Source organism: Nonomuraea cavernae, from assembly GCF_014646355.1.
Lineage (GTDB): Bacteria > Actinomycetota > Actinomycetes > Streptosporangiales > Streptosporangiaceae > Nonomuraea > Nonomuraea cavernae.
The window spans coordinates 58,969-114,448 of record NZ_BMNH01000019.1; the positions used below are offsets into that span (position 1 = coordinate 58,969).

Here is a 55,480-nt window from a genome sequence, read left to right on the forward strand (position 1 = left end):
GGGCGTCTGGGCGGCCGGTGAGCCCACCGGCGTCGGCGGGTGGCGGCTCGCCGAGCTCGAAGGACGCATCGCGGGCCTGGCCATCGCCGCTCATGCCGCCCCGGACGCCCCGGCCGCCGGACGGGTGACGGAGGCGCTGATCCGCCGGCGCGGGCGGCTGCGGGCGTTCGGCCGGGCGCTGCAGGAGGCGTACCCGGTCCGGCCGGGCTGGCGGGGATGGCTGCGCGACGACACCCTGGTGTGCCGGTGCGAGGAGGTGCCACTCGGCCGGATCCGCGAGGCGCTGCGGCTCGGCGCCACCGACGCCCGCTCGGTCAAGCTGCTGGCCAGGCCCGGGATGGGCTGGTGCCAGGGCCGCGTCTGCGGCTACGCCGTCGCCCGCCTGGCCGGTGAGCCGCCCGGCCCGCCGCGCCGCCCCGTCGTCCAGCCCGTCAGCCTCGGCACCCTGGCCGAGCCACCCCACCCCCTCTCCTGGAAGGATCTGCCGTGATCGAACGCGTCAAGCCGTGGCAGGGCGTCATGGTCGCCACCGCCCTCCCGCTCCGCGACGACCTGTCCGTCGACTTCGACGGCTACGCCGAGCACTGCCGCTGGCTGACCGCGGGCGGCTGCGACGGCGTGGTGCCCAACGGCTCGCTGGGCGAGTACCAGACGCTCACCGCCGAGGAACGGGCCAGGGTGGTGCTGACCGCCGTCGAGGCCGTCGGCGGGGCCCAGGTGATGCCGGGCGTCGGCGCGTACGGCGCGGCCGAGTCGCGGCGCTGGGCCGAGCAGGCGGGCGAGGCGGGCTGCGGATCGGTGCTGCTGCTGCCGCCCAACGCCTACCGGGCGGACGAACGGGCCGTGATGGAGCACTACCGCGAGGTGGCCAGGGCAGGGGTGCCCATCGTGGCGTACAACAACCCCTACGACACCAAGGTGGACCTGACGCCCGCCCTGCTCGCCCGGCTGTCCGAGGAGGGCCTGATCGTGGCGGTGAAGGAGTTCACCGGCGACCCGCGCCGGGCCTACGAGCTGGCCGAGCTGGCTCCCCGGCTCGACCTGCTGATCGGGTCCGACGACGTGCTGCTCGAACTGGCGCTGGCCGGAGCCGTCGGCTGGATCGCCGGCTACCCCAACGCGCTGCCCGCCTCCAGCGTGGCGCTCTACCGGGCCGCGCTGGCCGGCGACCTGGACACCGCGCTGCCCCTCTACCGCACGCTGCACCCGCTGCTGCGCTGGGACTCCAAGACCGAGTTCGTCCAGGCCATCAAGCTGTCCATGGACCTGGCGGGACGGCACGGCGGCCCCTGCAGGCAGCCCCGCGCCCCGCTGACGGACGAGCAGGCCGCGGCCGTCCGCGCCGCCACGGAGAAGGTCCTGGGGGAGGGGCTGCGATGAGGACCGGGCGGGTCTTCCACGCCGTCGACTCGCACACCGAGGGCATGCCCACCCGGGTCGTCGTCGGCGGCGTCGGCGTGATCCCCGGCGCCAGCATGGCCGAACGGCGCGTCCACTTCCGTGACCACCTCGACCACCTCCGCAGGCTGCTGATGAACGAGCCGCGCGGCCACGCCGCCATGAGCGGCGCCATCCTGCAGCCGCCCACCCGGCCCGACGCCGACTGGGGCGTGCTGTTCATCGAGGTGTCCGGGCTGCTGCCGATGTGCGGCCACGGCACCATCGGCGTCGCCACCGTCCTGGTCGAGACCGGCATGGTGGAGGTCGTCGAGCCCGTCACCACCGTGCGACTGGAGGTGCCCGCCGGGCTCGTCGTGGTCGACGTGGCCGTTCAGGACGGCATGGCCACCGCCGTGACGCTGCGCAACGTGCCCTCCTACAGCGACCGGCTCGACGCCTCGGTGACCGTGCCGGGGTACGGCGAGATCCGCTACGACCTGGCCTACGGCGGCAACTTCTACGCGATCGTCGGCCTCGATTCCTACGACCTGCCGTTCGACCGCGCGGCCAAGAACGAGATCCTGGCCGCCGGGCTGGCCACGATGAAGGCGATCAACGCGGCCGACGAGCCGGTCCACCGCGAGGACGACCGCATCCGGGGCTGCCACCACGTCTACTTCGCGGCTCCCGGCTCCGACGCCCACCGCTCGCGCCACGCGATGGCGATCCACCCCGGCTGGTTCGACCGCTCACCCTGCGGCACCGGCACCAGCGCCCGGATGGCCCAGCTGCACGCCCGCGGCGAGCTCCCGCTGGGCCGCGACTTCGTCAACGAGTCGTTCATCGGCACCCACTTCGTCGGCCGGCTGCTGGAGGAGACCACGGTCGGCGGCGCGCCCGCCGTGGTGCCGTCGATCACCGGCCGCGCCTGGCTGACCGGCACCGCCCAGTACTTCCTCGACCCGCGCGACCCGTTCCCCGAAGGGTTCGAGCTGTGACCGTCACCACCGTCGACTACCACACCGGCGGCGAGCCGTTCCGGATCGTCACCGCGGGCGTGCCCGCCATCCCCGGCGCCACGGTGCTCGATCGCCGCGCCGCCGCGAGCGCCCCGGAGATCGACCGGGTGCGGCGGCTGCTCTGCCACGAGCCGCGGGGCCACGCCGACATGTACGGCTGCTTCGTGGTCCCGCCCGACGACGACGGCGCCCACCTGGGCGCGCTGTTCTGGCACAAGGACGGCTACTCCACCGCCTGCGGCCACGGCACGATCGCGCTCGGCGTGCACGCCGTCCAGGAGGGCCTGGTCGAGGCCGATCCCGACGGCGACACCGACGTGGTCGTGGACGTGCCGTCGGGCCGCGTCACCGCCCGGGTGCGCTGCTCCGGCGGCCGCGTCCGGTCCGTCACGTTCGTCAGCGTCCCGTCGTACGTGATCGCCCGCGCCGTCCCCGCCGCCGGAGTCGAGGCCGACCTGTCGTACGGCGGGGCGATCTACGCCTCCGTGCCGGCCGGGGCGCTCGGCCTGGCGGTCGAGCCGGAGTACCTGACCGAGCTGATCGCCCACGGCCGCCGGATCAAGACGGATCTCGCCGGGCATCCGGCCACCCGGCACCCGGGCGACGACCGGCTGTCCGGCGTCTACGGCGTGATCTTCTACGACGAGCTGCCCGGCGGCGACGGCCACGTCCGCCAGCGCAACGTCACCGTCTTCGCCGACGGCGAGGTGGACCGCTCGCCGTGCGGCTCCGGCACCGCCGCCCGGCTCGCGCTGCTGCACGACCAGGGCGTGCGCGAGCCGCTCGTGCACGAGAGCATCGTCGGCAGCGTCTTTCGCGCCCGGGTCACCCGGGTGACCGGCGACGGCGTCGTCCCCGAGATCGAGGGCATGGCCTACCGCACCGGCAGGCACGTCTTCGAGCTCGATCCCGCCGACCCCGTCGGCACCGGATTCACCCTGCGATGATGCCGGCCATGGACCATCTCGACGCCGCCGCCATCGAGCGCCTGGTGCCCGTGGCGCGTGCCGTACAGATCCTGGAGGACGCCCTGCGGGCCGGCCTCGACCCCGAGGCGACGCCGCGGCGGCCGGTGGTCGAGCTGCCCGCCGGGCAGCTCCTGCTGATGCCCGCCGCGGCGGGCCGGTACGCCGGGATCAAGGCCGTCACCGTCGCGCCCGGCAACCCGGGGCGCGGCCTGCCCCGGATCCAGGGCACCTACCTGCTGTTCGACGGCGACACCCTGGCCCCGCTGGCCACCCTGGACGGCGGCGCGCTCACCTCGTCGCGCACCCCGGCCGTCTCCGCGCTCGCCGTCCGGCATCTGGCCGGCCCGGACGCCCGCGAGCTGGTGGTGTTCGGCACCGGCCCGCAGGCGTGGGGGCACGTCGTCGCGCTCGGCGCGGTGCGGCCGGTCGAGCGCGTGACCGTCGTCGGCCGCGACCCCGGCCGCCTGGAGGACTTCGCGGCCCGCTGCCGCGCCCGCGGGCTGACCACGCGGGCCCTGCGCGGCGGGGCGTGGGACGGCGACCGCGCCGCGCGGGAGGAGCTCGCGGAGGCGCTGTCGCGGGCCGACCTCATCGCCTGCTGCACGACCGCCAGGGAACCGTTGTTCCCCGGTAAGCTGCCCCGCGACGGCGCCACCGTCGTCGCGATCGGCTCGCACGAGCCTGACGCCCGAGAGCTCGACGGTGACCTGATCGCCCGGGCCACCGTGGTCGTCGAGGCCAGGTCGGCCGCGTTGGCCGAAGCAGGCGATGTGGTCGTCCCGATCCGCCACGGTACGATCACCACTGGTCATCTTGCCGGAAACCTCGCCGATCTGATCGCCGGCCGGGTTCGCACCGGTCCCGGGCCTCGTGTGTTCAAGGGCACGGGCATGGCCTGGGAGGACCTGGTGGTCGCGGCCGCCGCCTACGAAGCGTGGAACGCAGGGAAGGGATGAGCGGATGGCTGACCGGCTCGACCTGCCGATGGTGGGGGAGCGGCAGAGCCTGCGCGAGCAGGTGGCGCACGCGCTCCGCGCCGCGCTGATCACCGGCGAGATGCGGCCCGGCGTGGTCTACTCCGCGCCGATGCTGGCCCAGCAGTTCGGCGTCTCCGCCACGCCGGTCCGCGAGGCGATGCTCGACCTGGCCAAGGAGGGCCTGGTCGAGGCCGTCCGCAACAAGGGCTTCCGGGTGACCGAGCTGTCCGACCGGGATCTCGACGAGCTGACCGAGATCCGGCGGCTGATCGAGGTGCCGACCGTGACCCGCCTGGCCGACGCCTCGCGGGCGGCCGACTTCGAACGGCTCCGGCCGCTCGCCGAGGAGATCGTGGCCGCCGCCGAGCGAGCCGACCTGCTCGGCTACGTCGACGCCGACCTGCGCTTCCACGTGGAGCTGCTGGCCCTGTCGGGCAACGACCACCTGGTGGCCGTGGTCAGGGACCTGCGCAACCGGGCCCGGCTCTACGGCCTGTCACAGCTGGTCGCGCGCGGCGGGCTGCCCGACTCGGCGCGCGAGCACCTGGCCCTGCTCGACGCCCTGGCCCGCGGCGACCAGGGGGCCGTGGGCCGGCTCATGGCCGAGCACATCCATCACGTACGCGGCATCTGGGCGGGCTCGCCGTCAACCTGACGGAGCCGACCGGCTCGGCCGGGGCATGCGCGGCGTCCGCGTGGAGCCGAGGCTGGCGGCCACGATGCAGACGATGGCCGCCCACTGCTGGACGTGCAGCATCTCGCTCAGCACCAGCACGCCGATCAGCGCGGCCGCCGCGGGTTCCATGCTCATCAGGATGCCGAAGACGTGCTTGGGCATCCGCCGCAGCGCCTGCAGCTCCAGCGAGTACGGGATCACCGACGACAGCAGTCCCACGCCCACGCCGATCAGCAGCAGCTCCGGCTGGAGCAGGCTCGCGCCGCCCGTCGTGACGCCCACGGGCGCGATCAGCAGCGCCGAGATGATCATCGCGATCGACAGCCCCGAAGTGCCGGGGAAGCGCTGGCCCGCCGCGGCCGACAGCAGGATGTAGGCCGCCCAGCAGGCGCCGGCCACCAGGGCGAAGCCGATGCCCACCCAGCTCGTCGTCTCCGACTCGCCCCACGGCGCGAGCAGCGCCACGCCCAGGCCCGCGAGCCCGATCCAGACCAGGTCCAGCCGTCGCCGCGACGCCGCCACGGCGACGCCGAGCGGCCCGAGGAACTCGATGGCCACCGCGACGCCCAGCGGCAACCTGGCCAGCGCCTCGTAGAACGACAGGTTCATCAGCGCGAGCGTCGCGCCGAAGGTCAGCCCCACCGCCCAGTCGCGCCAGGACATGCCCTTCAGTTTCGGGCGGGCCACCACGGCCATGATCAGCGCGCCCGCCGCGATGCGCACGAACACCACCGCGCTCGGCGGCAGCGCCGCGAACAGCTCCTTGGCGAACCCCGCGCCCAGCTGCACGGAGAAGATCGCCAGCAGCACCAGCCCGGACGGCGGGATCGAGTCGGCCGCCGTACGCAGCAGGCTTCCGGGCCGGGGCAGGCCGCGATCCAGGGGATCGTCGAGGGCGAAGGCGGTGGTCACGGGACTCCTCATGGGCGGGTATCCGTTAGAGGGTAGTCAGCGCGACCGACATATCTGTATTCAGGGTGGTGCTACTGGATCAGCTGCCGAGGTCCCCCGGCCATGGAGGCATGACGGCACTCGCCCCGCCCATCACGCTCTCCCGGCCCCCGCTCGCCCTGTCCGTGGCGTCCTTCGTCAGCAGCTTCGACCGGTTCGCCGTGAGCCCGATGCTGGTCCTGATCGCGCTCGACCTGCACGTGCCGCTGGCCGCGGCCGTGGTGGCGGCCAGCGGCTACTTCCTCGCCTACGGCCTGTCGCAACCGCTGTGGGGCGTGCTGTCCGACCGTTTCGGGCGGGTGCCGGTGATGCGCGCCGCCCTGCTCGGGGCCGCGGCCGCCGGAGCCGTCTCGGCCCTGATGCCGGCGCTCGGGGCGCTCGTCGCCGCCCGGATCGTCGCCGGCGCCTGCTTCGGCGCGGTGATCCCCACCTCGCTCACCTACGTCGGCGACGCCGTCCAGCCCTCGATCCGCCAGCGCGCCCTGACCGACCTCATGGGCGCCACCGCCCTCGGCACCGCCGCGGCCACCGGGTTCGGCGGCGTGCTGGCCGACCTGGTCGACTGGCGCGTGGTCTTCACCGTGCCGGCGGCCCTGGCGCTGGGCTGCGCGATCTGGCTGCGCCGCGTGCCCGAGCCGCCCGGCGGCGCGAACGGCCGGCTCGGCACGCCCGTCGGCGCGGTGCTCAGGCATCGCTGGGCCCTGCTGGTCTTCGTGCTGGCCTTCGTGGAGGGCGCCGTGCTGCTCGGCGTCATGCCGTTCCTCGCCCCCGCCCTCCAGCACGGCGGCACCACCGCCGCTGTTTGAGAAATGGCAGCGCACTCCCGTGCGAGCCAATTATGGTGTGCCTGTCTGGTGGTGAGAAGCAAGCCGCCGGGTCTACCGCCGGGCTGGCGGGATGTGATGCCTGTGGAGACCACGTAAGACCGTCGGGCAGTTCTCTGCCCCTCGCCTTGACCGGGACGGCTGTCGCCTGTGAAGCAGGAAGGTCCAACCTGCGAGGGTTGGAGTCCCCGCCTTCAGGGGTGGGGAGGAAGTCAAGCACTCGTCGTTGCAGACCTGGGTGACGTCCGTGGCGCCGTGGGCCAGGGGCACCTCCGTGGCCTTCTTCGCGGCGGCGCTGTTCGTCGGCAGTGCGGTCTCCTCCTGGGCCGGCGGCCCGGTGGCCGGCGACGGAAGGTACGCGCTGCTGTTCGGCGTGGCGGCGGCCGTGGCGCTGCCGCTGACGGTGGTGGCCGTCATCGGCAGGCACCGTTACGGCGCGCTCCCGGCCGAGGAGGGCTCACTCCCAGCGGAAGAAGTGGGAGGCCAGACCCAGTGACACGACCGCCCACGCGGCCAGCACCGCGACCGCCCCGAGCGGCAGGGCGCCCGCGCCGAGCACCGTGCGCAGCCCGCTGGTCAGCGCCGAGATCGGCAGCAGCTCCAGCACCGACCGCATGCCCGCCGGGAACTTCGACAGCGGGAACACCACCCCGCCCACGCCCAGCAGCACCAGGTAGACGAGGTTGGCCGCGGCCAGCGTCGCCTCGGCCCGCAGCGTGCCCGCCATGAGCAGCCCGAGCCCGCTGAACGCCGCGGTGCCCAGCACGACCAGCAGCGCCGCGGCCGCGAACGAGCCCTGTGGCCGCCAGCCGAGGGCGAGCGCCACGGTCACGATCACCACGACCTGGACCAGCTCCACGGCGAGCACGGCCAGCGTCTTGGCCAGCATGAGCCCCTGCCGGGACAACGGGGTGGCGCCCAGCCGCTTGAGCACGCCGTAGCGCCGCTCGAAGCCCGTCGCGATCGCCTGACCGGTGAACGCCGTCGACATGATCGCCAGCGCGAGCACCCCGGGCGTCAGGAAGCCGACCCGGCTGCCTCCGCCGATGTCGATCAGGGGCGCCAGCGAGAAGCCGACGAGCAGCAGCACCGGGATGATCATCGTCAGCAGGAGCTGCTCGCCGTTGCGCAGCGTCGCGCGCACCTCGGCGCCCGCCTGGGCCAGCACCATGCGCGGCAGCGGCGCCGCGCCCGGCGCGGGTGTGAGGTCGAGCGTGGTCAACGCAGCTCCCTGCCGGTCAGTTCGAGGAAGACGTCTTCGAGGGTACGGCGCTCGATCCGCAGGTCGTCGGCCGTGACGCCCTCGGCCGCGCACCATGCGGTCACCGTGGCCAGCAGCCCGGGATCGACCTGGCCCTCGATGATGTAGTGGCCGGCGGGCGACTCCTTGGCGACGCTGCCCACCGGCAGCGCGTTGAGCAGCTCCTCCAGCGCCAGGCCGGGCCGGGCGCGGAAGCGCAGCTGGCGCTCGGCCCCGGTGAGCGAGGCGGGGCTGCCCTCGGCCACCACCCGCCCCCTGTCGATGATCACCACCTGGTCGGCCAGGCGCTCGGCCTCGTCCATGTGGTGCGTGGTGAGGACGACCGAGACGCCGGCGGCGCGCAGCTCGCCCACCAGGTCCCAGCAGGCGTGCCTGGCCTGCGGGTCGAGCCCGGCCGTCGGCTCGTCGAGGAAGACCAGCTCGGGCCTGCCGATGACCGCGGCGGCCAGGGAGAGCCGCTGCTGCTGGCCGCCGGACAGCCGGCGGAAGGGCGTGCGGGCGTGCTCGGCCAGGCCGAGCCGGGCCAGCAGGGCCGGCGGATCGAGCGGATGGGCGTGGAAGCGGGAGACCAGGCGCAGCCACTCGGCGCAGCGCATGGCCGGCGGCACGCCGCCCGCCTGGAGCATGACCCCCACCCGCGGTCGCAGCGCCGGCGTCGCGGGCGGCTCGCCCAGCACGCGGACGGTGCCCGAGTCGGCCCTGCGGAAGCCCTCGCAGATCTCGATCGTGGACGTCTTGCCCGCCCCGTTGGGGCCGAGCACGGCGGTGACCGCGCCAGCCGCGGCGCGCATGGACAGGCCGTCGACCGCCGTAGCGCCGCCGTAGCGCTTGACCAGGTCGATGAGCTCGACGGCTGGGGAATCCATGGGTCGAGTTTAGGGACTGTCCGGCGCGGTCCGGCTCGCGCCCTGCCGTGGCCGGTTATGGACAGGTATTGACGGAGCTTTTCCCGGCATGTCGTGGAATGGGGTGAAAGTCTGATGACGAGGTCCGCGTCACAGGAGGTTCCCATGTCACAGCGCAGCGGATACGAACCAGGCGTTCCGTGCTGGGTGGGTCTGTCGAGCACCGACGTCGAGGCGTCCGTCCGCTTCTACGGGGAGGTCTTCGGCTGGCGAGCGGAGATGACCGACGACCCCCGCTACGGCCGGTTCGCCTACCGGGGCAGGAAGGTCGCCGGCGTGGGGCCCGTCGTCGTCGAGGGCGGCACCCCGGCCTGGGACACCTACGTCGCGACCGAGGACGCCGCCGCCACGGCCGACCGGGTCAAGAACTCGGGCGGCACCGTCCTGATGGACCCGGCGCGGATCTCCGACGCGGGCTCGACGGCCGTCTTCCAGGGCCCCGACGGAGCGTTCGTGTCGGTCTGGCAGGCGGACGGCCACCACGGCGCCGAGCTGGTCGACGAGCCCGTCTCGTTCTGCTGGAACCAGCTCGTCACCCGCGACGTCGCCGCCGCCGAGCGGTTCTACCGGGCGGTCTTCGACTGGACACCGCAGCTCCAGGAGCTCGACGGCGTCGACTACGTCGAGTGGCAGGTGGGCGGCAAGGGCATCGCCGGGATGATGGAGATGGCGCCGGGCTACCCGCCCGAGACGCCGTCCCACTGGATGGTCTACTTCGCGGTCGCCGAGCTGGACACGACCGTCGCCACCGCGCGCCGCCTCGGCGCGCACGTGCTCATCGACTCCATGGACGCCCCTCCGGGCCGCTTCGGCGTGCTCGTCGATCCGCAGGGCGCGGCGCTGTCCGTCATCCAACTTCATGAAATCGAATGAAAAGTCAGATAACCGGGAATCAGGAGGACCGAAATTCGGTTTGACCCCTCGGCCCTCGTGGGCCACAACCCACGAGGGAGAGGGGTTCACGCATGTCCGTGGCAGGAGCCGCGACGGTCGCCGTCCAGGAAAGAAGAGGCCGCCGCGGTCTGCTGCTGTTCATCCTGGGCGCCCTTTCGGCCATCGGGCCGCTCTCGATCGACATGTACCTGCCGGCGTTGCCCGCCATCACCGCCGAGATGCTCACCGTGCCCGCGCAGGTGCAGCTCACCCTGACCGCCTGCCTCATCGGCGTCTCGGTCGGCCAGGTGATCGCCGGACCGGTGAGCGACGTGCGCGGGCGCAGGATGCCGCTGATCGTCGGCGTGGCCGGCTTCGCGATCGCCTCCCTGCTGTGCGCGTTCGCGCCGTCGGTGCCGATGCTGATCGCCTTCCGGCTGCTCCAGGGCATTCTCGGCGGCGCCGCCCTGGTGATCGTCCGGGCCGTGGTCCGCGACCTGTACGAGGGCGCCGCCATCGCCCGCATCTTCGCCACGCTCATGCTCATCAGCGGGCTGGCCCCCATCCTCGCCCCGATCGCGGGCGCCCAGCTGCTGGCCTTCACCTCGTGGCGCGGGGTGTTCGTCGCGCTCAGCCTGATGGGGCTGGCCCTGCTGCTGGCCGTGATCCCCGGTGTGCGCGAGACCCTGCCCGCCGACAGCCGGGAGGGCGGCGGCCTGCGGCACACCGCGCGCACCTTCTGGGCTCTGCTGCACCACCGGTCGTTCATGGGCAACGCGCTCACCGCGGGTCTGGCGTTCGCCGCGATGTTCGCCTACATCTCCGGCTCGCCGTTCGTCCTGCAGGAGGTGTACGGCACCACACCGCAGCAGTTCTCCCTCATCTTCGGGCTGAACGCGCTCGGCCTGACCCTCATGGCCCAGGTCGGCGGGCGGCTCGCCGGCCGGTTCGCGCCGGAGCGCCTGGTTCTGGCCGGCCTGCTCGTCTCCGTGGTGGGCGGCGCCCTGCTGCTGATCGCCGCCGTCACCGGCATCGGGCTGCCGGGCGTCGTGGCCGGCCTTTTCGTGATCATGTGCGGTCAGGGGCTGGTGTTGCCGGGCACCGGCGCGCTGGCTCTGGCCGGCCAGCCGCCCCAGGTCGCGGGTAGTGCCTCGGCGTTGCTCGGCGTCCTGCAGTTCGCGCTGGGCGCGTTCGCCGCCCCGCTGGTCGGCCTCGCCGGATCGGGCTCGGCGGTGCCGATGGCCACGGTCATGCTCGGCCTGTTCGCGCTGTCCGTCCTGTTGTTCGCCGTGCTCGGCCGCCATTCTGTTAGGTAAGCCTTACCTGAGTGAGAAATTGCATTGACTGAGTTACGTGGATCTGTTTGTGAACGGGGAAGGAATTACGGCACACTGATGTTGTGAAAAACGGGAGCGAGTCCGACCGCGGTACGCGAAGTGCGGGGCCGCAGAGCCTCCCACCGAGCGGACGAGGAGTGGTGAGCGACCGATGAGCTACGTGCCCATGGAGCCTGGCAGCGAGCGCGGCACCCGCGCGCGCGTCGCCCGGCTCATTCTGGAGCACGGACCCGTCGCGGCCGCCGCGTTGGGCGAGCGGCTCGGGCTCACGCCCGCCGCCGTGCGCCGCCACCTCGACGCGCTGCTGGCCGACGGGATGATCGAGCCTCGCGCCGTACGACCGCGTGGCCAGCGCGGGCGAGGGCGGCCGGCCAAGCTGTTCGCCATCACCGACGCGGGCCGCAGTGCCTTCGAGCACGCCTACGACGACCTGGCCGGGAGCGCGCTGCGGTTCCTGGCCGACCGCATGGGACACGAAGCCGTGACCGACTTCGCCCGCTCGCAGGTCTCCGGCCTGCTGAGGCGGCTGGAGCCGGTCATGCGGACGGTGCCGGCCGACCAGCGCGTTCAGGTGCTGGCGCAGGCGCTGTCGGCGGAGGGCTACGCCGCCTCGGCCAGCAAGGCCAAGTCCGGCGGCGACCAGCTCTGCCAGCATCACTGCCCGGTGGCGCACGCGGCGGCGGAGTTCCCGCAGCTGTGTGAGGCCGAGACCGAGGCGTTCGCGCAGTTGCTCGGCACGCCGGTGCAGCGCCTGGCCACCATCGCCCATGGCGACGGGGTCTGCACGACACATGTGAGCCCACAATCGCTGGGTCATTCCGCACATAGAGACAAGAGCAAGGAGACCGGAAGGTGACTGTCACCGACCGCCCGGAGCTGGAAGGCCTCGGGAATTACAAGTTCGGCTGGTCCGACTCGGATGTCGCCGGGGCGGCGGCCAAGCGTGGCCTGTCCGAGGAAGTCGTCCGCAACATCTCCGAACTCAAGAACGAGCCGGAGTGGATGCTCGACCTTCGCCTGAAGGGCCTCCGCTTGTTCCATAGGAAGCCGCTGCCGACCTGGGGCTCCGACCTCACGGCCATCGACTTCGACAACATCAAGTACTTCGTGCGCTCGACCGAGAAGCAGGCCGCTTCCTGGGAGGAGCTGCCCGCCGACATCAAGAACACCTACGACAAGCTCGGCATCCCCGAGGCCGAGAAGCAGCGCCTCGTCGCCGGTGTCGCCGCCCAGTACGAGTCCGAGGTCGTCTACCACAAGATCCGTGAGGACCTCGAGGAGAAGGGCGTCATCTTCGTCGACACCGACACGGGCCTGAAGGAGCACGAGGAGCTCTTCAAGGAGTACTTCGGCTCGGTCATCCCGGTCGGCGACAACAAGTTCGCCGCGCTCAACACCTCCGTGTGGTCGGGTGGCTCGTTCATCTACGTGCCGCCGAACGTCGAGGTCGAGATCCCGCTGCAGGCCTACTTCCGGATCAACACCGAGAACATGGGCCAGTTCGAGCGGACCCTGATCATCGTCGACGAGAACAGCTACGTCCACTACGTCGAAGGCTGCACGGCGCCGATCTACTCGTCCGACTCGCTGCACTCCGCGGTCGTCGAGATCATCGTGAAGAAGAACGCCCGCTGCCGCTACACGACCATCCAGAACTGGTCCAACAACGTCTACAACCTGGTCACCAAGCGCGCCGTCGCCTACGAGGGCGCGACCATGGAGTGGATCGACGGCAACATCGGCTCCAAGGTCACGATGAAGTACCCCGCCGTCTACCTGATGGGCGAGCACGCCAAGGGCGAGACGCTGAGCGTCGCCTTCGCCGGCGAGGGCCAGCACCAGGACGCCGGCTCCAAGATGGTGCACCTGGCTCCGCACACGAGCTCCAGCGTCATCTCCAAGTCGGTGGCCCGTGGCGGCGGCCGCACCTCCTACCGCGGTCTCGTGCAGATCGAGGAGGGCGCCCACGGCAGCGCCAGCACGGTCAAGTGCGACGCGCTCCTGGTCGACCAGATCAGCCGCTCCGACACCTACCCCTACGTCGACGTCCGCGAGGACGACGTGCGCATGGGCCACGAGGCCACGGTCTCCAAGGTCAGCGAGGACCAGCTGTTCTACCTCATGAGCCGCGGGCTCGACGAGGACGAGGCGATGGCGATGATCGTGCGCGGCTTCGTGGAGCCGATCGCGCGTGAGCTGCCCATGGAGTACGCCCTCGAGCTCAACCGCCTGATCGAGCTGCAGATGGAAGGAGCCGTCGGCTGATGGGCCTGAACGAGAAGCCCTTGTCGACCCTGCACGAGAAGGCGTCCTACGACCTGGACGACTTCGAGGTCCCGACCGGGCGTGAGGAGGCGTGGCGCTTCACGCCGCTCTCCCGCCTGAGGGGCCTGCACGACGGCAAGGCGGAGGTGACCGGCCAGGTGCTGGTCCAGGTCCACACGCCGGCCGGCGTCACCGCCGAGTGGGTGGGCCGCGAGGACCCGCGGATCGGCCAGGCCTACGTGCCGGCCGACCGGGTCAGCGCGCAGGCGTACAACGCCTTCGAGAAGGCGCTGGTCGTCACCGTGCCCAAGGAGTCGGTGCCCGCCGAGCCGATCCGCGTCGAGGTGCGGGGCGGCGGCGTCGACGGCGCCTCCTACGGCCACATCGTGGTCAAGGTCGAGGCGCTCGCCGAGGCGCTGGTCGTCATCGAGCACCAGGGCAGCGCGATCTACGCCGACAACATCGAGTTCGTGGTCGGTGACGGCGCCTCGCTCAAGGTCGTCACCCTGCAGGACTGGGCCGACGACGCCGTGCACGTCTCCCACCACCACGCCCAGCTGGCCAGGGACGCGACGTTCCGCGGCTTCACGGTGACGCTCGGCGGAGACCTCGTACGACTGTCGCCCAGCGTCTCCTACACCGGCCCCGGCGGCGACGCCGACCTGTCGGGCGTCTACTTCGCCGACGCGGGCCAGCACCTGGAGCACCGCCTGCTCGTCGACCACTCGCACCCCAACTGCAAGAGCAACGTCGACTACCGCGGCGCGCTGCAGGGCGAGGACGCCCACACCGTCTGGATCGGCGACGTGATCATCAGGGTCGCCGCCGAGGGCACCGACACCTACGAGCTCAACCGCAACCTGATCCTCACCGACGGGGCCCGCGCCGACTCGGTGCCCAACCTGGAGATCCTCACCGGCGAGGTGGCCGGCGCGGGGCACGCCTCGACGTCGGGCCGTCTCGACGACGAGCACATCTTCTACCTCCAGGCCCGCGGCATCCCCTTCGACGAGGCCCGGCGCCTGGTCATCAGGGGCTTCCTCGGCCAGCTCATCGAGAAGATCCAGATCGACGAGCTCCGCGAGCGCGTGTTGAGCGCGGTGGAGGCGGAGCTGGCGCGATGAGTCTCGAGAAGGTATGCAAGATCGATGACATCCCCGACGGCGGGGTGATCGGCGTCGAGGTGGGGGAGACCCCCGTCGCGCTGGTCCGCAAGGGCGCCGAGGTCTACGCGCTGCACGACGTCTGCTCTCACGCCGAGGTGAAGCTCAGTGAGGGCGAGGTCTACGACGGCACTCTGGAGTGCTGGCTGCACGGCTCGTGCTTCGATGTCCGCTCGGGCAAGCCCACCGGACCGCCCGCCACCAAATCCGTGAACGTCTACACAGTCAAGATCGACGGCGATGACGTGCTCGTCTCGCTCTCGAAGGAGTCATAAGCACATGTCCACCCTAGAGATCCGTGACCTGAAGGTCGCCGTCGAGGACAAGGAAATCCTGCGCGGCGTCAACCTCACCGTGAAGTCGGGCGAGACCCACGCCATCATGGGCCCCAACGGCTCCGGCAAGTCCACGCTCGCCTACGCCATCGCCGGTCACCCCAAGTACACGATCACCGGCGGCGAGGTGCTGCTCGACGGCGTCGACCTGCTCGAGCTGTCGGTCGACGAGCGCGCCCGGGCCGGGCTGTTCCTCGCCATGCAGTATCCGGTCGAGGTGCCCGGCGTCTCGGTGTCCAACTTCCTGCGCTCGGCCGTCACCGCCGTCCGCGGCGAGGCGCCCAAGCTGCGGCAGTTCGCCAAGGACCTCAAGGCCGGCATGGACTCCCTGTCCATCGACGGGGCCTTCGCCCAGCGCAACCTCAACGAGGGCTTCTCCGGCGGCGAGAAGAAGCGCCACGAGATCCTCCAGCTGGAGCTGCTCAAGCCGAAGATCGCGGTGCTCGACGAGACCGACTCCGGTCTCGACGTCGACGCGCTGCGCGTGGTGTCCGAGGGCATCAACCGGTTCCGCGCCTCGGGTGAGACGGGCGTGCTGCTCATCACCCACTACACGCGCATCCTGCGATACGTGACGCCGGAGTTCGTGCACGTCTTCGCCGGCGGCAGGATCGTCGAGGAGGGCGGGCCCGAGCTGGCCGAGAAGCTCGAAGCCGAGGGCTACGAGCAGTACACGAAGGCGAGTGCATGACTCCCACCAGCTTGGACGTGGAGAGGATCAGGAAGGACTTCCCGATTCTCTCCCGCGAGCTGCCCGGCGGGCGTCCGCTCGTCTACCTCGACTCGGGCAACTCCTCCCAGAAGCCCGCGGCGGTCGTCGAGACCATCCGTGAGCATCTGGCGATGCACTACAGCAACGTCGGGCGCGCGATGCACGTGCTCGGCGCGGAGTCGACCGAGGCCTACGAGGGAGCGCGCGACAAGGTGGCCGCGTTCGTCGGCGCCCCGTCGCGCGACGAGGTGATCTTCACCAAGAACGCCTCCGAGGCTCTCAACCTCGTCGCCTACTCCTTCGGGCAGCATCTCTGGCGCGGCACGGCTGACGCCGACCCCCGCTTCACGCTCGGCCCCGGAGACGAGATCGTCATCTCCGAGATGGAGCACCACTCCAACATCGTGCCGTGGCAGCTGCTCGCGCAGCGCACCGGGGCGACGCTGCGGTGGTTCGGCGTGACCGACGAGGGCCGGCTCGACCTCTCCGGCCTGCCGGAGCTGATCACCGAGCGAACGAAGATCGTGTCGATCGCCCACCAGTCCAACGTGCTCGGCACCGTCAACCCGGTCGCCGACGTGCTGGCGCGGGTCCGCGAGGTGGGCGCGCTGATGATGCTCGACGCGTCCCAGTCGGTGCCCCACCACCCGGTGAACGTCGCCGAGCTGGGTGTCGACTTCGTGGCCTTCACGGGGCACAAGATGCTCGGCCCCTCGGGCATCGGCGTGCTCTGGGGGCGGGCCGAGCTGCTCGACGCGATGCCCCCGTTCCTGGGCGGCGGCGAGATGATCGAGGCGGTCTGGATGGACCACTCGACCTACGCGCCGATCCCGCACAAGTTCGAGGCCGGCACCCCGCCGATCGTCGAGGCCATCGGTCTCGGCGCGGCCGTCGACTACCTCCAGGCGATCGGCATGGAGGCGGTGGAGGCCCACGAGCGCTCGCTGACGGCGTACGCGCTGGAGGCCCTGCGTGAGGTGCCCGGGCTCCGGCTGATCGGGCCCGACTCCCTTGAGCTGCGCGGCGGCACCCTGGCGTTCACGCTGGAGGGGATCCACCCCCACGACGTCGGCCAGATCCTCGACGACGAGTTCGGCATCGCGGTGCGCGTCGGCCACCACTGTGCCCGCCCGCTGCACCTCAGGTTCGGAATACCGGCGACCACCCGGGCGTCGTTCTATCTGTACAACACCACGGGCGAGATCGACGCCCTGGTCCGCGGCCTCCTCCATGTTCAGAAGGTGTTCGGATAGCCATGATCGGCGAGTCGATGTACCAGGAGCTGATCCTGGAGCACTACAAGCACCCGCAGGGCCGGGGGCTGCGTGAGCCGTACGACACCGAGGTTCACCACGTCAACCCGACCTGCGGCGACGAGATCACGCTCCGGGTCAGGGTGGGCACGGCCGGGCGCATCGAGGACGTCTCCTACGATGGGCAGGGCTGCTCGATCAGCCAGGCGGCCGCCTCGGTGCTGCACGAGCTGACCGCCGGCTCGACGGTCGAGGAGACGCTGTCGGTCGTCGACGAGTTCACCCGCCTCATGCAGGGCAGGGGGCAGGTCGAGGCCGACGAGGACGTGCTGGGCGACGCGGTGGCCTTCGCGGGCGTGGCGAAGTTCCCGGCGCGGGTGAAGTGCGCCCTGCTGTCGTGGATGGCGTACAAAGACGCTGTTGTGAGGAGTGCTGCGCTGTGAGGAGGGTGTCATGAGCAAGCCGGTGGAGACGCCTACCGGGGTCGACGGAGACGTCAGCCTCGACGAGGTCATGGAGGCGCTCAGGGATGTCGTCGACCCCGAGCTGGGCATCAACGTGGTCGATCTGGGGCTGATCTACGGCCTCAACCTTGACCCGTCCGACGGCGGCCGGCCGGTGGCGACCATTGACATGACGCTGACCAGCGCCGCCTGCCCGCTGACCGACGTGATCGAGGACCAGGCCCACTCGGCGCTCGACGGCATGGTCTCCGATGTCAAGATCAACTGGGTCTGGCTGCCCCCGTGGGGACCGGACAAGATCACTGATGAGGGTCGTGAGCAGCTGCGTATGCTAGGATTCAACGTCTGATCTTTTGCTGCACGGCTGACGCCTCGGCGTCGGCCGTGCGAGCGTGCTAAAGTCCGATAATCGGACTAGCCGGGGAATACATGGTGTTTTCCCCGCGTTGGCACCACGTGCACCTGGCGCACCAATGTGCGTTATCGCCGCCTGCGGCCGGCAATGGGGTGCGCGTAGACGGCCCGTCGATTTCGGGCCAGTCCCCACCCAGCGGGTCCGAATTCCCGCGAACGTAACGCAGTACGGCACTGCCGTACGTCCTGGCACGTCCTTTCGCAGAAGTGACGCGCCACTTCGACTGAAAGGCACGACTTTCGTGACCATGCTTGATGCTGTCCTGCCCGAGCTCACCCCCGAGCAGGGCCCGTCCGAGTTCGAGCTGCTGGGTCTGCCCAGGCCGCTCATCACCGGGCTGGCCAAGCAGGGCATCGCCAGCCCGTTCCCCATCCAGAGCGCGACCATCCCCGACGTGCTGGCCGGCGCCGACGTGCTCGGCCGCGGCCAGACCGGCTCCGGCAAGACGCTCGCCTTCGGCCTGCCGACCATGGCCCGCATCGCCGGCACCCGGCCGGCCCCCGGCCACCCCCGCGCCATGATCCTCGTCCCCACCCGCGAGCTCGCCCTGCAGGTGCACGACGCCCTTGAGCCGCTCGGCCGCGGCCTGGGCCTGCGCATGAAGGTCATCGTGGGCGGCATGTCCATGGGCAAGCAGATCGAGGCCCTGCGCCGCGGCGTCGACATCGTCATCGCCACGCCGGGCCGGCTCGGCGACCTCATCCGCCAGGGTGAGTGCTCGCTGTCCGACATCGAGGTCAGCGTCATCGACGAGGCCGACCACATGTGCGACCTCGGCTTCTTCCCCGTGGTGACCGAGCTGCTCGCGCAGACGCCGGCCGACGGGCAGCGGCTGCTGTTCTCGGCCACGCTCGACGGCGACGTCGACAAGCTCGTGCGCCGCTTCCTCAAGGACCCGATCACGCACTCCGTCGCCCCCGCGACCTCCCCGGTCGACACCATGGAGCACCACGTGCTCCAGGTGACGCGCGACGACAAGTTCGACATCACCGCCGAGATCGCCAACCGCGAGGGCCGGACGATCATCTTCGTCCGCACCCAGCACGGCGTCGACCGCCTGTGCAAGCAGCTCGCCAGGGTCGGCGTCAAGTCGGGCGGCCTGCACGGCGGCAAGCGCCAGAACCAGCGCACCCGCATCCTGGCCGAGTTCCGCGAGGGCTCCGTCAACGTGCTCGTCTGCACCGACGTCGCCGCCCGCGGCATCCACGTCGACAACATCAGCCTGGTGCTGCACGTCGACCCGCCGCAGGACCACAAGAGCTACCTGCACCGCGGCGGCCGCACGGCCCGCGCCGGCGAGAAGGGCACCGTCGTCACGCTGGTGCTGCCCAACGAGCGCCGCTCGACCGACCAGCTCACCCGGCGCGCCGGCATCCAGCCGTTCCGCCTCAAGGCCTCCCCGGGTCACCCCAGGCTCGCCGAGCTGGCGGGTGCCCGCCAGCCGAGCGGCGAGGCCATCCCCGTCTGGGAGCCCGACGTCCGCAAGCCGCTGCGCCCGCGTCGCGAGGGCGGCCACAACGGCGCCGAGCGTCGCGGCCGGCGTCCGCGCCGTGACTTCGACGGCGACCGCCGCCCGCGCCGCCACGAGGACGGCGACCGCCCGGCCGCCGGCTCGGGCGACGACCGGCGTCCCCGCCGCCACGACGGCGAGGACCGCTACCACCGTCGCCACACCGACGCCGCCGAGCCGCGTACCTTCGGCGAGCGCCGCTCCGGTGGCGACGACCGCCCCCGTGGCGGCTACCGGTCCGACGACCGCGGCCCCCGTGCCGGCGGCTTCCGCTCCGACGACGGCCCGCGCGGTGGCGGCTTCCGCTCCGACGACCGCGGCCCGCGTGGCACCCGGCCCGACGACGGCGGCTCCCGCGGCGGTTTCCGGTCGGACGACCGCGCCCCCCGCGCCGCCGGTGACCGTGGCCGCCCGTTCTCGGCCGACCGCGAGCGGGGCGGCCGGTCCGACGACCGTTCCCGTGACGGCTACCGGTCCGGCGGCCCCCGCGCCGACGGCCGTGGCAACGGTGGCTACCGTTCCGGTCAGGGTGAGCGCCGCTACGGCCGCTGACCGCCCGGCACGACCGGCGACGCCCGCCGTACCTCTCCGCTACGGAGCGGTACGGCGGGCGTCGTCATTCGCGAGGTCATCCCGGCGCGGACGCAGGAACGGCACCAGGGCGAGGCCCAGCGCGGCGGTCACCGTGATGACGAGCGAGGGCGCGGCGAACTGGGCGGCGGCGCCGGCCACGGCGAATCCGACACCCTGCCAGAACATCAGACCGGCCGTCTGGACACTCAGCGCCCTGCCGAGCAGCTTCTCGGGGGCGACGTCCACGAGCAACTGGTCCAGGCCGAGGTGGTGGGCGAGCCCGATGCCCGACAGGACGAGCAGCGCGATCGCCGACGGCAGGCCCGGCCGCAGTCCGAACAGCAGCTGCGGCAGGAACACGAGCAGTGCCAGCGGCGCGATGAGCCGCAGCCGGCGGGCGGGGGAGGGAAGCCACAGGCACAGCAGCTCGCCCAGGACCGTGCCGATCGGCAGCGCCGACATGAGCAGCCCCAGCCCGGCCGTGCCGAATCCGGCCAGGTCGGCGTACGGCGCGGCCAGCGCCTCGGGCGCCACCCCGAGAGCGGGCACGGCCCAGCCGAACACGAGGACGCGGCGCAGCCGTACCTGCCGGAAGATCCTGCCCAGGCCGGTCAGCGAGTCGCCCACCAGAGACTGAGTCCCGGGAGCGGAGACTGCCGGGCGGGCCGTGAGCCCGGCGGCGAGCAGCGCCGCCGACAGCAGGAAGGTGCCAGTGTTGATCACGAGGGCGGCGCGCGGCGTCAGCACGATGAGCAGCAGCCCGCCGAGGGCGAAGCCGCTCACCTGCGCGCCCTGCGCGACCAGCCGGAACAGGCTGCGGGCGGCGATGTAGACGTCACCGTCGAGGACGCGCGGCAGCATCGCGGCCCGCGCCCCCGCGAAGACCGGGGCCACCAGGCCCATGCCGAGGGCCAGGACCAGCACGACGGTGACCGGCAGCCCGGGCAGGGTCATGGCGGCGGCGAGGGCGGCGGTCAGCAGGTTGCAGCCCACCAGCAGCCGGCGGATCGCCACCCGGTCGACCAGCGCGGACAGCAGCACCCCGCCGAACAGGTAGGGGACGAACGCGACGGTGAACACCAGGGCGGCCAGCAGGGGAGAGCCGCTCTGGCGGTAGACCAGCACGGTCAGGGCGAACTGGGTCACGATTGTGCCCAGCATGCAGAGCACGTGTGAGAGGAAGAGGGTCCGGAACTCGGGCACGGCGAGGGCGTCGCGATAGCGGCCCCGCGCGCCCGTCGGATGGGTCATCGAGCTCCTCGGGGGAGGGGGAGGCGCCGGTTCGCCGTGGCCTGGCCGGCCACGGCGACTAACGGTCAGTAGACGTAGCGCATGGGACCACCTCCTGGGCGAACGTGACCGGCAGGCTTCGCACGCCGCGCAGGGTTCCGCTGTCCCACATCACCGGGGCGGCGTGCGGACGGACGGTGTGTCCCGCGCGGGCGAGTTCGGTGAAGAGCGCCCGGGTCTGCGCCGAGGCGACACCGGCGCCGAGGCAGGCGTGCAGGCCGCGGCCGAAGCCGAGGTGCGGGTTGTGGGCGCGGTCCAGCCGCAGGGCGTCGGGGTCGGCGAAGACGGCCGGGTCGCGGTTGGCGGCGCCGATGATCAGTGTCACGCCCTCTCCCGCGCGCACCTTGCGGCCGCCGATCTCGGTGTCGGTCAGGCAGGCGCGGGCGAGCACCTGGACCTGGCTGGTGTAGCGGATCAGCTCTTCTACCCCGGAATCCGGATTTTCCGGGAAATTCTGGAGAGTGTCAGGATTATCGATGAACGCGAGTAGTGAGAGGGCGAGTAACCGGGCCGACGATTCGAAGCCCGCGTGGAAAGTCGAGCGCAGCGAATTCAGCAGGAGTCTTCGGTCGACGTCCACGGTGCGCAGTTTTTCGGCGACAAATGCGAACATGCCATCCGGACGGTGGTCGGTCATCCAGTGGGCGATGACCGCGTCGATCTCCGCCCGCGCGGCGATCCCCGCGGGCATCACCTCGGGGCGCAGCCCGCCGTCCATGGTGTCGACGACCGACGGGGAGACGGAGGTGAGCCAGTCGAGATCGGGCGGGTCCACGCCCAGCAGGTCGCAGATCGTCTCCACGGTGAGCGGGATGGCCACCTCGTGCACGAACTCCACCTCGGCCCCGCCCAGCCCGGCCAGGCGGCGTCGTACCCGCTCGGCCGTGCGCCCGGCCAGCGCGGCGTGGTCCTGGGCCCGGTAGGCGGCCGCGAGCAGCCGCCGAACGGGCGGGTGGTCGGGCGGGTCGACGGACTGCAACATGATCAGCTCGTCGGGCAGCCGCTCGCCGACCCGCCGCCAGTCGGAGGAGAACAGGTCCAGCCGCCTGAGAACCTCGGCGCAGTCGGCGTGGCGGGTCAGCACCCAGGTGCCGAGTTCGTCGAACCAGAAGAAGGGGTCGGTCTCGCGCCAGGCGGAATAGACGGGGGCGGGATTCCGGAGAGTTTCCGGCCAGAGGAGCGTACGGAGCGAATGCGGAAAGGGGCTTTCCGTCGACACTAAGTCTCCATATTCGGCTCAAATGACTCTAATAGAATGATTTAACCGTGTGAACGATAAAGGAGTGCAGGGGAATGGTCAACATCGCCGTTCCGGCCCCCGGCGTCTCGCGTGGCGGACACCGGGCCATCCGACCCGCGCGCGCAGACTAGGCTTGTCATGCACGTCAGCCGACCGACGAGAGAGATCATGAAGACCTTCGAAGAGCTGTTCGCCGAGCTGTCAGAGAAGGCGCAGACCCGGCCCGCGGGCTCGGGCACCGTCGCCGCCCTCGACGCCGGCGTCCATGCCATCGGCAAGAAGGTCGTCGAGGAGGCCGCCGAGAGCTGGATGGCCGCCGAGCACGAGTCGAGTGACCGGGCCGCCGAGGAGATCTCGCAGCTCCTCTACCACGTGCAGGTGCTCATGCTCGCGAAGGGCATCGGGCTGGACGAGGTGTACAAGCATCTCTAGGGCGCCCGCGCCCGCCCTCGTCCCACCCGTTCGGACCCGCGAGACTTAGGACACGATCCACATGATCCGCCTGGCAGTACCCAACAAGGGCGCGCTCAGCGAAGCCGCCCAGGTCATCCTCAAGGAGGCCGGCTACCGGTCCCGAAAGGACAGCAAGGAGCTCGTCGTCGTCGACGCCGACAACGGCTGTGAGCTGTTCTTCCTGCGCCCCCGTGACATCGCCGTCTACGTCGGCGAGGGCACCCTCGACGCCGGCATCACCGGCCGCGACATGCTGATCGACTCCGGCGCGCCCGTCGAGGAGATCATGCCGCTCGGCTTCGGCGGCTCCACCTTCCGGCTGGCCTGCGGGGCCGGCGAGATGACCTCGGTCAAGGACCTCGACGGCAGGCGCATCGCCACCTCCTACGCCGGGCTGCTCGACAAATACCTGTCCGACGCGGGCGTCGACGCGCGCGTCATCAAGCTCGACGGCGCCGTCGAGACCGCCATCAGGCTCGGCGTGGCCGACGCGATCGCCGACGTCGTCGAGACCGGCACCACGCTGCGCAACGTCGGCCTGGAGGTCTTCGGCGAGCCGATCATGCGCTCGGAGGCGGTGCTGATCAAGCAGCAGAGCGCGCCCGAGGCGCCCGGCGTCGCCCAGCTGGTGCGCCGCCTCCAGGGAGTCGTGCACGCCCGCGACTTCGTCATGATGGACTACGACATCCGCGCCGAGCGCATCGAGGAGGCCATCGCCCTCACGCCCGGCATGGAGGGCCCCACGGTCTCCCCGCTGCACCGCGAGGGCTGGGTCGCCGTCCGCGCCATGGTCCGCCGCAAGGGGCACCAGCAGGTGATGGACCAGCTGTGGGACATCGGCGCGCGCGCCATCCTGGTCACCGACATCTACGCCTGCCGCCTTTGACCCGGGTCCGTCGCCGGGTCGGCTAGCCTTCGGGGATGAACGCGCGACCGGCGAAGGGCGGCGGCCGGTGGGTTTCGGTGCCGCCCGAGCGCGTGCACCCGTGGATCGACGGCTTCGCCGCCCGGCACGGCTCCTTCGAGGCCGCCGGTGACGGGCTGGTGGTGCGCCTGGTGGCCGCCGACGGGGCGCTGGCCGAGTTGCACGTCCCCTTCCCGCCGATGCGGCCGGGGCCGCCGCACGTCACCCGGCTGGTCACGCACGCGCGGGCCGAGCGGCGCGTGGGCGTGGTGCTGGTGCGGCTGGGCGGCTACGCGGCCGGAGTGTTCCACGGGTCGCGGCTGGTGGCCTCCAAGGTCGGCTCCCGGCTGGTCCAGGGGCGCACCGCCGCGGGCGGCTGGTCGCAGCAGCGTTTCGCCCGGCGCAGGCAGAACCAGGCGGGCCAGGCCGTCGAGTCGGCCGTGGAGACGGCGCTGCGGGTGCTGTCGCCGCACCTGGCCGAGCTGGACGCGGTCGTGTTCGGCGGTGACCGCCGCGCGGTCGACACCCTTCGGGCCGACCGGCGGCTGGCGCCGCTCCTGGCCCTCGAATCCGAGCCGTTCCTCGTGGTGCCGGACCCGAAGCTGGCGGTGCTGCGCGAGACGCCCAAGCTGTTTCGCGAGGTACGGATCCGGGTGGTCGACCCCGCCTGAGACGCCGCCTGCGGCCCGCGCAGGGACGCGTCCGGGACCTGCCGGGCCCCCCTGGGGCCTGCCGGAACCGTCTGGGACCTGCTGGGATCTGCTGGGATCTGCTGGAACCCGTCTGGGACCTGCCGGGGTCTGCCGGGACCCGTCTGGGACCTGCCGGGGACCATCCTCAGGAAGCAAACCGGAAGATCCCGCCGAGCGCCTCGTGGTGGCCGTCCGGGGTGGGTTTCGCCTGGTCAGCGCTCGAAGGCGGGTGCGTGGTCGGCGAGGAAGGCGGCCAGGGAGCGGGGCGGGTGCCCGGTGATGTCCTGGACGGCCGTGGTGACCGTGGACCAGCGGCCGTCCCCGATCTCGGCCATGAGCGCGGCGAGATCGTGGCTGACCGGCTCCGGGAGGCCCTGCCGGGCGAGATGGGCGGCCATCTCCGGCACCGGCAGGTCGGTGTACTCGACCGGCCGGCCCAGGGCGGCGCCGATCGCGGCGGCGATCTCGTCGTGGGAGTGCGCCTCGGGACCGGTGAGGACATGGACGCCGCTCTCACCGACCGGGCGGGTCAGCAGCGCCGCGGCCACGTCCGCGATGTCCCGGGCGTCGATGTAGCCCACCGGGGCGGAGCCGTACGAGCCGTACATGCGGCCGCCGCGCACCTCGGCCGGGAGGTTCTGCATGAACCCCACGGGCTCAAGGATCGACCACGGCACCCCCGACTTCCTGAGGTGGGCGTCGACCTCGCCGTGCGCGCCGCCGCCGAGGAGAGCGCCGGGCGTGGCGCCGCGCACCGACACGGTCACGATCTGCCCGGCGCCCGCCTCGCGGGCCAGGTCGATCATCCGCTGGTGGGCCTGGACGAACCCCGGCCAGAGCGAGCTGTTGAGAAAGAGCCGGTCGCCGGGCGAGAGGGCGGCGGCGATGGTCTCCGGCCGTTCGAGGTCGCCGAGCACGTGGGCGCAGTCGAGGTCGGCCGGGCGGCGGAGCACGGCGACGACGTCCTCGCCGCGAAGTCTCTCGATGAGCGCCCTGCCGATCGTGCCCGTGGCGCCGGTCACCAGGATCATGTCGGGTCCTCCTAAGTGGAATATCGAATTCCGGTTAGCGGACGATACAATAAGCGGAATCTCTTCGTCCAGTTCGGAGTCGTACGTGCGCGCGGACGCCAGACGCAACCTCGACAAGATCCTCGACGCGGCCGCCGACGTGATCGCCGAGCGCGGTGTCAACGCGCCCATGGAGCTCATCGCCCGTCGGGCGGGCGTCGGAGTCGGCACGCTCTACCGGCGTTTTCCCGACCGCGGCGCGCTGATCGCGGCCATCGGCGACCACTACGTCCACTCCCTCGCCGCCGCCCTGGACAGCGCCGTCCAGGGCGCGCCCGACGCCTGGACCGGGCTGTACGACTTCGTCGTGTGGGCGGGAGATCCCGGCCGCGGCGCGCTCGCCACCGCGCTGGCCGACGTGCCCGAGGAGACCTTCACCGACCGCGCCGAGTTCGCCGGGGCGCGCCGGGAGTGGCTGGAGCGGCTCGACGAACTGGTCCGCCAGGCCCAGGCCGAGGGGGCGCTGCGACTCGACGTCGGCACCGACGACATCGTGGCGCTGCTCGGTCTGTTCGCCTGCCATCCCGCCGGCCTGCCGGCCCACATCGCCGCCCGGCCGGAGCGGTTCCTGCGCCTCATGCTCGACGGCATGCGGGCGAGCGCGGCCACGCCCGCCGATTGAGCCGGTGCGTAACCGGCCCGGTGGTCAGCCGGAACCCGACGGTGATCGCGGGGCGCCCGCCGGAGGTTTATCCGGAGGTGGAACCCCAGATCGGGGTCATACACTGATCTGTATGCACACTCCCGATTGACCGGCGTCGCACGCCCAAACCCTCGTTTCCTAGCTCGGGAGTGTCCCGTCAACCATGATCATCGCCAGTGACATCGAGCTGCGCGCCGGCGCGCGCCTGCTCATCGAGAAGTCGTCGTTCCGCGTCAACCCGGGCGACAAGATCGGCCTCGTCGGCCGCAACGGCGCCGGCAAGACCACGCTGACCAAGGTGCTCGCCGGGGAGGGGCTGCCCGCCGCGGGTGTGGTCAACACCACCGGCAACGTCGGCTACCTGCCCCAGGACCCCCGCACCGGCGACCTGGAGGTGCTCGCCCGCGACCGCATCCTGTCGGCCAGGGGCCTCGACGAGGTGCTGCGCAAGCTGCGCCAGGCCGAGCTAGGCATGTCCTCCGCCGACGAGCGCACCCGGGAGAAGGCCGTGCGGCGTTACGGCGCGCTCGAGGACCAGATGCACGTGCTCGGCGGCTACGCGGCCGAGTCCGAGGCGGCCTCGATCGCCTCCAGCCTCGGCTTGCCGGACCGCGTGCTGGGCCAGCCACTGAAAACGCTTTCCGGTGGTCAGCGCAGACGTGTGGAATTGGCGCGCATTCTTTTCAGCGGGGCGGAAACTCTCCTTCTAGACGAGCCGACAAACCACCTAGATGCCGACTCAATCGGGTGGCTTCGTGATTTTTTGCGATCGCATCAGGGCGGCTTGGTGATCATCAGTCACGATGTCGACCTTCTTGAAGCGACGGTCAACAAGGTCCTTCACCTCGACGCCAACCGGTGTGTGATCGACCACTACAACGTCGGCTGGAAGGCCTATCTGGCGCAGCGTGAGACCGACGAGAAGCGCCGCAAGCGCGAGCGCGCCAACGCCGAGAAGCAGGCCGGCGCGCTGCTGGCGCAGGCCGACAAGATGCGCGCCAAGGCGACCAAGGCCAAGGCCGCCCAGGACATGATGCGCCGCGCCCACCGGCTGCTCGCGGGCACCGAGGAGGAACGGCAGAGCGACAAGGTGGCCAAGCTGCGCTTTCCCGCGCCGCTGCCCTGTGGGCGCACCCCGCTGACGGCCGAGGGGCTGTCCAAGTCCTACGGCTCGCTGGAGGTGTTCACCGACGTCAACGTGGCCATCGACCGTGGCCACCGGGTCGTCATCCTGGGGCTCAACGGCGCCGGCAAGACCACGCTGCTGAGGCTGCTCGGCGGCGTCGAGCAGCCCGACACGGGCGAGATCAGGCCAGGCCACGGCCTCAAGGTCGGCTACTACGCCCAGGAGCACGAGACCCTCGACAGCGACCGGACCCTGCTGGAGAACATGCGTTCGGCGGGCGGTGAGTTCACCGACACCGAGTTGCGCAAGGTGCTCGGCTCGTTCCTGTTCAGCGGAGACGACGTCGACAAGCCCGCCGGAGTGCTGTCGGGCGGCGAGAAGACCCGGCTCGCGCTCGCCATGCTGGTGCTCTCCAGTGCCAATGTCCTGCTGCTCGACGAGCCGACGAACAACCTGGATCCGGTCAGCCGCGAGCAGGTTCTCAGTGCTCTGAGGTCATATTCAGGAGCGATCGTACTGGTCACCCATGACGAGGGTGCCGTTGACGCCCTTTCACCGGATAGGGTGATCTTGCTACCCGACGGAACTGAAGACGCATGGAGCGCCGAATTTTCCGATCTTGTGGCACTTGCCTGATCTTAATTTGGGTGGGTACGGATCTTTTCCCGTGGAGTAGGTAGCCGATCCCGCTGAAATGACTGATCATGGCGGAGTAACGCTGCGGAAGTCCGGCACTACAGGAGGTACTCGTGGCCGAGACACTGAAGAAGGGCACCCGGGTCACCGGGGCCGACCGTGAGAAGCTGGCAGGCGATCTCAAGAAGCGCTATGCAGCGGGTGAGAGCATCCGTGCGCTGGCCGCTTCGACCGGCCGGTCCTACGGGTTCATCCACCGCATCCTGAGCGAGTCCGGTGTGACTCTGCGCGGGCGCGGAGGGGCGACCCGAGGCAAGTCCAAGCGCTGACGGCCGCCTCGGAACGTGCGACCGCAGCCGCTCGTCCCCAGTCAGCCAGCCGTCGCGCCCGAGCCAGAACGATATTCTGTAGGCTCGGGCGCGACGGTCTAGCACAGAGGGAGCGGGCGATGGCGGAAGCGAAGGCGCCACAACAGCGCGGGGGGCAGACGGAGGACGTCTCTGCCGAGACACTGGCGGAGATCGGACTGCGTTTCGAGGTGGACGGTGAGATCGCGACGATCACGCTGGACCGGCCGGACAAGCGAAACGCGCAGACGTTCGCGACCTGGTCGGCGCTGGCCCGCATCGGCGACAGCCTGCCGGAGCAGGTGCGCGTCGTCGTGGTGCAAGGTGAGGGACCGTCCTTCTCGGCAGGGATCGACCTGCGCATGTTCACACCCGAAGGAGTGCCCGGACAGGGCTCGTTCGGCTCGGCGGCGCGACTCGACAGCGCATCGTTCGAGCAGCGGATCCAGGAAGCCCAACAGGGATTCCGTTGGCTCCGCAGACCAGAGATCGTTTCCATCGCGGCCGTGCACGGTCACGCCATCGGCGCGGGATTTCAGCTCGCGCTCTCCTGTGACCTGCGGATCGTGGCCGACGACGTAAAATTCTGCATGAAAGAGCCCGCACTGGGGCTGGTGCCCGATCTGACCGGCACCAAGCCGCTGGTCGAGCTGGTCGGCCTGGCCAAGGCGATCGACATCTGCCTGACCGCCAGGTTCGTGGAGGCCGACGAGGCCATGCGCATCGGCCTCGCCGAGCGAGTAGTCGCGGGGGGCGACCTCGCCAAAGCCGTACAGGACAAGGCCGCTGAGCTGCTGTCGACCAACCGGGACGCGGCGGCGGCGACCAAGCGACTCCTCCAGGGCGCGCAGAGCCGCACCCTGGAGGAGCAGTGCGCGGCCGAAGGAGCCGAGCAGATCAAACGGCTCAGGGCGATGTTCGGCGGAGCCGCCTGAGTTTCGCGCTGAGCTGACCCGGGAATCGTCATGAGTCCCCACGGCGCTCATACCGGGGGAGGAGGCCCCGGATGTCGATGATGGGAGGGGGTTTCGGCCCCCATGTGATGGCGTCGCTGCGACGCGACGATTCGGTGACCAAGCAGCGGCTCACACCGGGCACGGTGCGGCGCATCGCGCGTTACGCGAGGCCGCACACCCGGCAGATCTGCGCGTTTCTCCTGCTCGTGGTCGCGGGCGCGGTCATCGTGGTCGCCAACCCGCTGCTGATGAAGGCGATCATCGACGACGGCATCCTGCCGAAGCGCGGCGACGTGGTGATCGGCCTGGCGGCGGCGATCGCGGCGCTGGCGGTCGTCGACGCCGGCCTCACGCTGGCGCAGCGCTGGTTCTCCGCCCGCATCGGCGAAGGGCTCATCTACGACCTGCGCACCGAGGTGTTCGACCACGTGCAGCGGATGCCCGTGGCCTTCTTCATGCGCGCGCAGACCGGCGCCCTGGTCTCCCGGCTCAACACCGACGTCATCGGCGCGCAGCGGGCCCTGACCAGCACTCTGTCGTCGGTGGTGGCCAACGTCATCAGCCTGGTGCTCGTGCTCGGCGCGATGCTGGTGCTGTCGTGGCAGGTGACGCTGGCCGCGCTGGTGCTGCTGCCGATCTTCGTCATCCCGGCCAAGCTGGTGGGGCGGCGCATGTCGGTGCTCACCCGCGAGCAGATGCAGCTCGACGCCGAGATGAGCTCGGTCACCACCGAGCGGTTCAACGTGGCCGGCGCGATGGTCGCCAAGCTCTACGGCAGGCCCGACGACGACGCGGCCGTGTTCGGCGCCCGGGCCGCCCGGGTGCGCGACGTGGGCGTCACGGTCGGAATGTACGGAACGGTGTTCAGGGTCGCGCTCGGCCTGGTCGCGGCGCTGGCCACCGCGCTGGTCTACGGGATCGGCGGCGTGCTGTCGGTCAACGGCGTGTTCGAGCTGGGCACGCTGGTCGCCCTGGCGGCGCTGCTCATGCGTCTGTACGGCCCGCTCACCTCACTGTCCAACGTGCACGTCGACGTGATGACCGCGCTGGTCAGCTTCGACCGGGTCTTCGAGATCCTCGACCTGAAGCCGATGGTCGCCGAGCGGCCCGGCGCCGAGCCGGTGCCCGAGGGCCCGGTGACGATCGAGTTCGACGACGTCCACTTCCGCTACCCGTCGGCCGAGGAGGTCTCGCTGGCCTCCCTGGAGTCGGTCGCCAGGCAGGACACCGGCCCCTCGCAGCCGGTGCTCAGGGGCGTCTCCTTCACCGCCAAGCCGGGGCAGCTGATCGCCCTGGTCGGCCCCTCGGGGGCGGGCAAGACCACGATCACCTCGCTGGTGTCGCGGCTCTACGACGTCAATGAGGGGGCGGTCCGCGTCAACGGGCTCGACGTGCGCGACGCGACGCTCGCGTCGCTGCGCGACACCGTCGGCGTGGTCATGCAGGATCCCCATCTCTACCACGACACGATCGAGGCCAACCTGCGCTACGCGCGTCCCGGGGCGAGCGAGGAGGAGCTGTGGGAGGCGCTGAGGGCCGCGCAGATCGGCGACCTGATCGAGTCGCTGCCCGACGGGCTGGAGACCGTGGTGGGCGACCGCGGTTACCGGCTGTCCGGCGGTGAGAAGCAGCGGCTGGCTCTGGCCCGGCTGCTGCTCAAGGCGCCGCGCGTGGTCGTGCTCGACGAGGCCACCGCGCACCTCGACTCCGAGTCGGAGGCGGCCGTGCAGCGGGCGCTGAAGACCGCCCTGCAGGGCCGCACCTCGCTGGTCATCGCGCACCGGCTGTCGACGATCCGGGAGGCCGACGAGATCCTCGTGGTCCAGGACGGCCGCATCGCCGAGCGGGGCCGGCACGACGAGCTGCTCCGGCGCGGCGGGCTCTACGCCGAGCTCTACCGCACGCAGTTCAGCCGGTGAGGCAGCCCCGTCGGGTCAGGTGAGGTAGCCCAGCCGGGTGAGCTCCTGCCTGGCCACCTTCTCCACGAGCTCCAGGTCGTCCGGCCGCAGCCGGGTGCGCCAGGAGCCGACCTCGGGGGCGCGCGTGCCGTACAGGGCCACCTTGGAGACGCGCGTCTCCAGGAAGTCGGTGAGGGCCGCCACCGACTCGGCGGGCCGCCGCAGCAGGTCCTCGTAGCGCAGCGTCAGCAGCCGGCCGGCGGGCAGCTCCTGGCGCAGCGTGGCGCTGAGCCGGACGGCGCTGCGCCAGCGCAGCGCGCTCTTGCCCGCGACGGGCATGGTCTTCCACCGCTCGACGTGTTCGTCGCGGTTGACGCCGAGGAAGTCGTTGGGGAACTCGGTGTGCTCGGCCAGCATCACCGGCTTGAACCAGGCCAGGCAGGCCGGGTCGGCGAGCATGTCGGCGACCACGTCGCGGCCGTCGCGGATCAGCTGGACGAACTGCGCGTCGGGGAAGGCCTGCTGGAGCACCGAGGCGCTGTAGAGCAAGTCGGGGCTGCCGTCGCCGAAGCGGGTGATCGAGCCCGCTGACACGCACGGGCCGCTGCCGGTGACGCCGCCCGCCTCACGGCACGGCTCGGCGCACTGCTCGCAGGCGCCGGGGAGCACCTGCCACGACTCGGCCAGCGCGTCGCGCAACACGCGCACGGCGCCCGAACCGCGGCCGATCGACGGCTTGCGGGCGAAGGCGTAGACCACGTGCGCCACGCACGCGCGGCCCATCGTCAGGTGGAAGCCCGGCGATCGCTTCAGGGCGCGCCCCAGCAGATCCGCGCCGGAGTGCGGGGCTCCCAGCAGGAAGACCGGCTTGCGGACCTTGATGCCGTTGACCACGAGGATGTGGGGCGGAAGTCGCATACGACAGGTAAGTGTGACACCGTTTGCCAGGTGTACGAGCCAATGTCGGTGTCGCTGCTCACAGCGGCCGGCGTCATCACCGGCCAGGGCGTTCCCACCCTCCTCAAGGAGTTGATCGATGCGGCAAGGTGACACGGTCGCGATCGTCTCGCCGTCGGGCCCGCCGGACGCCGTCCTGCTGAGACGCGGGATCGCGCGGCTGGAGGAGTTCGGCCTGAAGGTGGTGACCGGCGAGCACGTGCTCGACCGGCAGGAGCTCGACTTCCTGGCCGGGCCCGACGCGGGGCGCGCCGCCGACCTGCAGGCCGCCTGGTGCGACCCGGCGGTCTCCGCCGTCTTCTGCTCCCGGGGCGGCTACGGCGCGGCCAAGCTGCTCGACCTGCTCGACTGGGACGCCATGCGGGCGGCGGGGCCCAAGGTCCTGCTCGGATCCAGCGACATCACGGCGCTCCATCACGCGTTCGCCGCCGAGCTGGGCGTGCCGACGCTGCACGGCCCGATGCCGGCCTGTTCGACGATCGCCGGCGAGCAGGGCCCGGAGCCCGAGTCCTGGGAGCACCTGCGGGCGGCGCTCTTCGGCACGGCGCCGCCGGTCCGCGCGGCGGCCGTGCTCGCGCCCGGCCGGGCCGAGGGCGTGCTGACCGGCGGCAACCTGTCGCTGCTCGCGTCCTTGTGCGGCACGCGCTACCAGCCGTCGTTCGCCGGGAGGATCGTGCTGCTGGAGGACATCGGCGAGGAGCCGTACCGGATCGACCGCATGCTGACCCAGCTGCTGCAGGCGGGCGCGTTCGCCGGGGTGCGGGGCGTCGTGCTCGGCTCGTGGGTCGAGTGCCGTGACCCGTTCCCCGTGCTGCGTGAGCGTCTGCTGCCGCTCGGGGTGCCGATCCTGGCCGGACTGCCGGTCGGCCATGGATCACCACAGCTGAGTGTGTGGCTTGGGGCGCTTGGTGTTATCGATACCGAATCGTGCTCGCTGACTGGCATGTTCCGCGACGGCGAGCAGGCAAGGTAGGAGAGACAGATAGGGGCAAACCGGACAGAAGGGGGCGCGGCGTGTTCGGACGCGGCCGGAAGCCCTCGCGTAGAGCGGTCGAGGACGTCGACCTCGACTCGCTCCTCGCGCTCGTCGCCGAGTCCCGCGGCTACACCTGCGTGTTCTCCGCCGACGGCGGCTCGCTGACGCTGGGCGGCGGCACGGAGATCCGGGTCAGGCTCACCGGGTTGCGCCGCGAGGCCGGCCGCAGGGCCCGCGAGGACTGGCCGTCCCTGGTCTCCGAGCATCTGGCCAACGCGGTGGCGGCGGCCGGCGACCTGCTCGACGTGTGCGACCTCGAACAGGCCGGGCCGCTGCTGCGCACCCGCGTCGAGGCGGTCGACGAGGTGCCCGACCTGACCCGGGTGGTGGGCCGCCACCTCAACGGCGAACTGGTCGAACTCCTCACCGTCGGCTCCCGTCCGGTGCGCCCCGAGGAGGCCGGTTGCTGGCCCATCCCGTCGGGCGAGGCGCTGGGGCTGGCCGTCGCCAACGTCCGGCGCGCCGAGAGGCTCTCGGCGGAGACCGTCGAGCTGTCCGGCACGCGCGTGACCCGGCTGTCCGGCCGCGACGCCTCGACCGCCACCCACCTGCGCTGGCTGCGCGACTACCTGCCGGTGCCGCCCGACGGCGTGCTCGTCGTGCTGCCCGACCCCTACACGCTGCTCGTGCACCCCGTCGACGGGATCGCCGTGGTGCGGGCCATCGAGCGGCTCCGTGTGCACGCGGCCCGCAACGGAAGGCTCAGCCCGCAGGTCCACTGGTGGCACGACGAGCAGCTGACGCTCATCAAGGCCGACGTGGTGCTCCAGCGGGGCCAGACCCGGCTGGTCGTCGCCCCGCCGCCGGAGTTCGCCCGGGTGCTGGCCCGCCTGGCCGTGTAGGACCCTCGCGGGGGCGTCCGGGAGCCGGCCCGCCGCGTCTAGGACAGCGCGCGCGCCGCGTGGATGAGCGGGACGTGGCTGAACGCCTGCGGGAAGTTGCCCACCAGCCTGCCGTATCTCGGGTCGTACTCCTCGGCCAGCAGCCCCACGTCGTTGCGCAGGGCCAGCAACCGCTCGAACAGCTCCCGGGCCTCGTCCTTGCGGCCCTGCATGGCCATCACCTCGACCAGCCAGAAGCTGCACGCCAGGAACGCGCCCTCGCCGCCCGGCAGGCCGTCGACCTCGTTGTCGTCGGCCACCGGATAGCGCAGCACGAAGCCGTCGGCCATCAGCTCCTTCTCGATGGCCGCCACGGTGCCGGTCACGCGCGGATCCTCCAGCGGCAGGAACCCCAGGATCGGCATCATCAGCAGCGACGCGTCGAGCTCGGCGGAGCCGTAGGACTGGGTGAAGGTGTTGCGCCGGGCGTCGTAGCCCTTGTCGCAGATCTCCGCGTGGACGGTGTCGCGCAGCGCCCGCCACCGCTCGACGGGGCCGGACCGGCCGAACCGCTCGACGTACTTCACGGCCCGGTCGAGCGCCGTCCAGCACATCATCTTGGAGTGGGTGAAGTGCCTGCGCGGGCCGCGCACCTCCCACAGCCCCTCGTCCGGCTCGTCCCAGTGCTCCTCGACGTAGTCGAGCAGCTCACGCTGGATGGACCAGGCGCGCTCGTCGGCGGGCAGACCGGAGGTCCGCGAGGCGTACAGGCAGCTCATGACCTCGCCGTAGACGTCGAGCTGGAGCTGGGTGACGGCGTCGTTGCCGATGCGGACCGGGCGGGAGGACTCGTAGCCGTCGAGCCAGCCGAGCGTCATCTCGGGCAGCCGGCGCTCGCCGGCGACGCCGTACATGATCTGGAGGTCCTGTGGCCGGCCGGCGATGGCGCGCAGCAGCCACGACCGCCAGGCGGCGGCCTCGTCGAGGTAGCCGTTGCCGATCAACGCCTCCAGCGTCATCGTGGCGTCGCGCAGCCAGCAGAAGCGGTAGTCCCAGTTGCGCACGCCGCCGAGGTCCTCGGGCAGCGAGGTGGTCGGGGCGGCGACGATGCCGCCGGTGGGGGAGTAGGTGAGCGCCTTGAGGGTGATCAGCGAGCGCACCACGGCCTCGCGCCAGGGGCCCTGGTAGGTGCAGGTGGCCACCCAGTCGGACCACATGGCCTCGGTCTCGGTGAGCTGGGTCTCGGCGTGGATCTGCCGGGGCATCGGCTGGTGGGAGGGATGCCAGGTGAACACGAACGGCAGCCGCTCGCCCGCCTTGACGGTGAAGGTGGCGATGTGGGCGTAGTCGCCGCCCCTGAGCGGCACGGGGGAGTGCAGCCAGACGGAGTCGGGGCCGCCGACGGCCTGCAGGTGGCCGTCGGTGCGGCGCACCCACGGCACGATCCGGCCGTAGTCGAAGCGGACCCTCAGCTGCGTGGACATCTCGACGGTGCCGGACACGCCCTCCACGATGCGGACCACGTCGGGATTGACGTCGCGCGGCGGCATGAAGTCGATCACCCGGACCGTGCCCGTGGGGGTGTCCCACTCGCTCTCCAGGATGAGCGTGTCGGGACGGTAGCGGCGCCGGGTGGCGGGCCGCCGGCCGACCGGCCCGAGCCACCAGTGGCCGTTGTGGTCGCCGCCGAGCAACGCCGAGAAGCATGCGGGGGAGTCGAACCGGGGCAGGCACAGCCAGTCGATCGAACCGTCTCTGGCGACCAGGGCCGCCGACTGCATGTCCCCGATCAGGGCGTAATCCTCGATCAGCATGCCTCAGACGCTACTCGGCGTGGGATGACGGCGCGTCGGGTCCGATCAGTCCGCGTCAGGATCGGGGCGGCGCGCGGTGCCGCCGGCGGGCGACAGCGGGAACCAGCGGGTGAGGAGCTGGGTCAGCGGGCCGATGGCCAGGGCGAAGACCAGGGTGCCGAGGCCGACGGTGCCGCCGAGCAGCCAGCCGGCCGCCAGCACGGTGATCTCGATCAGGAAACGGCTCAGGCGCACGGACAGGCCCAGCCGGATCAGCCCGGTCATGATGCCGTCGCGCGGCCCGGCGCCCATGCCGGCGCCGATGTAGAACAGGGTGGCCAGCGCGATCGACAGCACGCCGAGCGCCAGGTAGAGCCAGCTCAGCGTCCAGTGCGCGGGCGCCGGCAGCAGGAGGATGGCGGCGTCGGCGAACAGGCCGACGAAGACGACGTTGCTGATCGTGCCGAGGCCGGGCCGCTGCCGCAGGGGGATCCACAGCAGCATCACCAGCGCGCCGGCCACGATGATGACCGTGCCGATCGACAGGCCGGTCCTGATCGCCACGCCCTGGTGGAAGACGTCCCAGGGGGAATTGCCGAGGCCGGAGGTGACCTGCAGGCCGATGCCCGCGCCGTAGAGCGCCAGGCCGCCGTAGAGGCGCAGGAGGCGGACGGGCAGCGAGCCGGGGTACGGGAGGGTCGTGTCGCTCATGGTGCCCTCAGGATGGCAGTCCGCCGGTCCGCGCTTGACGCGAGGCCCGGCGGGCCTCACTCCGGCGGTGTGACGCCCCGGGCCAGCGGGGCCCGCCACTTGTAGCGCATGGCCGCGATGCGGGTGCCGAAGGCGAGCAGGGCCGCGGCCAGGGTGGCCGGCCAGCCGTACAGGCCGACGGTGTAGAGGCCGGCCATCGCGCCGGAGCCGAGCAGCGCGGGCACCGCGTAGAGCTCGCGGTCGTACAGCAGGGTCGGGATCTCACCGGCCAGCACGTCGCGCAGCATGCCGCCGCCCACGCCCGTGGTGACGCCGAGCAGGCTCGCGTGCAGCGGGCTGAGCCCGTACTCGAGCGCCTTGAGCGTGCCGAGCGCGCAGAACAGGCCGAGCCCGGCGCCGTCGAGCACCAGGATGGCGGGCATCACCCGGGCCACGTGCGGATGCCAGAAGAACACGATGGCCGTGGCCGCCAGCGGCACGAGCACGTAGCCGAGGCTCTGGAAGGCGGCGGGCCGGACGTTGAGGATCAGGTCGCGCATGACGCCGCCGCCCAGCGCGGTGATCTCGGCGAGCACCCCCATCCCGACCACGTCGAGCCGTTTGCGGACGCCCATGAGAGCGCCGGACAGGGCGAAGACGAAGATTCCGGCGAGATCGAGAAGTTCGGGCACGGTGGCCATCTTTACCGGATCGGCGGCTCGGCCGGCACATGGTGCTCGGACATCATCGCCCGCAGCCTGCGGGTGAACAGGAACAGGGCCAGCCCGGCGACGATCGCCATGGCGGCCAGCAGCAGGTAGTAGGCGGGCTCGGACATGACCTGGCTGAGCCGCCCGGTCTGCCCGCCGACGGCGTCGCCCACGGACACCGCGATGAACCAGATGCCGAGCATCTGCCCCTTGAACGCCCGCGGCGCCAGTTTGGTGGTGACCGAGAGGCCGACCGGGCTGAGCGACAGCTCGCCGAAGACCTGGACGAGGTAGACCAGCACCAGCCACCACACCGACACCTTGCCGGTCTCGGCCAGCGAGGCGGCGGCCGCCATGACCACGAAGCTCAGCCCGACCATGACGAGCGCGAAGGCGAACTTCTGCGGGGTGCTCACCCGGGTGCCCAGCCGGACCCAGAGCGCCGCGAAGACCGGCACGAAGATCATGATGAACAGCGGGTTGAACGACTGGGTCGTGGCCGGCTGGATGCGCACGCCGAACAGCGTCAGGTCGGTGTCGTTCTGGGCGAAGAACAGCAGCTTGCTCGGCGCCAGGTCGTAGACCATCCAGAAGATCGCGGCGGCCACGAACAGCCAGATGTACGCCTTCATCCGCGAACGCTCGTCCTCGGTCAGGTCGTGGCTGCCGAAGAGGATGTAGGCGAAGTAGCCGACCGGCACCGCCAGGATGACCACGGTCACCACCACCGTGAACCGGTCGAGGGTGAGGGCGCCCGTGGCGGCCCAGGCCCCCAGCGCCGAGGCGACGGCCGCCGTGACCACGCTGACCAGCCGGATGACGCGCCCGCGCTCGCGGGGGGTGAGCGGCATGCCGGGCCGGTCGCCGACGCCGCGCAGGTGCCGGCGGCCCAGGACGTACTGCAGCAGGCCGAGCGCCATGCCGACCGCCGCGGCGCCGAACCCCAGGTGCCAGCGGTCGTCGCGGGCCAGCCAGCCCACCACCAGCGGCGCGAAGAACGCGCCGAGGTTGATGCCCAGGTAGAACAGCGAGAACCCGGCGTCCCTGCGGCCGTCGTCGTCCTCGGGGTAGAGCTTGCCGACCATGACCGAGATGTTCGGCTTGAGCAGGCCGGTGCCGGCGATGATGAGCAGCAGGCCGAGCCAGACGAAGGCCCCCGAGGAGACCGGGACGGCCATGCTGATGTGGCCGCACATGATGACGAAGCCGCCCCAGAAGACCGAGCGGCGGGCGCCCAGGATCCGGTCGGCGATCCAGCCGCCGGGCAGCGCCACCAGGTAGATGAGCGCGCCGTAGACGCCGACGACCGCCTGCGCGGTCTGCTCCGACATGCCGAGGCCCTGGTGGGCGGGCGAGGCGGCGAGGAACGTGGCCAGGATGGCGCGCAGGCCGTACCAGCTGAAGCGCTCCCACATCTCGGTGCCGAACAGGGTGGCCAGGCCGCGCGGGTGCCCGAAGAACGTCCTGCCTTCGGTAGTCATGCCCGCCCCCCGGCCGCACGGATGCGCGTGTGAGTTCATCACTCTACGTGACGGATCAGTTTCTTTCCCTGGAGGGTCTTGCCGCTGTCCCGGCGGTGTGGTGCGATGCATGCCACCTGTGCAAGTGATTACTGACTGGAGGCGGGTGTCCATGGCCGATGTCCTCGAGGTGCGGGCCGAGATCGAGCGCGAGATCGCTGGCCGTACCGTGTGCGAGCAGTTGAGACAGGTCGCCGAGCGTCATCCTGACGCGCCCGCCTACTCCGACCCGGTCGAGGGAGGCTGGAGCACGCTCACCTACTCCGAGGCCCGCCGGCGGGTGCTGGAGATCGCCGCCGGTTTCATCGCGCTCGGGCTGGAGCCGGGCGACTCGGTCGCGCTGATGATGGTCAACCGGAGCGAGCACGTGCTCGCCGACCTTGGAACGGTGCACGCCGGAGGGGTGGGCTGCACGGTCTACTCGACGTTCGCGTCCGACCAGATCGCCTTCGTGGCGGGCGACGTGGGGGCGAAGTTCGCGGTGCTCGGCGGCCCCGCCGACCTGGCCCGCTGGGAGCCGGTCCTCGATCGGCTGCCGGGGCTGAGCAAGATCATCATGCTGGAGGGCGCGCCGGCCGACGAGCGCTTCCTGGCGTGGGACGACTTCCTCGAACTCGGCCGCGCCTCGCTGGCCGAGGACCCGTCGGCCGTCGAGGACCGGGCGCGGGCCGTGACGCAGGACGACGTGGTGACCGTCCTCTACACCTCGGGCACCACCGGCATGCCGAAGGGGGTGCCGCTCACCCACCACAACGTGTTCTACGAGGTGGCCTCGACCGACCGGCTGACCTCGCTGCCGTCGCAGGGCACCCAGATCTCCTACCTGACGTACGCGCACATCGCCGAGCGGGTGCTCAGCCTCTACCTGCCGCTGGTCAAGGTCTCCCACGTGCACTTCTGCACCGACCTGGCCAACCTCGGCGCCACCCTCGGGCAGGTCAAGCCGATGATGTTCTTCGGCGTGCCACGCGTGTGGGAGAAGATGATGGCCCGCCTGCAGGCGGTCCTCGCCTCCCAGCCGGCCGAGCAGCAGGACGCCGTGCGCCAGGCCATGGCGGCCGGCGTCGCCTACGTCGAGGGCGGCCAGTTCGGCCACACCCTGACCCCCGAGGTCCAGGCGGCCTACGAGCAGGCCGACCAGTCGCTGCTGTCGATCATCCGGGGCATGATCGGTTTCGACCGCGCCGAGTGGACCGCCACCGGCGCCGCGCCGCTCCCGGACGAGGTGCAGCGGTTCTACGCCGGCCTCGGGCTGAAGGTCATCGACGTGTACGGGATGACCGAGACGACCGGCGCGTTCACCGGCAACAGCCCGTCCTGCTACCGCCTCGGCACCGTGGGCCGGGCCGAGCCGGGCGCCGAGGTGCGCATCGCCGACGACGGCGAGATCCTCACCCGCAGCCCGCTCAACACCCGGGGCTACCTCAACCGGCCCGAGGCCACCGCCGAGCTGATCGACGCCGACGGCTGGCTGCACACCGGCGACATCGGCACGGTCGACGAGGACGGCTTCTACCGGGTCGTCGACCGCAAGAAGGAGCTCATCATCACGGCGGGCGGCGAGAACATCTCCCCGGCCGCGATCGAGAACCACCTGAAGGAGCACCCCCTGATCGGCCAGGCGCTCGCCTACGGCGACGGCAGGCCCTACCCGGTCGCGGTGCTCACCCTGGACGGCGAGGTGGCGCCGGGCTGGGCCGGCTCGCGCGGCATCGCCTTCGACTCCCTGGCCGAGCTGGCCGAGCACCCCGACGTGCTGAAGGAGATCGAGGCGGCGGTGGAGGCGGCCAACGTCAAGCTGGCCCGGGTGCAGCAGGTCAAGCGGTGGGCGCTGCTCGGCACCGAGTGGACGGCCGAGACCGAGGAGCTGACCCCCAGCCTGAAGCTGAAGAGGCGGATCATCCACGCGAAGTACGGCGACATCATCGAGGGCCTCTACGCCGGCTGACCGGGTTTTTGCCTTCCGGGGCGTGTGTCGTGAACCTGGTCATGACCGTGCGGTTCCTACCGTCTGGCTCATGACCAGACGACTCCTTCTCGTCTCGCTCGCGGCGGGGACGCTCATGGCGCCCGCGCCGGCGTACTCCGCCGCGACCGAGCTCACCATCCGCGAGATCAACGTACGTCCCGCCGAACCGGTGGTCGGGGTGGGTGATTCCGTCCGCCTGCTGGTCGACGTGATCGTCAAGGGGGCGCGGGGCAAGGACGGGGTGACCATCAAGGTCGAACCCGGCCCGCCGCCCAAGCCGGCCCCCACCACCACGCCCGCCGCCGGCACCCCGGGGGCCACCGGCCAGCAGGCCGGCTGGGACCGGACCAGGCCGGAGGGACGGCCCGCCACCGTCGTACCCCAGACGGAGCGCAGGCCCGAGCCGCGGCCGATCCACGTGAACCCCGCCGCGGCGCGGCTGGCGGCCCCGGCCTCCGACCGCGGCGCGGAGGCCTGGGAGACCTGGCGGTTCCTGCCCGACAAGGGGCTCAACCGCTTCTACCCCGCGGGCACCTGGACGGTGACGGCGACGGCCAAGGGCGCCGACGGGGCGACGGTGACGGAGTACGCCTCGTTCCAGTTGCGCAGGGACACGAGGCTGACGGGGGTCCGGGTCGCCAGGGCCCGCGGCTCGGAGTCGGTGCGTGTGAACGGCTCCCTCACCCGGGTCGGCCCGAAGGGGCTCGCCGACTACGCCCCGTTCACCGGCCAGGAGGTGGAGATCCTCCGGCGGCAGGGGACCACGGGCTCGTGGGAGCGGGCCGGTACGGCGACCACCGGCGAAAGGGGCGACTTCACCGGGACCGTGCAGGGGCGTACCGGCGACTACTGGCAGGTCCGCTACCCGGGAACCGGACACTACGCCGCCGCGCTCTCCTCAGTGCACCAAATCCCCCAGTAAACGGCATAGCGCCCCGCCCGAGCGAAGCGTGACTGACCGGTCGTTGCGGAAACGTGATCGGCTTTACCAAAACTTTTCCTTACCCTTACGCGTCAATGGCGTTGACGCGCATCGTCGCGGTGCGTGTCCGATACGGGGAAGGAAGTTGATCTCATGATGCGACGACTCGCCGCCGGGCTGGCGGCCGCCGCCCTCGGCGTCACGGTGGCAGGGGTGGCCGCCTCGCCGGCGCTGGCCGATCCCGGCGCCGACGACGGTCACACCCAGCTCACCTTCGACGCGAGCCCTGAGCCCGCCTGGCGGGGCAAGCCGCTGACGCTCACCGGCAAGCTGTCGGTGCGCTGCGACGACGACTACATCGACGGCTTCGTGTCGGTGCACCACGCCGACTACTGCAGGGACTCCGAGGCGTGGCACCGCCTCGGCCGCAAGCGGATCGTGATCCTCTTCCAGCCGGCCCGCAGCGGCAGGTGGGAGTACGTCGAGACGGTCAGGACCAGCCACAAGGGCTACTTCCACACCAAGGTCCCGGCCTACACCTCGGGCACGTGGCGCGCCGTCTTCGAGGGCGACCGCCGCCTCGAACCCGCCGGGGCCACCGACTGGGTCAAGGTCATCGGCCACCGCCGCTGACCGCCTCGCCCGCCCGCGCCCGGCTCCCCTCGGGGCCGGGCGTTCCGCGTCTCCGGCGCACCATCCGCTCCGGCGGGCTGGGTCACCGTCCCGGAGCGAAGACGCGCGGCCTGGGGCGAAATCAGTGTTCGAACATGTGGAACCGCCCATTGCTTGCGGCACGACCCGGACCTACAGTCGTTCCCCTGTCCGCGAGCGGAAGGTGACAGCGGTGTTTCTCGATGCAGCGACGTGGGAGAACCGGATCTTCATCGGCGGGGCGTGGGCGCCCGGCTCCGGTGGTTCCATGGACGTCACCGAGCCGGCCACCGGCTCGGTCCTCGGCCACGTCGGCGTGGCCTCCGCCGACGACCTCGGCAGAGCGGCGGAGAGCGCGAGCGAGGCGCAGCGCGCATGGGCCGCCACTCCTCACCCGGAGCGCGCCGAGGTGCTGCGCCGGGCGGCCCGGCTGTGGCAGGAGCACGCCGAGGAGATCTCCTGGTGGAACATCCGCGAGGTCGGCGCGGTCCCCGCGATGGCCGGGTTCGCCGTGCACGTCGCCGAGCAGGAGTGCCACGAGGCCGCAGCCCTGCCCAGCCGCCCCTACGGCGAGCTGCTGCCGAGCGAGGAGCCGAGGCTGTCGATGGCCAGGCGGATGCCGGTCGGCGTCGTCGGCGTGATCTCGCCGTTCAACGTGCCCATCATCCTCGGCATCCGCTCGGTCGCCCCCGCGCTCGCCCTGGGCAACGCCGTCATCCTGAAGCCCGACCCGCGCACCGCGGTGACCGGCGGGGTCACCATCGCCCGGATCTTCGAGGAGGCCGGGCTGCCGCCGGGCGTGCTGCAGGTGCTGCCCGGCGGGGCCGACGTGGGCGAGGCCATGATCACGCACCCGCTCGTCCGGGTCATCTCCTTCACCGGCTCCACCGCGGCGGGCCGCAGGGTGGGCGAGCTGGCCGGCAAGCACCTCAAGCGGGCGCACCTGGAGCTGGGCGGCAACTCGGCGCTGCTCATCCTCGACGACGCCGACGTCGACGCGGCGGCGAGCCTGTCCGCGTTCGGCGCCTTCTTCCACCAGGGCCAGATCTGCATGACGACCGGGCGGCACCTGGTGCACGAGAGCGTCCACGACGACTTCGTCGAACGGCTCGCCGCCAAGGCCGCCGCCCTGCCGGTGGGTGACCCGGCCCGCGCCGAGGTCGCGCTCGGCCCGCTGATCGACGCCGGCCAGCGCGACAAGGTGCACCGGCTGGTCACCGCCAGCGTCGACGCCGGCGCCAAGCTCGCCGCGGGCGGCGACTTCGACGGGCTCTGCTACGCCGCGACCGTGCTGACCGAGGTGACCCCGTCGACGCCGGCCTTCTCCCAGGAGATCTTCGGGCCGGTCGCCCCGGTCGCGCGCTTCTCCACCGTGGAGGAGGCCGTGCGGCTGGCCACCGCCGGCGAGTACGGACTCTCGCTCGGCATCGTCACCCGCGACGTGATGAAGGGCCTGGCCGTGGCCGACCGCGTCCCGACCGGCATCGTGCACATCAACGACCAGACCGTCAGCGACGAGGCCAACAGCCCGTTCGGCGGCATCGGAGCGTCCGGCACCGGCTCGCGGTTCGGCGGCCCGGCGGCCAACGTCGAGGCGTTCACCGAGACCCGGTGGGTCACCATGCGCGCCGAGCCCCCGGCCTACCCCTTCTAGCACCCCCTACCCGAGAGCCAGAGGACGGCATGGCCCCGCCGGGTCATGACGTCCGAGGCGCGCGCGTCCTAGCCTTCGGCCCAGATCGATCTCGGCGGCGGCGTTTCTCGGGCACAGTGGAAGCCGGAGCGATCTATGGCGCACCACATGTCGGTGATCGCGATCCAGGCCGAGGCCGCCCCTACCGCGTGCGGCACCCGCCCGAGGAGCTGGCGCGGAGTTTCGCCACCATCCGGGCCGGCGCGTTGGAGGCGCTCACCGAGCTGCACCGGATCCTCGGCCTGCTCAGGAACGACGCGGGCGGGGCCGACCCCGCGCCGCAGCCCACACTGGACGACCTGGAAGGGCTGGTGGCCGGGGTGCGGGAGGCCGGTCTGGAGGTGACCCTGGTGACGGAGCCGGACCAGGGCGGGCCGGTCCCGCCGGGCGTGCAGCTGTCGGCGTACCGGATCGTGCAGGAGGCGCTGAGCAACGTGCTGCGGCACGCCCCCGGCGCGGCCGCCCGGGTGGAGATCCGTCACATGGCGCGCTGCCTCGACCTGCGGGTGGCGAACGGCCCCGCCGCGGCGTCCGCGCCGGAGCGCGCGGGCTCGGGACACGGCGTGGTCGGCATGCGCGAGCGGGCCGCGATGCTCGGCGGCGAGCTCGGGGCGGGTCCCGGGCCGGACGGCGGCTACACCGTGACGGCCCGGTTGCCCTTCGGGAAAGGCGCCGCCACGTGATCCGGGTGGTGATCGCCGACGACCAGGCGATGGTCCGCGAGGGTCTGTCCGTCCTGCTCAACGCCCAGCCGGACATCGAGGTGGTGGGTGAGGCCGCGAACGGGCGCGAGGCCGTCGACCGGGTCTCCGAGCTGAGCCCCGATGTCGTGCTCATGGAGGTGCGCATGCCGGTGCTGGGCGGGCTGGACGCCATCCCGCTGGTGGTCCCCGCCACGAGGGTGCTGGTGCTCACCACGTTCGACCAGGACGAGTACGTCTACGCGGCGCTGCGGGCCGGAGCCAGCGGATTCCTGCTGAAGAGCGCCTCCGCGCGCGAGCTGGGCGACGCCGTCCGCGTCGTGGCCGGGGGAGATGCCCTGCTCGCGCCCTCCGTCATGCGCCGCCTCATCACGGCCTTCGCCCGTCAGGCCCCGCCGCGGGCCCGTGGGATCCGGCTCGACGAGCTCACCGAACGGGAGAACGAGATCCTCGCGCTACTCACGCCTGCCGGTCCCTGAGCCGGTCGAGGCGGGCCATCACCGGGGTCGCGGTGACGCCGTGCAGCACGATGGAGGCGATCACGGTGAAGGCCACGACCGCCCACAGCTCCTCCGCCGGGACCCCGAAGTCGGCGTGGCCGAGCGCGTACGCCAGGTAGTAGAGCGAGCCGATGCCCCGGATGCCGAAGAACGAGGTCGCGACCCGTTCCATCGGCGAGGCACGGCCCCGCCACTGCGACAGCCAGGCCGCCAGGGGACGGATCACCAGCAGGAGCGATATCCCGGCCACGGCCCCCTGCCAGGTGAGCGCGGCGAGCCCGCCCAAGGCCACGAAGCCGCCGAGCAGGAGCAGCAGCCAGGCGGTCAGCAACCGTTCGATCTGCTCGACGAAGCCGTGCAGGACGTTGTTGTAGCCGTGGCCCCGCTCCAGGCCCCGGATGGCGCACGCGGTGACGAAGACGGCGACGAAGCCGTATCCGTGCACCATCTCGGTCAGGCCGTAGGCCAGGAAGGTGGCGGCCAGCGCGACGAAGCCGTCGCGGTGCTCGGCCAGGCGCAGGTCGCGCGTCGGGGCGTGGAAGAACAACCGGCCCAGGAGCCGGCCGATGAGCAGCCCGGCCAGCACCCCGGCCCCGGTCCGGTAGAGCACGTCGACCAGCGCCCACTCACCGAGCCAGCCCGCTCCGCCCACGCTCGCCAGGGCGATGGCGGCGTACACGAAGGGGAAGGCCGCGCCGTCGTTGAGACCCGCCTCGGAGGTCAGCGCGAAGCGGACCTCGTCGTCGGCGTTCTCGGCGTCGACGGGCTCGCCCACCTGCACGTCGGAGGCGAGCACCGGATCGGTCGGCGCCAGCACCGCGCCGAGCAGGAGCGCCGCCGCGAGCGGCCAGCCCAGTAGCCCGGTGGCGACGCCCGCGACGCCGGCCACGGTCAGCGGCATCGTCCAGCCGAGCAACCGCCAGGTCGACGACCAGCCGCGCAGGCTCACCCTGCGGTTGAGCGCCAGGCCCGCGCCCATCAGGGAGACGACGACGCAGATCTCCGTGATGTGTTCCAGCGCGGCTCGGTGGGTCACCGGGTCGGGGTCGGGCAGCCCGGTCGGCAGCAGGAACACCAGTACGCCGCCGAGCAGGCAGGCGAGCGGCAGCGAGAACGGACGGCGGACGAGGACGCCGGGCAGCGCGGCGGCGAGCAGCGCACCGGCGCCCGCGACGACGTAGACGAGTTCAGCGGAAGGCATCGCGGCATTCCTGCCCCGCTGATCATCATGCATCCCCGTCTAGCACGACAGATCACGACAGATCACGACGAATCGCGACTGACAACGACAGATCACGTCAGATAACGCAGCCACAGATAGGGGGCCACCAGGGCGACCGTGACCGCGGTGACGACCAGCCCGTACCTGGTGAACTGCCAGAAGCTGATCGGGACGCGGTTGCGGGCGGCGATGCCGACCACGACCACGTTGGCGGCGGCGCCCACCGCCGTGGCGTTGCCGCCCAGGTCGGCGCCGAAGGCCAGGGCCCACCACAGCACCCGCGCCTGCTCGCCACCGCCCGCCTCGACCAGCCTTTCCACGATCGGGCTCATCGTGGCCACGTAGGGGATGTTGTCCACGATGGCCGACAGCACGGCCGAGACGCCGAGCAGGCCCATCGCGGTCAGTTCGGGCCGCCCCTCGGTGGCGGACACCGCGGCCCGCGCGACCTGCTCGATGACGCCGGTCTCCACCAGCGAGCCGACCATGACGAACAGCCCGGCGAAGAACACCAGGGTCGGCCACTCGACCTCGCGGATGGCGTCCTCGGTGGTCACCTTGGTGGCCGCGACCAGGATGCCCGCGCCGAGCAGCGCCACCACCGACGGCTCGTAGTGCAGCACCGGGTGCAGCACGAACGCCGCCATCACCACCGTCAGCACGGCCAGGCTCTGCCACAGCAGCCGGTGATCGGCGATCGCCTCCCGCTCGTCCAGCGTCATGATCGCCGCCGCCCGTCCGGGGTCGTAGCGGAACGCCTTACGGAACAGCACCCGGCACAGACCGGCGAACACCACCATGAGCACGACGACCATCGGCGCCATGTGCGCGAGGAAGTCGTTGAAGGTCAGCCCGCCGCGGCTGGCGATGATGATGTTGGGCGGGTCGCCGATCAGGGTGGCGGCACCGCCGATGTTGGAGGCCATCGCCTCGGCGATGAGGAAGGGCGCGACCGGCAGCGCGAGCCGGTCGCAGACCAGGAACGTCACCGGCGCGATCAGCAGCACCGTGGTGACGTTGTCGAGCAGCGCCGAGGCCGACCCCGTGATCACCACGAGCAGCACCATCAGCCGGTACGGCCGGCCGCGGGCGCGCTTGGCGGCCCAGATGGCGAGGTACTCGAAGACGCCGGTCTGCTTCAGCACGCCGACGATGACCATCATGCCGAGCAGCAGGAAGATGACGTTCCAGTCGATGCCGGTGTGCTCGGAGAAGAACGCCGCCCCCGCGTCGCTGGCGTGGACCAGCAGCATGATCCCGGCCCCGCCGAGCGCCGCCGCCACCCGGTGCACCTTCTCGGTGGCGATCAGCGCGTACGAGGCCAGGAAGACCGCCACGCTGAGCCAGGCGAGTCCGCTCATCGCGGGGGCCCGGCGGGCGGGCCGTCGAAACGGATGTCCTCCAGGAGGTCGGCACCCGCGCGGTCGAGCACGATCGCGCCCGCGGCCGGCTCCGCCGTCCCGGCGCGGGCCCGCGCGAGCAGCGCGCTCCAGTGCCGGCGGTGCCAGGCGAAGGTGCGCTCGCTGACGACCCGGTTCCTGGCCCGCTGACCGGCCCGCGCGGCCTCCGGTGAGGCGTCCAGGAGCAGCAGGTGGAAGGCCGCCCCGGAGCGGCGGGCCAGCCAGGCGAAGATCCGCAGCACCCCGGGAGCGCAGCCGCGGTTGTGCGCGATCACTGCGCGGCCGGTGGCGAGGGCCCGATGGACGCGCCACAGGTGGGTGGCGAACACGACGCCGGTGCGCGCCGGCTTGGGCGCCCACCCGAGCCGCCCGGCCCACCACAGCCGCGACTGGTAGGAGTCGATCACCGTGACCGGACCGGCCGCCACCGGCCGCCTCTCGCCGCCGTCGAGCGCGTACAGGCGGCGGAGCAGGGTGGTCTTGCCGGCGCCGGGCAGGCCGGTGAGGATCACCAGCGAACCCGCCGGGAAGCGTAACGTCGGGGCCGCCTCTCGGGCGGCCGGCACCGAGCCCGTCAAAGATCCTCATCCTCGGGGCACCTGGACGACGGGCAGTATAGGGCAAATCCGCATACCCTCGCCGGAGGTCTGCCAAGGTGACCACGCCCGGCCCGCCAGCCGCGGGCTACGCCAGCCGGTCGCCTCGCCCCGGCCGCTCAGCCGGCGCGGCGGGCGACCACCGCCCGGCCCATCGCCGGGTCGTCGCAGAACGCGCCGTCGACGCCCAGGTCGAGGAGCCTGCCGAGCCAGCCCGCCACGTCGCCCGTGGCGCGCGCGTAGACCGGGCTGGCCGGATCGCCCAGCCGGTGGTCGGCCGGCAGCTGGGAGTTCTCGTTGCGCACGGTCCAGACGTGCACGTCCAGCCGCCGCCGGTGCGCGTCGGCCACCAGCGAGGTCGGCGTCCCGAGCCGCCCGTCGGCGCGCACCGGCACCACCCGCCGCGTGTCCACCCCGATCCCGTCGGCGTAGCGGGCCACCTCGCGCAGGCCCGCCGGCGTGACCATGTCGTCGTAGGTGCGCGGGTCGCCCGCGGCCGTCCAGTCGTACGGCGCCCCACCCCAGGTGATCAGCTGGATCAGCGGCAGCTTCGTCCTGCCGCGCAGCTCACGCAGGTTGCCCGTCTCGAACGACTGGATGAACACCTCGCGCATCCGGGTGACGCCGAGCACGTCGAGCAGCGGCTCCTCCAGCGACAGGCCGATCGAGTCGAAGTAGGACGGGTGCTTGGTCTCGGGGTAGACGCCCACGCCGTGGCGCTGCGCGAGCCGCACGACCTCCTCGAACGTGGGGATCTCGGCCAGCCCGTCGAAGGCCGTGTTGTCCGGGCGCAGCTCCGGCACCCGCTCGCGGGCGCGCAGCGTCTTGAGCTCGGCCAGGGTGAAGTCCTCGGTGAACCACCCGGTGACGGGCCGGCCGTCGATCGTCTTGGTGGTGCGCCGACCGGCGAACTCCGCCCGCGCGGCGACGTCGGTGGTGCCGGAGATCTCGTTCTCGTGCCGGGCCACCAGCACGTGATCCTTGGTCGAGACCAGGTCGGGCTCGATGTAGTCGGCGCCCATCGCGATGGCGGCCTCGTACGACAGCAGCGTGTGCTCGGGGCGGTGCGCGCTCGCGCCGCGGTGCCCGATCACGAGGGGGGCCTCGCCGCGGCGCTCGGCGGCGGCGGGAGTGGTGGACTGGATCAGCACAACGGCGACCGTACCGCCGGTGAGCACGGCCAGCGCGCCCGCGAGTAATCTCCGCATTCTCATGGGCGTACGGTAGATGGCCGCGGTGGCCCGGAGGTGAAGACTGAGCCACCGCGCAGGAGCCGCCTCAGCCCTTGTAGTTGAACACCTGGCTCAGCGTGTGCCGCACCTCGACCAGATCCCGCTGGTCGGCCATCACCTGGTCGATCGGCTTGTATGCTTCGGGGTGCTCGTCCACCAGCGCCGCCGCCCGGCTGGAGTTCCAGGTGCGGCCCCGCATGGCCTCGGTGAGCGAGGCCGCCGACAGCTGCCGCTTGGCCTTGCTGCGCGACATCCGCCGCCCCGCCCCGTGGGAGCAGGAGTTGTAGGAGTCGGGGTTGCCGCGCCCGCGCACGATGTAGGAACGGGTGCCCATCGAGCCCGGGATGACCCCCTCGTCGCCCACGTCGGCCTTGATGGCCCCCTTGCGGGTGATCCACAGCTCCTTGCCGCCGTGGACCTCCTGCTGCGTGAAGTTGTGGTGGCAGTTTATTGTGCGGACCCGGGCGCCCCGCCCGACGACGCGGAACAGCGCGTTGCTGAGCACCCTGTCCATCCGGGCGCGCGAGGCCATGGCGTAGCGCTGCGCCCACAGCATGTCCTCGATGTACGCGGTGAACTCCGGCGTGCTCTGCACCAGGTAGGCCAGGTCGGGGTCCTCCAGCCCGAGAGCCTGGCGGCGCATCAGCCGCTTGGCGTCGGCGATGTGCTTGACGGCCAGCTGGTTGCCGATGCCGCGCGAGCCCGAGTGCAGCACCGTCCACACCCGGTCGCGCTCGTCCAGGCAGACCTCGACGAAGTGGTTGCCCGAGCCGAGGGTGCCGAACTGCACCGACACCTTCTTCTCCTGCTGGGGCGTCAGGCCGGTGTGCGGGCGGCCGAGGTCGCTCAGCGCCCGGTCGAGCGCCGGGTCGTCGTGGCCCCTGCCGACGCCCGCCGGGATGCGCCGCTCGACCAGCGGCATCAGCGCGCCGAGGTCGTCGGGCAGGTCGGCGGCCGTCAGGGTGGTCTCGGTGGCGACCATGCCGCAGCCGATGTCGACCCCCACGGCGGCGGGGATGATCGCGCCCTCGGTGGGGATCACCGAGCCGACGGTGGCCCCGATGCCGACGTGCGCGTCGGGCATGAGGGCGACGTGACCGGACACGAACGGCAGCCGGGCGGTGCGCGCGGCCTGCATGATCGCGCCGTCGTCGATCTCGCTGGCCCACGACAGCAGATTGGGCGCGGGCTGGTTGGGCAACATCTGGATCTCCTCAGGTGGACCTGATCCAGTTTGTGGGATCTTGGAATGGATCCCCACTCATTTATTGTCCCTCCGCTCCGCGCGCCCGGCGGTGGGGGTGGGGACCGCGTGCCGCGCCGGAGGGTGATCTAGGGTGGATTCGCGGGTGTTCGGCGGATATCCATCTGCGGACTGACCGTTACCTTTGGGGTCTTGCCGACACGCCACGTAGTCTGGCCGTCTGGCCAACGGGAACAGGAGGTGACGCCCATGTTGCGAGACTCGTTCGGACGGGTGGCGACTGATCTGCGGGTGTCCCTCACGGACAAGTGCAACCTGCGTTGCACCTACTGCATGCCCCCTGAGGGGCTGGAGTGGCTGCCCAACGCCCAGTTGCTCACCGCCGCCGAGATCGTCCGGCTGGTCACGATCGGCGTCGAACGACTCGGCATCACCGAGGTCCGCTACACCGGCGGCGAGCCGTTGCTCCGCCGCGAGCTGGTCGACATCGTCGCCCGGACCGCCGCGCTCGCTCCCCGGCCGCAGGTCTCGCTGACCACCAACGGCATCGGGCTGGCCAAGCTGGCCGGCGCGCTCGCCGGGGCCGGGCTCGACCGGGTCAACGTCTCCCTCGACACGCTCGACCGCGACGTGTTCAAGCGGCTCGCGCACCGCGACAGGTTCGCCGACGTGATCGACGGCCTGGCCGCCGCCCACGACGCCGGCCTGCGTCCCGTCAAGGTCAACACCGTGCTGATGCGCGGGATCAACGACCACGAGGCCGTGAGCCTGCTCGGCTGGTGCCTGGAGCGGGGCTACGAGCTGCGCTTCATCGAGCAGATGCCGCTCGACGCCCAGCACGGCTGGACCCGCGAGGACATGGTGACCGCCGACGAGATCCTGGCCATGCTCACCACCGCCTACCGGCTCACGCCCGACGATCCGGAGGAGCGCGGCAGCGCCCCCGCCGAGCGGTTCCTGGTCGACGGGGGCCCCGCCCGGGTGGGCGTGATCGGGTCGGTGACCCGCCCGTTCTGCGGCGCCTGCGACCGTGTCCGTCTCACCGCCGACGGGCAGATCCGCAACTGCCTGTTCGCCACCGAGGAGTCCGACCTGAAGGCCGCCCTGCGCGCGGGCGCCTCGGACGAGGAGCTGGCCGAGCGCTGGGTCGCCGCCGTCTCCCGCAAACGCGCCGGTCACGGCATCGACGACCCCTCGTTCCTGCAGCCCTCCCGGCCGATGTCGGCCATCGGCGGCTGACCGTTTCGCGGCAGGCGGCGACCTGTGCCGGGCGGTGAGCGCGTGAACGGCGGCTACGACGCGGTGATCCTGGCGGGCGGCCTGGCCCGCCGGCTGGGCGGGGTCGACAAGCCCGGCCTGGCCGTGGGCGGCCGGGCGATGGTCGAGCGGGTCGTGGCGGCCGTCCCGGACGCCCGGCGGGTCGTCGTGGTCGGGCCCGAGCGCGGGCTGACGGGGGTGGTGTTCGCCCGGGAGGACCCTCCGGGAGCGGGACCGGTGCCCGCGCTGCGGGCCGGGCTGAGCGAGGTCACCGCGCCCTGGGTGCTGTTGCTGGCCGCCGACCTGCCGTTCCTGCTGCCCGCCCACCTGACGCCCCTGCTGGCGGCTCGCTCCTGCGGGACGGGCGGCGTCGTGGCCGTCGACGGCGACGGGCGCGAGCAGTGGCTGCTGGGCGTGTGGGAGGTCGCGCCGCTGCGCGCGGCGCTGGACGGCTACACCGGGCGGTCGCTGCGCGGCCTGCTCGGGCCCCTGGTCGCGGGCCGGGTGCCGTTGCCCGGCCGGGCCTCGTTCGACTGCGACACTATGGACGATCTCAAGGAGGCTCACATGAACGTGCTGCACGAGTGGACCGCGCTGGCCTGCCGGGAGCTGGGCATCGACCCCGCCCGCGTCGACCGCGACGCGATCCTCGACCTCACCAAGGAGGTGGCGCACGGGGTGGCCCGGCCGGCCGCGCCGCTCACCGCCTATCTGCTGGGGCTCGCCGAGGGCGCCGGCACCGCTCCGGAGGACGCCGTGGCCCGGCTGACGGCTCTGGCCGGCAACTGGGGGCAGGCCACCGCCGAGACACTGACGGACGACTGACACTCGGGCGAACTCCCGAAGTCAAGCCCTGCGCGAAGCTGAAGATTTCCTGGGAATTCCGAGCGCGTTGGAGCGTAAACGATTTCGGGAAAGAGGCCCTATCAAACTGAGATCGCCGCTGTCGGACTGATCATCCAAAGACAAAGGTTTCCCCAGGAAAGGGGCGACGCCGGGTGGTTACGGGGGCAAACCACCCGGCGTCGCTTCATCGGCGTTCCGACGGGGGCCCGGAACGCCGGCACCAGCACTCCGACGGGGGACCGGAGCGCTTGGCTAAAGCGTACACCTACAACCCATGGGATGCGTCAAGACTTAGTCACGACCCGATCTCGCGTCGGTGCCTTGGTATCTCGCTTTGGTTAGCTTCGGGTGTCTGAAAGGTGGGAGGTGGCACGTCCGCGCCCCTCTCATTGGCCCCGATTACGGCTATGTATGGCAAAAAGACGGCGCCCGCGATGAACAGCAGCCGATAGGGCCACGGCACCGGCACCACCACCGCCAGGATCAGGCAGAGCGTGCGGATCCCCATCTTGATGAGGTAGCTGATCTCTCGACGGTGGATGTCCGCAGTCAGCGAGGGTCTGGCGTCGGTGACCTGGTGGACGTCCTTCTTGCTGTGCCACCACTTCATACCCTTCACGCTAGACCTCCGACGGGCGTGCTGTGACCGCCTGCCGGACGGGCGGCGCGAGTCATGCGATCATGGCCTTCTAGTAAGGAGATGGGGAGATGACGGATCGAACGTACCGGGTCACCGAGATAGTCGGGACGTCGGGGGAGAGCGTTGACCAGGCCATCCGCAACGGCATCAGGCGCGCCTCCGAGACGCTGCGTCACCTCGACTGGTTCGAGGTGACCGAGGTTCGCGGGCACATCGACGCGGGCGAGGTCGCCCACTTCCAGGTGGGCATGAAGGTGGGCTTCCGCCTCGAGGACTCCTGAGCTTCCCGTTCCGTCACGATTGCGTGCGCCCCATGACAGGCCCGGAGCGGCACGCCACACTGCGCCTATGCGCAGCCGTACCGCGGGGATCCTGTCGGCGCTCGCCCTGACCCTGCTCGCCGCCTGCACGGCCGCCCCGCCGCCCCGGCCGGCGTCAGGGCCGTCGGGATCGGCGTCGGCACCGGCGGCAGAGCCGGAGCCGCGCCCCATCCTGCGTCAGAGCGCCGCGGAGGCGGCCGGCACGGTGGCGAGCCTGCGCCGGCTCGACGGCCTGCCGCTGTACGAGATGACCTTCCACGGCGGCTACGACGCCGAGGCGCCGCTCACCGAGCAGGAGCTGGCCCGCCGCGACGACGCCTTCGCCTGCTCGCTGTTCCTGCGCGGCACCGAGTTCGGCCGCAACTTCGACTGGGACCCCAACCCGGCCATGGTGGTGCACGCCCGCCCGCCGGGCGGCCACGCCTCCCTGTCGATCTCCGACGTCTCCTACGTCCTCGGCGGTCAGCGGACTCCGGACCTCGACGATCCCGGCGACCGGCGACGGCTGGCGCACGCCGTGCTGGTCCCGTTCGACGGCATGAACGACAAGGGCCTGGCGGTCGGCCTGGCCCAGACGCCCGACGCTCAGCTGCCCGCCCAGGCACCCGGCCGCACCGTCGTCGGCAGCGCGCGGATCATGCGGCTCCTCCTGGACCGGGCCGCCAGCGTGGAGGAGGCCGTCGCCCTCATGCGCCGCTACGACCTCGACTTCTCCGGCGGGCCGCAGGTCCACTACCTGATCGGCGACCGCTCGGGACGGTCGGTCGTCGTCGAGTACGGCGACGGCCGGCTGAACGTCATCGACGACCGCGTGCTCACCAACATCACGATGACCGGCGCGAGCCGCGACACCCGCCTGGCCGACCCCCGCTACCGCACGCTGACCGAGGGCATCGGCACCGAAGCCGACGCCCTCGGCCTGCTGCGCCAGGTCGCGCAGCCGCACACCCGCTGGTCGGTCGTCTACGACCTGAGGGCCGGCACCGCGAAGCTCGTCCCCGGCCAGCGCTGGGACCGGGTGATCAAGCTGGCGATCAGCTCGCCTGGCTGACCGTCGACATGTTGAAGTCGGGCACCCGCACGGGCGGCATGACCGCACGGGTCCAGTAGTCGTTCCACTCGCGAGGCAGCGTCTGCCCGGCGGCGCCGACCTCGGTCAGCCGGCCGAGCAGGTCGACCGGGCTCTCGTTGAACCTGAAGTTGTTGACCTCGCCCACCACCTCGCCGTGCTCGACCAGGTAGACGCCGTCGCGGGTGAGACCGGTCAGCAGCAGGGTCTGCGGGTCGACCTCGCGGATGTACCACAGGCAGGTCAGCAGCAGGCCGCGTTCGGTGGAGGCGATCATCTCCTCCAGCGTCCGGCCGTCGCCGGGCCCCCGCATGATCAGGTTGTCGATCGACGGCGTCACCGGCAGCCCGCTGAGCCCCGCCGAGTAGCGGGTCTGCAGCAGCGCCTCCAGCCTGCCGTCCCTGACCCAGTCGGTCGGGGTCAGCGGCAACCCGTTGTCGAACACGGAGGTCTCGCGGCCGGAGGCGTGCGCGATCACGAACGGCGCGCACTCGATGCCCGGCGCGGACGGGTCGCCGGACAGCGTCACCGGCAGATCGCCCAGCTGCTCGCCCACCCGGGTGCCACCGCCCGGCCTGGAGAACACCGAGCGGCCGTCGAGCGCGTCACGGGCCC

At 71.7% G+C, this 55,480-nt stretch carries 57 protein-coding genes (2 of these 57 running past the window's edge); 39 read left to right on the forward strand and 18 right to left on the reverse strand.

Going from position 1 to position 55,480, the window contains the following annotated elements:
- The 6 genes in view from IEY82_RS26175 to IEY82_RS26200 are tightly spaced (at most 8 nt apart) and all read left to right on the forward strand, a layout consistent with a single transcriptional unit that may run on beyond the window.
- Positions 1 to 490: the 3' end of an FAD-dependent oxidoreductase gene (locus IEY82_RS26175; RefSeq protein ID WP_189126868.1), read on the forward strand. 902 nt of this gene lie to the left of the window's left edge; only the last 490 of its 1,392 coding nucleotides appear in the window; its start codon lies beyond the left edge, outside the window; its stop codon occupies positions 488 to 490.
- On the forward strand, positions 487 to 1,380 hold the full coding sequence (locus tag IEY82_RS26180) for a dihydrodipicolinate synthase family protein (RefSeq protein WP_225263762.1): 894 nt from the start codon (positions 487 to 489) through the stop codon (positions 1,378 to 1,380). Before IEY82_RS26175 ends, IEY82_RS26180 begins: the two co-directional genes overlap by 4 nt.
- Positions 1,377 to 2,378, forward strand: coding sequence for a proline racemase family protein (locus IEY82_RS26185; protein ID WP_189126869.1), 1,002 nt, complete (start codon positions 1,377 to 1,379; stop codon positions 2,376 to 2,378). The genes IEY82_RS26180 and IEY82_RS26185 overlap by 4 nt, the downstream gene beginning before the upstream one ends.
- A complete protein-coding gene (locus tag IEY82_RS26190) occupies positions 2,375 to 3,346 on the forward strand; it encodes a proline racemase family protein (RefSeq protein ID WP_189126870.1) in 972 nt (323 codons plus the stop codon). Before IEY82_RS26185 ends, IEY82_RS26190 begins: the two co-directional genes overlap by 4 nt.
- A gap of 8 nt (positions 3,347 to 3,354) precedes the next feature.
- Complete coding sequence (locus IEY82_RS26195) at positions 3,355 to 4,323, forward strand: ornithine cyclodeaminase family protein (protein WP_225263764.1); 969 nt, start codon at positions 3,355 to 3,357, stop codon at positions 4,321 to 4,323.
- Positions 4,324 to 4,327: 4 nt separating this feature from the next.
- Positions 4,328 to 4,999 (forward strand): GntR family transcriptional regulator, encoded by a 672-nt coding sequence (locus tag IEY82_RS26200; protein WP_189126871.1) that lies wholly within the window; start codon positions 4,328 to 4,330, stop codon positions 4,997 to 4,999.
- On the opposite strand, the gene IEY82_RS26205 is transcribed toward IEY82_RS26200, so the two are convergent.
- Positions 4,991 to 5,932: an EamA family transporter gene (locus IEY82_RS26205; protein ID WP_225263766.1), complete on the reverse strand. Its 942-nt coding sequence runs from the start codon at positions 5,930 to 5,932 to the stop codon at positions 4,991 to 4,993. The genes IEY82_RS26200 and IEY82_RS26205 overlap by 9 nt on opposite strands.
- A 110-nt stretch (positions 5,933 to 6,042) precedes the next feature.
- Here IEY82_RS26205 and IEY82_RS26210 point away from each other — a divergent pair, with 110 nt between their 5' ends.
- Complete coding sequence (locus tag IEY82_RS26210; RefSeq protein ID WP_189126873.1) at positions 6,043 to 6,777, forward strand: MFS transporter; 735 nt, start codon at positions 6,043 to 6,045, stop codon at positions 6,775 to 6,777.
- A gap of 244 nt (positions 6,778 to 7,021) precedes the next feature.
- On the forward strand, positions 7,022 to 7,291 hold the full coding sequence (locus tag IEY82_RS26215; RefSeq protein ID WP_189126874.1) for a hypothetical protein: 270 nt from the start codon (positions 7,022 to 7,024) through the stop codon (positions 7,289 to 7,291).
- Here IEY82_RS26215 and IEY82_RS26220 read toward each other — a convergent pair.
- The gene (locus IEY82_RS26220) at positions 7,253 to 7,966 is read right to left on the reverse strand and encodes an ABC transporter permease (protein ID WP_225263781.1); all 714 of its coding nucleotides are present in this window, start codon (positions 7,964 to 7,966) and stop codon (positions 7,253 to 7,255) included. The two genes, IEY82_RS26215 and IEY82_RS26220, sit on opposite strands and share 39 nt — an antisense overlap.
- A 47-nt stretch (positions 7,967 to 8,013) precedes the next feature.
- Entirely contained in the window at positions 8,014 to 8,922 is a 909-nt protein-coding gene (locus tag IEY82_RS26225) for an ABC transporter ATP-binding protein (RefSeq protein WP_189126876.1), read from the reverse strand.
- A gap of 144 nt (positions 8,923 to 9,066) precedes the next feature.
- On the opposite strand from IEY82_RS26225, the gene IEY82_RS26230 reads away from it, so the two are divergent.
- The 11 genes from IEY82_RS26230 (at position 9,067) to IEY82_RS26280 (ending at position 19,840) form a co-directional block, all read left to right on the forward strand.
- Entirely contained in the window at positions 9,067 to 9,834 is a 768-nt protein-coding gene (locus IEY82_RS26230; RefSeq protein ID WP_189126877.1) for a VOC family protein, read from the forward strand.
- Between the two features lie 92 nt (positions 9,835 to 9,926).
- Positions 9,927 to 11,150 carry a multidrug effflux MFS transporter gene (locus tag IEY82_RS26235; RefSeq protein WP_189126878.1) on the forward strand — a complete coding sequence of 408 codons (1,224 nt, stop codon included), beginning with the start codon at positions 9,927 to 9,929 and terminating at the stop codon, positions 11,148 to 11,150.
- 172 nt (positions 11,151 to 11,322) lie between these two features.
- A complete protein-coding gene (locus IEY82_RS26240; protein ID WP_189126879.1) occupies positions 11,323 to 12,027 on the forward strand; it encodes a helix-turn-helix transcriptional regulator in 705 nt (234 codons plus the stop codon).
- Entirely contained in the window at positions 12,024 to 13,436 is a 1,413-nt protein-coding gene (gene sufB / locus IEY82_RS26245; RefSeq protein WP_189126880.1) for a Fe-S cluster assembly protein SufB, read from the forward strand. The genes IEY82_RS26240 and sufB overlap by 4 nt, the downstream gene beginning before the upstream one ends.
- Positions 13,436 to 14,560 (forward strand): Fe-S cluster assembly protein SufD, encoded by a 1,125-nt coding sequence (sufD, locus tag IEY82_RS26250; RefSeq protein WP_189126881.1) that lies wholly within the window; start codon positions 13,436 to 13,438, stop codon positions 14,558 to 14,560. Before sufB ends, sufD begins: the two co-directional genes overlap by 1 nt.
- The gene (locus IEY82_RS26255; protein WP_189126882.1) at positions 14,557 to 14,874 is read left to right on the forward strand and encodes a non-heme iron oxygenase ferredoxin subunit; all 318 of its coding nucleotides are present in this window, start codon (positions 14,557 to 14,559) and stop codon (positions 14,872 to 14,874) included. The genes sufD and IEY82_RS26255 overlap by 4 nt, the downstream gene beginning before the upstream one ends.
- 4 nt (positions 14,875 to 14,878) lie before the next feature.
- A complete protein-coding gene (gene sufC, locus IEY82_RS26260) occupies positions 14,879 to 15,625 on the forward strand; it encodes a Fe-S cluster assembly ATPase SufC (RefSeq protein WP_189126883.1) in 747 nt (248 codons plus the stop codon).
- Complete coding sequence (locus tag IEY82_RS26265) at positions 15,622 to 16,899, forward strand: cysteine desulfurase (RefSeq protein ID WP_308016002.1); 1,278 nt, start codon at positions 15,622 to 15,624, stop codon at positions 16,897 to 16,899. The genes sufC and IEY82_RS26265 overlap by 4 nt, the downstream gene beginning before the upstream one ends.
- Before the next feature lie 2 nt (positions 16,900 to 16,901).
- Positions 16,902 to 17,342 (forward strand): Fe-S cluster assembly sulfur transfer protein SufU, encoded by a 441-nt coding sequence (gene sufU, locus IEY82_RS26270; protein WP_189126884.1) that lies wholly within the window; start codon positions 16,902 to 16,904, stop codon positions 17,340 to 17,342.
- A 10-nt stretch (positions 17,343 to 17,352) separates the two neighbouring features.
- Positions 17,353 to 17,712, forward strand: coding sequence for a metal-sulfur cluster assembly factor (locus tag IEY82_RS26275; protein ID WP_189126885.1), 360 nt, complete (start codon positions 17,353 to 17,355; stop codon positions 17,710 to 17,712).
- A gap of 313 nt (positions 17,713 to 18,025) precedes the next feature.
- Positions 18,026 to 19,840: a DEAD/DEAH box helicase gene (locus IEY82_RS26280; RefSeq protein WP_189126886.1), complete on the forward strand. Its 1,815-nt coding sequence runs from the start codon at positions 18,026 to 18,028 to the stop codon at positions 19,838 to 19,840.
- 39 nt (positions 19,841 to 19,879) lie between these two features.
- On the opposite strand, the gene IEY82_RS26285 is transcribed toward IEY82_RS26280, so the two are convergent.
- Together IEY82_RS26285 and IEY82_RS26290 are read right to left on the reverse strand one after the other, a co-directional pair.
- Complete coding sequence (locus IEY82_RS26285; RefSeq protein ID WP_189126887.1) at positions 19,880 to 21,112, reverse strand: MFS transporter; 1,233 nt, start codon at positions 21,110 to 21,112, stop codon at positions 19,880 to 19,882.
- A 58-nt stretch (positions 21,113 to 21,170) separates the two neighbouring features.
- Positions 21,171 to 22,370: a cytochrome P450 gene (locus IEY82_RS26290; RefSeq protein ID WP_189126888.1), complete on the reverse strand. Its 1,200-nt coding sequence runs from the start codon at positions 22,368 to 22,370 to the stop codon at positions 21,171 to 21,173.
- 189 nt (positions 22,371 to 22,559) lie between these two features.
- Here IEY82_RS26290 and IEY82_RS26295 point away from each other — a divergent pair, with 189 nt between their 5' ends.
- The 3 genes from IEY82_RS26295 to IEY82_RS26305 all read left to right on the forward strand — a co-directional run bounded on the left by IEY82_RS26295 (position 22,560) and on the right by IEY82_RS26305 (position 24,419).
- Positions 22,560 to 22,823, forward strand: coding sequence for a phosphoribosyl-ATP diphosphatase (locus IEY82_RS26295; protein ID WP_189126889.1), 264 nt, complete (start codon positions 22,560 to 22,562; stop codon positions 22,821 to 22,823).
- 61 nt (positions 22,824 to 22,884) lie between these two features.
- Entirely contained in the window at positions 22,885 to 23,730 is an 846-nt protein-coding gene (gene hisG / locus IEY82_RS26300) for an ATP phosphoribosyltransferase (protein ID WP_189126890.1), read from the forward strand.
- Between the two features lie 35 nt (positions 23,731 to 23,765).
- Positions 23,766 to 24,419 carry an acVLRF1 family peptidyl-tRNA hydrolase gene (locus IEY82_RS26305; RefSeq protein ID WP_189126891.1) on the forward strand — a complete coding sequence of 218 codons (654 nt, stop codon included), beginning with the start codon at positions 23,766 to 23,768 and terminating at the stop codon, positions 24,417 to 24,419.
- A 233-nt stretch (positions 24,420 to 24,652) separates the two neighbouring features.
- Here IEY82_RS26305 and IEY82_RS26310 read toward each other — a convergent pair whose 3' ends face one another.
- Positions 24,653 to 25,471 carry an NAD(P)H-binding protein gene (locus tag IEY82_RS26310; RefSeq protein WP_189126892.1) on the reverse strand — a complete coding sequence of 273 codons (819 nt, stop codon included), beginning with the start codon at positions 25,469 to 25,471 and terminating at the stop codon, positions 24,653 to 24,655.
- Positions 25,472 to 25,556: 85 nt separating this feature from the next.
- On the opposite strand from IEY82_RS26310, the gene IEY82_RS26315 reads away from it, so the two are divergent.
- The 5 genes from IEY82_RS26315 to IEY82_RS26335 all read left to right on the forward strand — a co-directional run bounded on the left by IEY82_RS26315 (position 25,557) and on the right by IEY82_RS26335 (position 31,137).
- A complete protein-coding gene (locus IEY82_RS26315; RefSeq protein ID WP_225263769.1) occupies positions 25,557 to 26,132 on the forward strand; it encodes a TetR/AcrR family transcriptional regulator in 576 nt (191 codons plus the stop codon).
- 184 nt (positions 26,133 to 26,316) lie between these two features.
- The gene (locus IEY82_RS26320) at positions 26,317 to 27,915 is read left to right on the forward strand and encodes an ABC-F family ATP-binding cassette domain-containing protein (protein ID WP_189126893.1); all 1,599 of its coding nucleotides are present in this window, start codon (positions 26,317 to 26,319) and stop codon (positions 27,913 to 27,915) included.
- Between the two features lie 113 nt (positions 27,916 to 28,028).
- Complete coding sequence (locus tag IEY82_RS26325; RefSeq protein ID WP_020547488.1) at positions 28,029 to 28,244, forward strand: helix-turn-helix domain-containing protein; 216 nt, start codon at positions 28,029 to 28,031, stop codon at positions 28,242 to 28,244.
- Between the two features lie 119 nt (positions 28,245 to 28,363).
- Positions 28,364 to 29,197 (forward strand): enoyl-CoA hydratase/isomerase family protein, encoded by an 834-nt coding sequence (locus IEY82_RS26330; protein WP_189126894.1) that lies wholly within the window; start codon positions 28,364 to 28,366, stop codon positions 29,195 to 29,197.
- Between the two features lie 71 nt (positions 29,198 to 29,268).
- Positions 29,269 to 31,137: an ABC transporter ATP-binding protein gene (locus IEY82_RS26335; RefSeq protein WP_189126895.1), complete on the forward strand. Its 1,869-nt coding sequence runs from the start codon at positions 29,269 to 29,271 to the stop codon at positions 31,135 to 31,137.
- Between the two features lie 15 nt (positions 31,138 to 31,152).
- Here IEY82_RS26335 and IEY82_RS26340 read toward each other — a convergent pair whose 3' ends face one another.
- A complete protein-coding gene (locus IEY82_RS26340; RefSeq protein ID WP_189126896.1) occupies positions 31,153 to 32,034 on the reverse strand; it encodes a sulfotransferase family protein in 882 nt (293 codons plus the stop codon).
- Between the two features lie 118 nt (positions 32,035 to 32,152).
- Between IEY82_RS26340 and IEY82_RS26345 the strand changes: the two genes are divergently transcribed.
- The gene (locus IEY82_RS26345) at positions 32,153 to 33,046 is read left to right on the forward strand and encodes a S66 peptidase family protein (RefSeq protein WP_189126897.1); all 894 of its coding nucleotides are present in this window, start codon (positions 32,153 to 32,155) and stop codon (positions 33,044 to 33,046) included.
- A gap of 41 nt (positions 33,047 to 33,087) precedes the next feature.
- Complete coding sequence (locus tag IEY82_RS26350; protein ID WP_189126898.1) at positions 33,088 to 33,951, forward strand: hypothetical protein; 864 nt, start codon at positions 33,088 to 33,090, stop codon at positions 33,949 to 33,951.
- Between the two features lie 38 nt (positions 33,952 to 33,989).
- Here IEY82_RS26350 and IEY82_RS26355 read toward each other — a convergent pair whose 3' ends face one another.
- From IEY82_RS26355 to IEY82_RS26370, 4 genes are read right to left on the reverse strand one after another with little or no spacing between them, the layout of a single operon-like run.
- Entirely contained in the window at positions 33,990 to 35,744 is a 1,755-nt protein-coding gene (locus tag IEY82_RS26355) for a glycoside hydrolase family 15 protein (RefSeq protein ID WP_189126899.1), read from the reverse strand.
- Between the two features lie 45 nt (positions 35,745 to 35,789).
- Complete coding sequence (yczE, locus tag IEY82_RS26360; protein WP_189126900.1) at positions 35,790 to 36,434, reverse strand: membrane protein YczE; 645 nt, start codon at positions 36,432 to 36,434, stop codon at positions 35,790 to 35,792.
- Between the two features lie 56 nt (positions 36,435 to 36,490).
- On the reverse strand, positions 36,491 to 37,105 hold the full coding sequence (locus IEY82_RS26365) for a trimeric intracellular cation channel family protein (protein ID WP_225263770.1): 615 nt from the start codon (positions 37,103 to 37,105) through the stop codon (positions 36,491 to 36,493).
- Between the two features lie 11 nt (positions 37,106 to 37,116).
- Entirely contained in the window at positions 37,117 to 38,604 is a 1,488-nt protein-coding gene (locus IEY82_RS26370) for a peptide MFS transporter (RefSeq protein WP_189126902.1), read from the reverse strand.
- A gap of 151 nt (positions 38,605 to 38,755) precedes the next feature.
- On the opposite strand from IEY82_RS26370, the gene IEY82_RS26375 reads away from it, so the two are divergent.
- The 6 genes from IEY82_RS26375 (at position 38,756) to IEY82_RS26400 (ending at position 45,058) form a co-directional block, all read left to right on the forward strand.
- Positions 38,756 to 40,591, forward strand: a complete 1,836-nt coding sequence (locus IEY82_RS26375) for an AMP-dependent synthetase/ligase (protein ID WP_189126903.1) — start codon at positions 38,756 to 38,758, stop codon at positions 40,589 to 40,591.
- 70 nt (positions 40,592 to 40,661) lie between these two features.
- Complete coding sequence (locus IEY82_RS26380; protein WP_189126904.1) at positions 40,662 to 41,534, forward strand: hypothetical protein; 873 nt, start codon at positions 40,662 to 40,664, stop codon at positions 41,532 to 41,534.
- A 153-nt stretch (positions 41,535 to 41,687) separates the two neighbouring features.
- Entirely contained in the window at positions 41,688 to 42,167 is a 480-nt protein-coding gene (locus tag IEY82_RS26385; RefSeq protein WP_189126905.1) for a hypothetical protein, read from the forward strand.
- A 211-nt stretch (positions 42,168 to 42,378) separates the two neighbouring features.
- Complete coding sequence (locus tag IEY82_RS26390) at positions 42,379 to 43,839, forward strand: benzaldehyde dehydrogenase (RefSeq protein ID WP_189126906.1); 1,461 nt, start codon at positions 42,379 to 42,381, stop codon at positions 43,837 to 43,839.
- A gap of 188 nt (positions 43,840 to 44,027) precedes the next feature.
- Complete coding sequence (locus IEY82_RS26395) at positions 44,028 to 44,561, forward strand: sensor histidine kinase (RefSeq protein WP_189126907.1); 534 nt, start codon at positions 44,028 to 44,030, stop codon at positions 44,559 to 44,561.
- Entirely contained in the window at positions 44,558 to 45,058 is a 501-nt protein-coding gene (locus IEY82_RS26400; protein WP_189126908.1) for a response regulator, read from the forward strand. Before IEY82_RS26395 ends, IEY82_RS26400 begins: the two co-directional genes overlap by 4 nt.
- On the opposite strand, the gene IEY82_RS26405 is transcribed toward IEY82_RS26400, so the two are convergent.
- From IEY82_RS26405 to IEY82_RS26425, 5 genes are all read right to left on the reverse strand, one after another.
- On the reverse strand, positions 45,039 to 46,280 hold the full coding sequence (locus IEY82_RS26405) for a cation:proton antiporter (RefSeq protein WP_189126909.1): 1,242 nt from the start codon (positions 46,278 to 46,280) through the stop codon (positions 45,039 to 45,041). The two genes, IEY82_RS26400 and IEY82_RS26405, sit on opposite strands and share 20 nt — an antisense overlap.
- Positions 46,281 to 46,372: 92 nt before the next feature.
- Positions 46,373 to 47,662: an ArsB/NhaD family transporter gene (locus IEY82_RS26410; protein ID WP_189126910.1), complete on the reverse strand. Its 1,290-nt coding sequence runs from the start codon at positions 47,660 to 47,662 to the stop codon at positions 46,373 to 46,375.
- Positions 47,659 to 48,279 carry an AAA family ATPase gene (locus IEY82_RS26415; protein ID WP_189126911.1) on the reverse strand — a complete coding sequence of 207 codons (621 nt, stop codon included), beginning with the start codon at positions 48,277 to 48,279 and terminating at the stop codon, positions 47,659 to 47,661. The genes IEY82_RS26410 and IEY82_RS26415 overlap by 4 nt, the downstream gene beginning before the upstream one ends.
- 137 nt (positions 48,280 to 48,416) lie before the next feature.
- Entirely contained in the window at positions 48,417 to 49,511 is a 1,095-nt protein-coding gene (locus IEY82_RS26420) for a glycerophosphodiester phosphodiesterase (RefSeq protein ID WP_225263772.1), read from the reverse strand.
- Positions 49,512 to 49,575: 64 nt separating this feature from the next.
- Complete coding sequence (locus IEY82_RS26425) at positions 49,576 to 50,733, reverse strand: RtcB family protein (RefSeq protein ID WP_189126912.1); 1,158 nt, start codon at positions 50,731 to 50,733, stop codon at positions 49,576 to 49,578.
- Between the two features lie 249 nt (positions 50,734 to 50,982).
- Here IEY82_RS26425 and moaA point away from each other — a divergent pair, with 249 nt between their 5' ends.
- The gene (moaA, locus tag IEY82_RS26430) at positions 50,983 to 51,972 is read left to right on the forward strand and encodes a GTP 3',8-cyclase MoaA (RefSeq protein ID WP_225263773.1); all 990 of its coding nucleotides are present in this window, start codon (positions 50,983 to 50,985) and stop codon (positions 51,970 to 51,972) included.
- 42 nt (positions 51,973 to 52,014) lie between these two features.
- Positions 52,015 to 52,815 carry an NTP transferase domain-containing protein gene (locus IEY82_RS40185; protein WP_189126914.1) on the forward strand — a complete coding sequence of 267 codons (801 nt, stop codon included), beginning with the start codon at positions 52,015 to 52,017 and terminating at the stop codon, positions 52,813 to 52,815.
- A gap of 316 nt (positions 52,816 to 53,131) precedes the next feature.
- Here IEY82_RS40185 and IEY82_RS26440 read toward each other — a convergent pair whose 3' ends face one another.
- On the reverse strand, positions 53,132 to 53,446 hold the full coding sequence (locus IEY82_RS26440) for a DUF3099 domain-containing protein (protein WP_189126915.1): 315 nt from the start codon (positions 53,444 to 53,446) through the stop codon (positions 53,132 to 53,134).
- A gap of 98 nt (positions 53,447 to 53,544) precedes the next feature.
- On the opposite strand from IEY82_RS26440, the gene IEY82_RS26445 reads away from it, so the two are divergent.
- Both IEY82_RS26445 and IEY82_RS26450 read left to right on the forward strand, forming a co-directional pair.
- Entirely contained in the window at positions 53,545 to 53,757 is a 213-nt protein-coding gene (locus IEY82_RS26445) for a dodecin (protein ID WP_189126916.1), read from the forward strand.
- A gap of 67 nt (positions 53,758 to 53,824) precedes the next feature.
- A complete protein-coding gene (locus IEY82_RS26450) occupies positions 53,825 to 54,847 on the forward strand; it encodes a linear amide C-N hydrolase (RefSeq protein ID WP_189126917.1) in 1,023 nt (340 codons plus the stop codon).
- On the opposite strand, the gene IEY82_RS26455 is transcribed toward IEY82_RS26450, so the two are convergent.
- Positions 54,831 to 55,480, reverse strand: partial view of a metallopeptidase TldD-related protein gene (locus IEY82_RS26455; protein WP_189126960.1) — the final stretch only. It continues 706 nt past the right edge of the window; the window shows 650 of its 1,356 coding nt (coding positions 707-1,356); its start codon lies beyond the right edge, outside the window — the gene reads right to left on this strand; its stop codon occupies positions 54,831 to 54,833. The two genes, IEY82_RS26450 and IEY82_RS26455, sit on opposite strands and share 17 nt — an antisense overlap.

Bases quoted from the DNA above. Each gene is read 5' to 3' on its own strand.
- IEY82_RS26285 (WP_189126887.1), bottom strand. From the start codon at position 21,112: ATGACCCATCCGACGGGCGCGCGGGGCCGCTATCGCGACGCCCTCGCC.
- IEY82_RS26200 (WP_189126871.1), top strand. From the start codon at position 4,328: ATGGCTGACCGGCTCGACCTGCCGATGGTGGGGGAGCGGCAGAGCCTG.
- IEY82_RS26420 (WP_225263772.1), bottom strand. From the start codon at position 49,511: ATGAGAATGCGGAGATTACTCGCGGGCGCGCTGGCCGTGCTCACCGGC.
- IEY82_RS26380 (WP_189126904.1), top strand. From the start codon at position 40,662: ATGACCAGACGACTCCTTCTCGTCTCGCTCGCGGCGGGGACGCTCATG.
- IEY82_RS26340 (WP_189126896.1), bottom strand. From the start codon at position 32,034: ATGCGACTTCCGCCCCACATCCTCGTGGTCAACGGCATCAAGGTCCGC.
- IEY82_RS26330 (WP_189126894.1), top strand. From the start codon at position 28,364: ATGGCGGAAGCGAAGGCGCCACAACAGCGCGGGGGGCAGACGGAGGAC.
- sufD (WP_189126881.1), top strand. From the start codon at position 13,436: ATGGGCCTGAACGAGAAGCCCTTGTCGACCCTGCACGAGAAGGCGTCC.
- IEY82_RS26225 (WP_189126876.1), bottom strand. From the start codon at position 8,922: ATGGATTCCCCAGCCGTCGAGCTCATCGACCTGGTCAAGCGCTACGGC.
- IEY82_RS26425 (WP_189126912.1), bottom strand. From the start codon at position 50,733: ATGTTGCCCAACCAGCCCGCGCCCAATCTGCTGTCGTGGGCCAGCGAG.
- IEY82_RS26255 (WP_189126882.1), top strand. From the start codon at position 14,557: ATGAGTCTCGAGAAGGTATGCAAGATCGATGACATCCCCGACGGCGGG.
- IEY82_RS26355 (WP_189126899.1), bottom strand. From the start codon at position 35,744: ATGCTGATCGAGGATTACGCCCTGATCGGGGACATGCAGTCGGCGGCC.
- IEY82_RS26405 (WP_189126909.1), bottom strand. From the start codon at position 46,280: ATGCCTTCCGCTGAACTCGTCTACGTCGTCGCGGGCGCCGGTGCGCTG.
- IEY82_RS26295 (WP_189126889.1), top strand. From the start codon at position 22,560: ATGAAGACCTTCGAAGAGCTGTTCGCCGAGCTGTCAGAGAAGGCGCAG.
- IEY82_RS26310 (WP_189126892.1), bottom strand. From the start codon at position 25,471: ATGATCCTGGTGACCGGCGCCACGGGCACGATCGGCAGGGCGCTCATC.
- IEY82_RS26320 (WP_189126893.1), top strand. From the start codon at position 26,317: ATGATCATCGCCAGTGACATCGAGCTGCGCGCCGGCGCGCGCCTGCTC.
- IEY82_RS26240 (WP_189126879.1), top strand. From the start codon at position 11,323: ATGAGCTACGTGCCCATGGAGCCTGGCAGCGAGCGCGGCACCCGCGCG.
- sufU (WP_189126884.1), top strand. From the start codon at position 16,902: ATGATCGGCGAGTCGATGTACCAGGAGCTGATCCTGGAGCACTACAAG.
- IEY82_RS26335 (WP_189126895.1), top strand. From the start codon at position 29,269: ATGTCGATGATGGGAGGGGGTTTCGGCCCCCATGTGATGGCGTCGCTG.
- IEY82_RS26230 (WP_189126877.1), top strand. From the start codon at position 9,067: ATGTCACAGCGCAGCGGATACGAACCAGGCGTTCCGTGCTGGGTGGGT.
- IEY82_RS26440 (WP_189126915.1), bottom strand. From the start codon at position 53,446: ATGAAGTGGTGGCACAGCAAGAAGGACGTCCACCAGGTCACCGACGCC.
- IEY82_RS26265 (WP_308016002.1), top strand. From the start codon at position 15,622: ATGACTCCCACCAGCTTGGACGTGGAGAGGATCAGGAAGGACTTCCCG.
- IEY82_RS26445 (WP_189126916.1), top strand. From the start codon at position 53,545: ATGACGGATCGAACGTACCGGGTCACCGAGATAGTCGGGACGTCGGGG.
- IEY82_RS26345 (WP_189126897.1), top strand. From the start codon at position 32,153: ATGCGGCAAGGTGACACGGTCGCGATCGTCTCGCCGTCGGGCCCGCCG.
- IEY82_RS26370 (WP_189126902.1), bottom strand. From the start codon at position 38,604: ATGACTACCGAAGGCAGGACGTTCTTCGGGCACCCGCGCGGCCTGGCC.
- hisG (WP_189126890.1), top strand. From the start codon at position 22,885: ATGATCCGCCTGGCAGTACCCAACAAGGGCGCGCTCAGCGAAGCCGCC.
- IEY82_RS26185 (WP_189126869.1), top strand. From the start codon at position 1,377: ATGAGGACCGGGCGGGTCTTCCACGCCGTCGACTCGCACACCGAGGGC.
- IEY82_RS26235 (WP_189126878.1), top strand. From the start codon at position 9,927: ATGTCCGTGGCAGGAGCCGCGACGGTCGCCGTCCAGGAAAGAAGAGGC.
- sufC (WP_189126883.1), top strand. From the start codon at position 14,879: ATGTCCACCCTAGAGATCCGTGACCTGAAGGTCGCCGTCGAGGACAAG.
- IEY82_RS26220 (WP_225263781.1), bottom strand. From the start codon at position 7,966: ATGGTGCTGGCCCAGGCGGGCGCCGAGGTGCGCGCGACGCTGCGCAAC.
- IEY82_RS26280 (WP_189126886.1), top strand. From the start codon at position 18,026: ATGCTTGATGCTGTCCTGCCCGAGCTCACCCCCGAGCAGGGCCCGTCC.
- IEY82_RS26210 (WP_189126873.1), top strand. From the start codon at position 6,043: ATGACGGCACTCGCCCCGCCCATCACGCTCTCCCGGCCCCCGCTCGCC.
- moaA (WP_225263773.1), top strand. From the start codon at position 50,983: ATGTTGCGAGACTCGTTCGGACGGGTGGCGACTGATCTGCGGGTGTCC.
- yczE (WP_189126900.1), bottom strand. From the start codon at position 36,434: ATGAGCGACACGACCCTCCCGTACCCCGGCTCGCTGCCCGTCCGCCTC.
- IEY82_RS26385 (WP_189126905.1), top strand. From the start codon at position 41,688: ATGATGCGACGACTCGCCGCCGGGCTGGCGGCCGCCGCCCTCGGCGTC.
- IEY82_RS26275 (WP_189126885.1), top strand. From the start codon at position 17,353: ATGAGCAAGCCGGTGGAGACGCCTACCGGGGTCGACGGAGACGTCAGC.
- IEY82_RS26410 (WP_189126910.1), bottom strand. From the start codon at position 47,662: ATGAGCGGACTCGCCTGGCTCAGCGTGGCGGTCTTCCTGGCCTCGTAC.
- IEY82_RS26375 (WP_189126903.1), top strand. From the start codon at position 38,756: ATGGCCGATGTCCTCGAGGTGCGGGCCGAGATCGAGCGCGAGATCGCT.
- IEY82_RS26305 (WP_189126891.1), top strand. From the start codon at position 23,766: ATGAACGCGCGACCGGCGAAGGGCGGCGGCCGGTGGGTTTCGGTGCCG.
- IEY82_RS26450 (WP_189126917.1), top strand. From the start codon at position 53,825: ATGCGCAGCCGTACCGCGGGGATCCTGTCGGCGCTCGCCCTGACCCTG.
- IEY82_RS26195 (WP_225263764.1), top strand. From the start codon at position 3,355: ATGGACCATCTCGACGCCGCCGCCATCGAGCGCCTGGTGCCCGTGGCG.